Origin of the sequence: Amycolatopsis sp. cmx-11-51 (assembly GCF_047608665.1) — a bacterium.
GTDB lineage: Bacteria > Actinomycetota > Actinomycetes > Mycobacteriales > Pseudonocardiaceae > Amycolatopsis.
Genome location: NZ_JADNQO010000010.1, coordinates 171,504 through 229,040 on the forward strand (window position 1 = coordinate 171,504; position 57,537 = coordinate 229,040).

Annotated in this window: 47 protein-coding genes and 2 pseudogenes (2 of these 49 running past the window's edge); 20 read left to right on the forward strand and 29 right to left on the reverse strand. The window is 68.7% G+C overall.

Features of this window, described 5'->3' with window-relative positions:
• Positions 1 to 348: the 5' portion of a (2Fe-2S)-binding protein gene (locus ACM6LU_RS28595; protein ID WP_414940872.1), read on the reverse strand. It extends 123 nt beyond the left edge of the window; the window shows 348 of its 471 coding nt (coding positions 1-348); it begins with the start codon at positions 346 to 348; its stop codon lies off the left edge, out of view.
• Positions 339 to 1,208: an FAD binding domain-containing protein gene (locus ACM6LU_RS28600; RefSeq protein ID WP_414940873.1), complete on the reverse strand. Its 870-nt coding sequence runs from the start codon at positions 1,206 to 1,208 to the stop codon at positions 339 to 341. The genes ACM6LU_RS28595 and ACM6LU_RS28600 overlap by 10 nt, the downstream gene beginning before the upstream one ends.
• Positions 1,209 to 1,344: 136 nt before the next feature.
• Here ACM6LU_RS28600 and ACM6LU_RS28605 point away from each other — a divergent pair, with 136 nt between their 5' ends.
• The 6 genes and pseudogenes from ACM6LU_RS28605 to ACM6LU_RS28630 all read left to right on the forward strand — a co-directional run.
• A complete protein-coding gene (locus tag ACM6LU_RS28605) occupies positions 1,345 to 2,766 on the forward strand; it encodes a PucR family transcriptional regulator (protein ID WP_414940874.1) in 1,422 nt (473 codons plus the stop codon).
• A 1-nt stretch (position 2,767) separates the two neighbouring features.
• Entirely contained in the window at positions 2,768 to 3,250 is a 483-nt protein-coding gene (locus ACM6LU_RS28610) for a MarR family winged helix-turn-helix transcriptional regulator (RefSeq protein WP_414940875.1), read from the forward strand.
• A gap of 36 nt (positions 3,251 to 3,286) precedes the next feature.
• Positions 3,287 to 3,889, forward strand: a complete 603-nt coding sequence (locus ACM6LU_RS28615) for a DsbA family protein (protein ID WP_414940876.1) — start codon at positions 3,287 to 3,289, stop codon at positions 3,887 to 3,889.
• A gap of 24 nt (positions 3,890 to 3,913) precedes the next feature.
• The gene (locus ACM6LU_RS28620; RefSeq protein ID WP_414940878.1) at positions 3,914 to 4,399 is read left to right on the forward strand and encodes a GNAT family N-acetyltransferase; all 486 of its coding nucleotides are present in this window, start codon (positions 3,914 to 3,916) and stop codon (positions 4,397 to 4,399) included.
• Between the two features lie 834 nt (positions 4,400 to 5,233).
• Positions 5,234 to 6,481 (forward strand): annotated as a pseudogene (locus ACM6LU_RS28625) (DUF222 domain-containing protein).
• Positions 6,482 to 6,919: 438 nt separating this feature from the next.
• Positions 6,920 to 7,084: pseudogene (locus ACM6LU_RS28630) on the forward strand (ABC transporter ATP-binding protein); the annotation flags it as partial.
• Here ACM6LU_RS28630 and ACM6LU_RS28635 read toward each other — a convergent pair.
• Together ACM6LU_RS28635 and aceB are read right to left on the reverse strand one after the other, a co-directional pair.
• Complete coding sequence (locus ACM6LU_RS28635) at positions 7,077 to 8,273, reverse strand: DUF6986 family protein (RefSeq protein ID WP_414940879.1); 1,197 nt, start codon at positions 8,271 to 8,273, stop codon at positions 7,077 to 7,079. The pseudogene ACM6LU_RS28630 and the gene ACM6LU_RS28635 sit on opposite strands and share 8 nt — an antisense overlap.
• A gap of 4 nt (positions 8,274 to 8,277) precedes the next feature.
• Positions 8,278 to 9,864, reverse strand: a complete 1,587-nt coding sequence (gene aceB / locus ACM6LU_RS28640; protein WP_414940880.1) for a malate synthase A — start codon at positions 9,862 to 9,864, stop codon at positions 8,278 to 8,280.
• A gap of 121 nt (positions 9,865 to 9,985) precedes the next feature.
• Here aceB and ACM6LU_RS28645 point away from each other — a divergent pair, with 121 nt between their 5' ends.
• Positions 9,986 to 10,762 carry an IclR family transcriptional regulator gene (locus ACM6LU_RS28645; RefSeq protein ID WP_409490238.1) on the forward strand — a complete coding sequence of 259 codons (777 nt, stop codon included), beginning with the start codon at positions 9,986 to 9,988 and terminating at the stop codon, positions 10,760 to 10,762.
• Here ACM6LU_RS28645 and ACM6LU_RS28650 read toward each other — a convergent pair.
• Positions 10,752 to 11,483, reverse strand: a complete 732-nt coding sequence (locus ACM6LU_RS28650) for a TetR/AcrR family transcriptional regulator (protein WP_414940881.1) — start codon at positions 11,481 to 11,483, stop codon at positions 10,752 to 10,754. The genes ACM6LU_RS28645 and ACM6LU_RS28650 overlap by 11 nt on opposite strands.
• 106 nt (positions 11,484 to 11,589) lie before the next feature.
• Here ACM6LU_RS28650 and ACM6LU_RS28655 point away from each other — a divergent pair, with 106 nt between their 5' ends.
• A complete protein-coding gene (locus ACM6LU_RS28655) occupies positions 11,590 to 13,089 on the forward strand; it encodes an MFS transporter (protein ID WP_414940882.1) in 1,500 nt (499 codons plus the stop codon).
• A gap of 66 nt (positions 13,090 to 13,155) precedes the next feature.
• Here the strand turns inward: ACM6LU_RS28655 and ftsY are convergent, their stop codons facing one another.
• The gene (gene ftsY, locus ACM6LU_RS28660; protein ID WP_414940883.1) at positions 13,156 to 14,460 is read right to left on the reverse strand and encodes a signal recognition particle-docking protein FtsY; all 1,305 of its coding nucleotides are present in this window, start codon (positions 14,458 to 14,460) and stop codon (positions 13,156 to 13,158) included.
• A gap of 151 nt (positions 14,461 to 14,611) precedes the next feature.
• Between ftsY and ACM6LU_RS28665 the strand changes: the two genes are divergently transcribed.
• Both ACM6LU_RS28665 and ACM6LU_RS28670 read left to right on the forward strand, forming a co-directional pair.
• A complete protein-coding gene (locus ACM6LU_RS28665; RefSeq protein ID WP_414940884.1) occupies positions 14,612 to 15,820 on the forward strand; it encodes an anhydro-N-acetylmuramic acid kinase in 1,209 nt (402 codons plus the stop codon).
• 9 nt (positions 15,821 to 15,829) lie between these two features.
• Positions 15,830 to 17,413, forward strand: coding sequence for a sodium:solute symporter (locus ACM6LU_RS28670; RefSeq protein WP_414940885.1), 1,584 nt, complete (start codon positions 15,830 to 15,832; stop codon positions 17,411 to 17,413).
• A 71-nt stretch (positions 17,414 to 17,484) separates the two neighbouring features.
• Here the strand turns inward: ACM6LU_RS28670 and smc are convergent, their stop codons facing one another.
• The 9 genes from smc to kdpF all read right to left on the reverse strand — a co-directional run bounded on the left by smc (position 17,485) and on the right by kdpF (position 30,307).
• Positions 17,485 to 21,084 (reverse strand): chromosome segregation protein SMC, encoded by a 3,600-nt coding sequence (gene smc / locus ACM6LU_RS28675; protein ID WP_414940886.1) that lies wholly within the window; start codon positions 21,082 to 21,084, stop codon positions 17,485 to 17,487.
• Between the two features lie 101 nt (positions 21,085 to 21,185).
• Positions 21,186 to 21,473, reverse strand: a complete 288-nt coding sequence (locus tag ACM6LU_RS28680; protein WP_414940887.1) for an acylphosphatase — start codon at positions 21,471 to 21,473, stop codon at positions 21,186 to 21,188.
• Between the two features lie 285 nt (positions 21,474 to 21,758).
• Positions 21,759 to 22,298 (reverse strand): hypothetical protein, encoded by a 540-nt coding sequence (locus ACM6LU_RS28685; RefSeq protein WP_414940888.1) that lies wholly within the window; start codon positions 22,296 to 22,298, stop codon positions 21,759 to 21,761.
• A 242-nt stretch (positions 22,299 to 22,540) separates the two neighbouring features.
• Entirely contained in the window at positions 22,541 to 23,242 is a 702-nt protein-coding gene (locus ACM6LU_RS28690; protein ID WP_414940889.1) for a response regulator, read from the reverse strand.
• Positions 23,239 to 25,824 (reverse strand): DUF4118 domain-containing protein, encoded by a 2,586-nt coding sequence (locus ACM6LU_RS28695; RefSeq protein WP_414940890.1) that lies wholly within the window; start codon positions 25,822 to 25,824, stop codon positions 23,239 to 23,241. The genes ACM6LU_RS28690 and ACM6LU_RS28695 overlap by 4 nt, the downstream gene beginning before the upstream one ends.
• 5 nt (positions 25,825 to 25,829) lie before the next feature.
• Positions 25,830 to 26,441: a potassium-transporting ATPase subunit C gene (locus tag ACM6LU_RS28700; RefSeq protein ID WP_414940891.1), complete on the reverse strand. Its 612-nt coding sequence runs from the start codon at positions 26,439 to 26,441 to the stop codon at positions 25,830 to 25,832.
• A gap of 4 nt (positions 26,442 to 26,445) precedes the next feature.
• On the reverse strand, positions 26,446 to 28,539 hold the full coding sequence (gene kdpB, locus ACM6LU_RS28705) for a potassium-transporting ATPase subunit KdpB (RefSeq protein ID WP_414940892.1): 2,094 nt from the start codon (positions 28,537 to 28,539) through the stop codon (positions 26,446 to 26,448).
• Positions 28,536 to 30,206 (reverse strand): potassium-transporting ATPase subunit KdpA, encoded by a 1,671-nt coding sequence (gene kdpA / locus ACM6LU_RS28710; RefSeq protein ID WP_414940893.1) that lies wholly within the window; start codon positions 30,204 to 30,206, stop codon positions 28,536 to 28,538. The genes kdpB and kdpA overlap by 4 nt, the downstream gene beginning before the upstream one ends.
• Entirely contained in the window at positions 30,206 to 30,307 is a 102-nt protein-coding gene (gene kdpF, locus ACM6LU_RS28715; protein WP_007031325.1) for a K(+)-transporting ATPase subunit F, read from the reverse strand. The genes kdpA and kdpF overlap by 1 nt, the downstream gene beginning before the upstream one ends.
• Positions 30,308 to 30,651: 344 nt before the next feature.
• Here kdpF and asnB point away from each other — a divergent pair, with 344 nt between their 5' ends.
• Positions 30,652 to 32,484: an asparagine synthase (glutamine-hydrolyzing) gene (gene asnB, locus ACM6LU_RS28720; RefSeq protein WP_414940894.1), complete on the forward strand. Its 1,833-nt coding sequence runs from the start codon at positions 30,652 to 30,654 to the stop codon at positions 32,482 to 32,484.
• 20 nt (positions 32,485 to 32,504) lie between these two features.
• Here the strand turns inward: asnB and ACM6LU_RS28725 are convergent, their stop codons facing one another.
• The 4 genes from ACM6LU_RS28725 to ACM6LU_RS28740 all read right to left on the reverse strand — a co-directional run bounded on the left by ACM6LU_RS28725 (position 32,505) and on the right by ACM6LU_RS28740 (position 35,501).
• Complete coding sequence (locus tag ACM6LU_RS28725; protein WP_414940895.1) at positions 32,505 to 33,053, reverse strand: hypothetical protein; 549 nt, start codon at positions 33,051 to 33,053, stop codon at positions 32,505 to 32,507.
• A 385-nt stretch (positions 33,054 to 33,438) separates the two neighbouring features.
• Complete coding sequence (locus ACM6LU_RS28730) at positions 33,439 to 34,236, reverse strand: ABC transporter permease (RefSeq protein WP_414940896.1); 798 nt, start codon at positions 34,234 to 34,236, stop codon at positions 33,439 to 33,441.
• A gap of 9 nt (positions 34,237 to 34,245) precedes the next feature.
• Positions 34,246 to 35,109 carry an ABC transporter ATP-binding protein gene (locus ACM6LU_RS28735; protein WP_414940897.1) on the reverse strand — a complete coding sequence of 288 codons (864 nt, stop codon included), beginning with the start codon at positions 35,107 to 35,109 and terminating at the stop codon, positions 34,246 to 34,248.
• Entirely contained in the window at positions 35,106 to 35,501 is a 396-nt protein-coding gene (locus tag ACM6LU_RS28740; RefSeq protein ID WP_414940898.1) for a GntR family transcriptional regulator, read from the reverse strand. The genes ACM6LU_RS28735 and ACM6LU_RS28740 overlap by 4 nt, the downstream gene beginning before the upstream one ends.
• Before the next feature lie 468 nt (positions 35,502 to 35,969).
• Here ACM6LU_RS28740 and ACM6LU_RS28745 point away from each other — a divergent pair, with 468 nt between their 5' ends.
• Positions 35,970 to 38,951 carry a BTAD domain-containing putative transcriptional regulator gene (locus ACM6LU_RS28745; protein WP_414940899.1) on the forward strand — a complete coding sequence of 994 codons (2,982 nt, stop codon included), beginning with the start codon at positions 35,970 to 35,972 and terminating at the stop codon, positions 38,949 to 38,951.
• Here the strand turns inward: ACM6LU_RS28745 and ACM6LU_RS28750 are convergent.
• From ACM6LU_RS28750 to ACM6LU_RS28760, 3 genes are all read right to left on the reverse strand, one after another.
• Entirely contained in the window at positions 38,948 to 39,433 is a 486-nt protein-coding gene (locus ACM6LU_RS28750) for a hypothetical protein (RefSeq protein WP_414940900.1), read from the reverse strand. The genes ACM6LU_RS28745 and ACM6LU_RS28750 overlap by 4 nt on opposite strands.
• A 537-nt stretch (positions 39,434 to 39,970) precedes the next feature.
• Complete coding sequence (locus tag ACM6LU_RS28755) at positions 39,971 to 40,972, reverse strand: Gfo/Idh/MocA family oxidoreductase (protein WP_414940901.1); 1,002 nt, start codon at positions 40,970 to 40,972, stop codon at positions 39,971 to 39,973.
• Positions 40,969 to 41,985: a LacI family DNA-binding transcriptional regulator gene (locus tag ACM6LU_RS28760; RefSeq protein ID WP_414940902.1), complete on the reverse strand. Its 1,017-nt coding sequence runs from the start codon at positions 41,983 to 41,985 to the stop codon at positions 40,969 to 40,971. The genes ACM6LU_RS28755 and ACM6LU_RS28760 overlap by 4 nt, the downstream gene beginning before the upstream one ends.
• A 106-nt stretch (positions 41,986 to 42,091) precedes the next feature.
• Between ACM6LU_RS28760 and ACM6LU_RS28765 the strand changes: the two genes are divergently transcribed.
• The 7 genes from ACM6LU_RS28765 to iolD are packed head-to-tail and all read left to right on the forward strand — an operon-like array spanning position 42,092 to position 49,505.
• Positions 42,092 to 42,982, forward strand: coding sequence for a sugar phosphate isomerase/epimerase family protein (locus tag ACM6LU_RS28765; RefSeq protein ID WP_414940903.1), 891 nt, complete (start codon positions 42,092 to 42,094; stop codon positions 42,980 to 42,982).
• Positions 42,983 to 43,006: 24 nt separating this feature from the next.
• The gene (locus tag ACM6LU_RS28770) at positions 43,007 to 43,999 is read left to right on the forward strand and encodes a substrate-binding domain-containing protein (protein WP_414940904.1); all 993 of its coding nucleotides are present in this window, start codon (positions 43,007 to 43,009) and stop codon (positions 43,997 to 43,999) included.
• Positions 43,996 to 45,030 (forward strand): ABC transporter permease, encoded by a 1,035-nt coding sequence (locus ACM6LU_RS28775; RefSeq protein ID WP_414940905.1) that lies wholly within the window; start codon positions 43,996 to 43,998, stop codon positions 45,028 to 45,030. Before ACM6LU_RS28770 ends, ACM6LU_RS28775 begins: the two co-directional genes overlap by 4 nt.
• Complete coding sequence (locus ACM6LU_RS28780) at positions 45,027 to 45,812, forward strand: ATP-binding cassette domain-containing protein (protein WP_414940906.1); 786 nt, start codon at positions 45,027 to 45,029, stop codon at positions 45,810 to 45,812. The genes ACM6LU_RS28775 and ACM6LU_RS28780 overlap by 4 nt, the downstream gene beginning before the upstream one ends.
• A complete protein-coding gene (gene iolC / locus ACM6LU_RS28785) occupies positions 45,809 to 46,741 on the forward strand; it encodes a 5-dehydro-2-deoxygluconokinase (protein ID WP_414940907.1) in 933 nt (310 codons plus the stop codon). Before ACM6LU_RS28780 ends, iolC begins: the two co-directional genes overlap by 4 nt.
• A complete protein-coding gene (gene iolB / locus ACM6LU_RS28790) occupies positions 46,738 to 47,628 on the forward strand; it encodes a 5-deoxy-glucuronate isomerase (RefSeq protein ID WP_414940908.1) in 891 nt (296 codons plus the stop codon). Before iolC ends, iolB begins: the two co-directional genes overlap by 4 nt.
• Positions 47,625 to 49,505 (forward strand): 3D-(3,5/4)-trihydroxycyclohexane-1,2-dione acylhydrolase (decyclizing), encoded by a 1,881-nt coding sequence (gene iolD, locus ACM6LU_RS28795; RefSeq protein WP_414940909.1) that lies wholly within the window; start codon positions 47,625 to 47,627, stop codon positions 49,503 to 49,505. The genes iolB and iolD overlap by 4 nt, the downstream gene beginning before the upstream one ends.
• A 122-nt stretch (positions 49,506 to 49,627) precedes the next feature.
• Here iolD and ACM6LU_RS28800 read toward each other — a convergent pair whose 3' ends face one another.
• The 7 genes from ACM6LU_RS28800 to ACM6LU_RS28830 form a co-directional block, all read right to left on the reverse strand.
• Entirely contained in the window at positions 49,628 to 50,686 is a 1,059-nt protein-coding gene (locus ACM6LU_RS28800; protein ID WP_414940910.1) for an NAD(P)-binding domain-containing protein, read from the reverse strand.
• A 27-nt stretch (positions 50,687 to 50,713) separates the two neighbouring features.
• On the reverse strand, positions 50,714 to 51,355 hold the full coding sequence (locus tag ACM6LU_RS28805; protein WP_414940911.1) for an SRPBCC family protein: 642 nt from the start codon (positions 51,353 to 51,355) through the stop codon (positions 50,714 to 50,716).
• A gap of 19 nt (positions 51,356 to 51,374) precedes the next feature.
• Positions 51,375 to 52,229, reverse strand: coding sequence for an FAD binding domain-containing protein (locus ACM6LU_RS28810; protein WP_414940912.1), 855 nt, complete (start codon positions 52,227 to 52,229; stop codon positions 51,375 to 51,377).
• Positions 52,226 to 54,664: a xanthine dehydrogenase family protein molybdopterin-binding subunit gene (locus tag ACM6LU_RS28815; RefSeq protein WP_414940913.1), complete on the reverse strand. Its 2,439-nt coding sequence runs from the start codon at positions 54,662 to 54,664 to the stop codon at positions 52,226 to 52,228. The genes ACM6LU_RS28810 and ACM6LU_RS28815 overlap by 4 nt, the downstream gene beginning before the upstream one ends.
• Complete coding sequence (locus ACM6LU_RS28820; protein ID WP_414940914.1) at positions 54,664 to 55,194, reverse strand: (2Fe-2S)-binding protein; 531 nt, start codon at positions 55,192 to 55,194, stop codon at positions 54,664 to 54,666. Before ACM6LU_RS28820 ends, ACM6LU_RS28815 begins: the two co-directional genes overlap by 1 nt.
• A gap of 224 nt (positions 55,195 to 55,418) precedes the next feature.
• The gene (locus ACM6LU_RS28825) at positions 55,419 to 56,072 is read right to left on the reverse strand and encodes a TNT domain-containing protein (protein WP_414940915.1); all 654 of its coding nucleotides are present in this window, start codon (positions 56,070 to 56,072) and stop codon (positions 55,419 to 55,421) included.
• Between the two features lie 74 nt (positions 56,073 to 56,146).
• The gene (locus ACM6LU_RS28830; protein ID WP_414940916.1) at positions 56,147 to 57,082 is read right to left on the reverse strand and encodes a threonine ammonia-lyase; all 936 of its coding nucleotides are present in this window, start codon (positions 57,080 to 57,082) and stop codon (positions 56,147 to 56,149) included.
• Positions 57,083 to 57,152: 70 nt separating this feature from the next.
• Between ACM6LU_RS28830 and ACM6LU_RS28835 the strand changes: the two genes are divergently transcribed.
• On the forward strand, positions 57,153 to 57,537 hold the 5' portion of the coding sequence (locus ACM6LU_RS28835) for an Lrp/AsnC family transcriptional regulator (RefSeq protein WP_414940917.1). 95 nt of this gene lie beyond the right edge of the window; only the first 385 of its 480 coding nucleotides appear in the window; it begins with the start codon at positions 57,153 to 57,155; its stop codon lies off the right edge, out of view.

Genomic DNA, 57,537 nt, shown 5'->3' on the forward strand with positions numbered 1-57,537 from the left:
CCGGTTGAGCAGATCGTGCGCGGCCACCACGAGACCGGGGGTGCAGAAGCCACATTGGACGGCACCCGCGTCCACAAAGGACTGCTGGACCCTGTCGAGTTTGTCGCCGTCGGCGAGCCCCTCGACCGTGCGGACCTCGCGGCCCTCGACCTGACCGGCCGCGACCAGGCACGAACACACCGGGACGTCGTCCAGGTACACCGTGCAGGAACCGCATTCTCCCTGTTCACAGGCGTTCTTGGAGCCCGGGAGACCGAGCCGCTCGCGGAGCACGTAGAGCAGGCTCTCGCCTTCCCAGACGTCGTCGGCCTGGCGGGACTCGCCGTTGATCGTCACGTTCACGCGCACTCGCGTTCACCCTTCTGAAAGTCGTTCCACGCCCAGGTCAGCGTCCGCCGCGCCAGGACGGACAACGCGTGTTCGCGGTAGCCGGCGCTGCCCCGGACGTCGTCGATCGGCGACGACGCCTGGGAGACCAGCTCGCCGAACCGGCGTTTGACCGAGTCCGCGATCGACGCCTTGGTGGACCAGGGAAGTTCGGCGGTGAGGAATTCCTCGGCGGCGGTCGCCCGGCGCGGGGTCGGCGCGGCCGAGCCGACGGCGGCGCGGACTTCGCGGATGTCGAGATGCAGGGCCACCGCGAACGAGCAGACCGCGATGACCATCGCGTTGCGCGTCCCGACCTTGGCGAACTGCTGCGGGCCGATTGCGGCGGGCAGGTACACGGCGGTGATCAGCTCGTCGGGTTCGAGGGCGTGGCGTTTGACGCCGAGGTAGAACTCCTCGGCCGGGATCCGCCGCGTTCCGCGCACCGACGCGGCCTCGATCTCGGCGCCGAGCACGAGCAGCACGGGATGCGTGTCACCGGCGGGCGAGGCGGCGCCAAGGTTCCCGCCGACGGTGCCACGGTTGCGGATCTGCGGCGAGCCGACGGTGCGCGAGGCCATCGCCAGTGCGGGCAGAACTTCACCCAGCTCAGCGATCACCCGAACGTAGGGCACGCACGCGCCGAGCCGGATATCGCCGTCGGTTTCGGTCCACTCGGCGAGTTCGGTGACGCGGGTGAGATCGAGCAGCGCGCCGGGGCGACGGTGGTCGAAGTTGAGCTCCACCATGACGTCCGTGCCGCCCGCGATGGGCACCGCGTCGGGTCGCTCGGCCTTGACGGCGAGCGCCTCGGTCAGCGAGCTGGGGCGCAGGAAATCCACTCTCGGGCTCCTCGGTTCGGCGGCGGTCTGTGACGGCCGACTCAGTAGACGCCCTGCGCCCGTATGGCGGCAACGGTGCCGAAGCATGAAATCTCCCCTGCACGCACCGGTCGTTTTGTGCTTTCCTACAAACCTGATGACGACCGTGAGAACTCTGCTCGCGCTGCCAGGGCTGCGCTTGCGTGTGCGCGCCGGAACGGCACTGCTCGACCGCCCGGTGTCCCGGATCTACGTCACCGAGCTGCCCGATCCCGGACGGTACGTGTCGGCGGGCGAGTTCGTCCTGAGTGGGTTGCTGTGGTGGCGCGGGCCGGGTGATTCCGAGGCGTTCGTCGCCGCGCTGGCGAAGGCCGGGGCCGCCGCGCTGGCGGCATCCGGAGCGGATTCCGACGGGATCCCCGAAGACCTCGTCGAAGCCTGTACGAGATACGGGATTCCGTTGCTGGAGGTCCCAGCGGATCTATCGTTCTCGGTGGTCACCGAACGTGTCGTGCTGGCGTTGGCCGCGGCCGCGGAAGGCGCTCGCAAACGTTTGCTTTCAGCCGCCACCGAAGACGCGTCGGTGGAGACCCTGCTGGACCGGGCCCGCGCGGAGATCGGCCTCCCCTGCTGGGTGGTGCCCGCCGGCACGCCGTCCGACCTGGTGGGGCGCTTCGTCGCCGCGGGCGGACGCGTGCTGGAGTCCGGCGACGTCACCGTGCGGCCGATCGGCGGCAGGCACGCGGTGCCGTGGCTGCTCGCGATCGGCGGCGCACTGACCGCGGCACAGGTGGAGATCGCCGAGGAGCTCGCCGGGCTGATCGGGCTCGCGCGCACCAGGGCGGACGAGGTCCGCGCGGTCACCGATCGGGTGCTCGAACCGTTGCTGGCCACGCTCGACGAGGGCGGCGATCCGCACGCGGCGCTGACCGCGACCGGACTGCGCGGCGATCTGCGCGTCGTCGTCGCCCGCACCGAGGGAGCCGAAGCGGCACGCGGGATCCTGACCGAACTACTGCCGCCGGGCGCCCTCGTCGGGCCGGCCGGGGAAACAGCCTGGGCGCTGGCCGAGGACGACGGCGAGTGGCCCGAAGACTGGCCCGCCACCGTGACGGCCGCGTTGACGGGAGTGGAATCGCTGCTGCCGTGCCGCCGGGTGCTGATCGGGATCAGCGACCGTTCCCCGGTTTCGGTGCTGCGGGGCGCGAAAGAGGTCGCGCGCTACGCGCTGGCCGTGGCGGGGATGCGGCCGGGCACGATCGAGATCGTCCCCGGCGGCCAGATCGGTATGCACCGGCTGCTGCTGGCAGGCACACCCGACGACCTGCGGGCGGCGTTGCGGCGACGGGTGCTGGGCCCGCTGCTGAGCTACGACGCCGAGCAGGGCACCGATCTGGTGCACACCCTGCGTGTCTTCCTCGAATGCTCCGGCTCGCCGACGCGGGCGGCACGGGCGTTGCACATCCACGTCAACACGTTGCGGTACCGGATCGGGCGGGCGAGCGAACTGCTCGGCGCCGATCTGACCGAGTTCACCGAACAGCTCGACGTCTATTTGGCCTTGTCGGCAGGGAGCTGAAATGGGCATCACCACGGCGCAAGAAGCCGCCTACGACCCGCGGGTGGTCGCGTTCGGCCGGATGATGGGCGCGGCGAACCGGCTCGAATACCTGCTCGGCCGCGCACTGGAGACCGAATGCGGGATCTCGCACCTGATGTTCGAGGTACTGCTGATCGTCGGCAGGGCCGGTGAAACCGGGATGAGCATGCGTGCGATCGCGCAGGAGCAGGTGCTGACCACCGGCGGCGCGACCCGGCTGGTCGACCGGATGACGACACTCGGCCTGGTCGTCCGCGGTTCCGATCCCGAAGACCGCCGCGTGCAACTCGTACGGCTGACCGGCAAGGGTGAGGAGACGACCGTGCGGGCGGCGCGGACGCACGTCGAGAACATCCAGCGGCTCTTCCTCGACCCGCTGCCCGCGGACCATCGGGAACAGTTCGCGCTGGACCTGCGGACACTGAGTCATTTCGCGCGTGACGCACTCCCCAGGCTCCGCTAGGAATAGCTGACTCGTCAGGCATCGTTGGATATCGTCATGAGGCTCATCTATGTCTTCGACGCGTACTGCGGCTGGTCTTACGGCTTCGCCAGGACCATGGCCGACGTCGCGCACCGGCATCCGGATCTGCCGGTCGAAGTGGTGTCCGGCGGCCTGTTCATCGGCGGGCGCCGGGTACCGATCCGGCAATTCGGCCACGTCCAAGGAGCAAACGCCGAGATCACCCGCCGGACCGGGGCACCGTTCGGCGAAAGCTACGAACGCCTCATCGCGGACGGCGAGTTCGTCATGGACTCCGAGGCAGCCGCGTGCGGGATGGCGGCGTTGCGCGAAGTCGCGCCGGACCGCGCGGTGCGGCTCGCGGCCTTGCTGCAAGAGGCTTTCTATCTCGACGGGCTGAGCCTGTCCGAGGTCTCGACATATCGGATGGTCGCCCAGCGGGCGGGCTTGAACGGAGACGCTGTCGAGGCCGCACTGGACCGGGTGTCCGCGGCGGCCGATTTCCGGCGGGCACGGGATCTGGGCGTCACCGGGTACCCGACGCTGCTGGCCGACGACGGGGAACGGGTGGGGACGCTGGTCGCCGGGAACGCGAGCGCGGACGAGGTGGAGCGGCGGATCGGCGCACTGGTTTCCTGATCACTTCGATGCTTGACTCCGGACATGTCGAACGATGTGACGTTGCGGCCCGCCGACGCCCAGGACGCTTCGGCGGTGGCGGAGATCTGGTACCACGGCTGGCAGGACGGCCATCTCGGCAACGTGCCCGACGCGCTTCTGCGGATCCGCACCCGGGAATCGTTCCGGGAGCGGGCATCCGACCGAGTCGGCGACACGTCGGTCGCCCTGGTGGCCGGCGAGGTGGCGGGGTTCGTGATGGTCGTCGGCGATGAGGTCGAGCAGGTGTACGTGTCTTCGGCGCATCGTGGCAGCGGCGTGGCCGGGGTGTTGCTCGCGGAGGCCGAACGGCTTGTCGGCGGTGGCGGGCATTCGCGGGCATGGCTCGCGGTCGTGCCGGGGAACACGCGGGCGCGGCGGTTCTACGAGCGGTGCGGGTGGGTTGACGAGGGCGGGTTCGATAATCGGGTCGATGGGCCGGATGGGCTGATTTCGGTGCCTTGTCGGCGTTATGTGAAGACGACCGCTTGAGGTGTCCTTTTCACCTTGCGAAGATCCCGGCAATGATCGAGTCGCCATCGGCATGTGTCCGTGGCGGTGGCTCCGATTCGCCCGCATGCCATGGCGAAGGGTGAGCGCTTCCGCCTAACCATCGGCGACTCGTGATGGCCGGTGACACACCGAACTTGTTGTGGTGCAGCGTAGAGAAGCGGAGTTCCGCGCTTGATGAGTGCTGCATACACCGATGTCCGAGGACGCTGTGCTGTTCCTGTCCGGCCTGCGCCCGCGGAGCGCGTGTGGCGGGGGCCTACAAGCAAGCCGTTCTGGTGCCGCGCTGGTTCCTGGACGACTATCGGGACTAGGGCAACGCGGTGCTCGCGGCACCTGCGCGGGGCGCTGCTGGCGGCCGGTTATTCGTACGTGATCGAGGACGGCGCGTTAATCCACACCGACTGGATCTCCATTCCCGGCCCCACATTCAGTGTCGACTTGTGGTGGTCGGGCAAGCATCGCCATCACGGTGGGAACACTTAGGTGGTGTCCGCCTCGGACGGGGGCCGCTGCGGACATCCGATGTACGGCCTGACCCTGGCGGGCTTGGGCCATGAAGGCGAGCCCGAAACGTCCACGATCCCTTTAGAAAGCCAAAAGACGGGTAACCAACCGTCGAGGAGCGGGCTTACAACGCCATCCACAGTACCGTGCGCTGCCTCGCCGAACGCGCCAACTCACTACAAGATTGCTCGCACAACGCCGCGAAAGGTTATGCGAAAATGTTTATCACCCTTCAGTGGTAAATGCGCCGTTTCGCGGTAACGCAAAATTACGAACGCCTGTTCGACAGAATTGCGGTATCATTGAGGGGTGTCCGAGACCTTCCTTCCCGAACTCCCGCAGGAGTTGTGGCGTGCCGGCAAGCTGGAGCTTGCCCACGGCGTGCAGCAGTTCCTGCAGGTGATGAGGATGACATCCGCCGGTCTGGGCCAGTATCTGGCGGAGATCGAATCTCGTGGCGTCAAGGACTTGTACGGTTATGGCACGACGATTGCGTGGTTCGCCGATATCGCCGGGTTGAGTCAAGGTGAGGCGCGGCCGTAGGTGAATCGCGCGATCGACCTGAACCCCACACGCGCTCTCGACGGCACGGAGATCCCGCCGTTCGCACCCGCCACCGGCGCCGCGGCCGCCGAGGGTGCGATCGGGGAAGAACGGATCAAACAAATCCTGGAGATCCTGCGGAAGATCCCGGCCGAGGTGGCCGTGGAGGATCGGGAGCATGCCGAGAAGACCCTCGCCGCTCTCGCCCGGGACGCGGGTCCCCGGCAGGTCTCGAAACTCGGGGACAACCTGCTCGCCTGGCTCGACCCCGACGGCAACGAACCCAAGGATCCCGAACCCGCCCAACCCCGCCGCGAACTCACGCTGGAACGCCGCAAGGACGGCTTCTGGACACTGAAAGGCCTCCTTGACGACGAGAGCGGGGCGCGGACCGCGGCCGCGCTGGAGGCTTACGCGAAACCGCGGCCGGTGGATGAGTTCGGTCAGGTGGATTTGCGTTCCAAAGCCGAACGCCAGGGTGACGCGTGGGTCGACCTCGTGGACCTCGCGGTCGCCTGCCCCGATCAGCCCGGCACCAACGGCTACCGCACCCTCCTCCACATCACCATCGGTCTCGAGGAACTGAAAACCGGACTCGGAACCGCGTGCCTCGACTTCGTCGGGACGATGACCGCCCGCGAAGCACGGATGGCCGCCTGCGACTGCCTCATGCTTCCCGTGGTCCTCAACGCCGCTGGCGAACCCCTCGACAGGGGGCGTCTCAGGCGGTTCGTCACCCCAGGCCAACGCCGAGCACTCAACATCCGAGACCGCGGATGCACCTTCCCAGGATGCCACCGCAAACCCAAAAACTGTCACGCCCACCACATTCACCATTGGGTAGACGGCGGACCCACCAACCTTCGCAACCTCACACTGCTCTGCGGTTTCCATCACCGCCTAATCCATCATGGTGACTGGGAAGTCCAGTTAGCCGCCGATGGGCTGCCGGAATTCATCCCGCCCCAATACCTGGATCCACTGCGAAAAACCCGACGCAACACCCTGACCTGACCCGAAGAGCCCGCCAGCCACACGGCGACGGGCCCTTCGGCATGCCCAAAGGTGGACTGTGCGGAAAGAGGACACTCAACCTGAATCCACCGGTGTTGTGCATGTCCGGGTACGCAAATGCCCTCTGGCTTGAACGATTGTTTTGCGACGGAACAGAAAGCACTGAGCGCGAGGGCATCGGCTGGATGTGATCAGCTCATACCCCCGGATCGGGACGCAAAGCGTTGTCGGTCGTGGCCGGGATGGCCGCGGACAGCCTCACCCCGGAAACCCAACTAACGGAATCGCACAGCGTGGTCGAAGTGGCGATTCGGCTCATTGAGGGTTAAGGAGCCACCACCCGCCCGACTCACGCGAGTAGTCACCTTCTCGCGGCACAGCCGCCCCCTCCAGCATACTCAGCCGGAGTTCTCCGGCAAGGCCAGATAGGCGAGCGCCCTCGCCCGCCGCGCGGGCGTGCTGGTGTTCGCCTCGCACGCCGACGAACTCCTGCGGCAGCTGTGCACCACCGCCTTGTGGATGGACGAAGGCCGGATTCGCGCGCACGGCTCGCTGGACGAGGTTCTCGCGTCTTACCACGGCCGGGTGCCGCCGCTCACCTAGCTCTCCGCGCGTATCCGTCCAATTCGGACCGGGAGAACGACAGCTCCTCCACGTCCACAGCTCCGCAATCCAGCCCCCGCGACAGGAAGCTCGCGAGTGCCTGCGCCGTCGCGGGCTCGTCCAGTACACCGCGGCCGGTCTGGTCCGCGTAGTCCCGCAGCCGTCCCAGCGCCGCCGGGTACCCCTCGCGGAAGAACGCGTACGTCGCGGCGAACCGGGTCGGCAATTGGTGCGGGTGCAGATCCCAGCCCTGGTAGAAGCCGCGCTCCAGGGAACGCCGCACCAGTCGCAGATGTTCGTGCCAGGCCGGGAGGATCGCGTCGCCGACGGGCAGCTTGTTCGTCGAGCCGTCCGAAAGCCGGACACCGGTGCCCGCGGCCGAAACCTGCATGAGCTGCTTGGCGAAATCGGCGGCCGGATGTTCCATGCTCTGGTACTCGGCGCTGATCCCGAGACCCGCGCTGTAGTCGTAGGTCCCGTAGTGCAGCCCCGAACAGCGGCCGCGCGCGGCTTCGATGATCCGCGGCACCGCCACCGTCCCATCGACGTCCACAATGGACTGTGCTGTCTCGATCTGGACCTCGAACCGCAGCGTGCCCTCGGACAGGCCGTACGCCGATTCGAGGCGCTCCAGCACATCCGCCGCGACTTCGACCTGCTCGACAGCGGTCACCTTCGGCAGCGTGACGACGAAACCTTCCGGCAGTGGCCCGCTTTCCAGCAGTCCGGCCAAAACGAGATCGAGGGTGCGGATGCCGCGGCGCCGGGTCGCCTGTTCGAAACTCTTGAACCGGATGCCGACGAACGGCGTACCGCCCGTGATGGCGAGGGTCCGTCCCGCGGCGAGCGCGGTGGCGTCCTCCTCGGCGTCACCCGGCCTGCCGTAGCCGTCCTCGAAGTCGATCCGCAGATCCTCGATCGGCTCGGTCAGGAGTTTGGTCCGGACGCGGTCGGCGACGTCCGCGTCGAGACCGAGTTCGTCCGCGTGCTCGCCGAAGACCCGCAGGGCCTGCTTGCCCCAATCAGCGACGAGCCGAGTCTTGTACCGCGAGGCGGGCACGTACACGGTGTGCACGGGCTGGCGGCCGGGCGGCTCGCCGGGATACTTGGCCACGAAGCGCGCGTCGGCCTCGGCGAGGCGCGCGTCAGCGGCGGTGTAGACGTCCTCGGTGAGCCGCCCGTTCCCCATCTGTCTACTTGATCCGTTCGTAGGCGGGCAGCGTCAGGAAGTCCGGGAACTCGTCGGCGAGCGCGACCTGCTCGAACAACTCGACGGCGGGTTCCAGCAGCTCCGGCTTGATCTCGGCGGCGAGTTCGCCCCGCACCTCGGCCAGCACACCACGCACCAGTTCCCCGGTCACCTTGTCACCGGTGTCGAGCTGCGTGCCGTTACGCACCCACTGCCACACCTGCGACCGTGAGATCTCGGCGGTGGCCGCGTCCTCCATCAGGTTGTGGATCGCCGCCGCGCCGTTTCCGCTCAGCCAAGAGGCGAGGTAGCGGATGCCGACGTCGACAGCGGCGCGCAGACCGGCGGCGGTGGCGCCGCCCGGCGTCGAAGCCGCGTCGAGCAGCTGGTCGGCGGTGACGGACACCTCGTCACGGGTCCGGTCGAGCTGGTTCGGCTTGCCGCCGAGGACCTTGTCGAACTCCTCGCGGCAGATCTCGACCATGCCAGGGTGCGCGACCCACGAACCGTCGAAGCCGTCGCCCGCTTCACGGCTCTTGTCCGCGCGGACCTTGTCGAGTGCCGCGGCGGTGACTTCCGGGTCCTTGCGGTTCGGGATGAACGCGGCCATGCCGCCGATCGCGAACGCGCCGCGCCGGTGGCAGGTGCGCACCAGCAGTTCGGTGTAGGCGCGCATGAACGGCGCGGTCATGGTGACCGAGTTGCGGTCCGGCAGCACGAACTTCTCGCCCGCGTCGCGGAAGTACTTGATGACGCTGAACAGGTAGTCCCAGCGGCCGGCGTTCAGGCCGGAAGCGTGTTCGCGCAGTTCGTAGAGGATCTCGTCCATCTCGAACGCGGCCGGGATGGTCTCGATCAGCACGGTCGCGCGGACGGTGCCGTGCTCGATCCCGAGCGTCTTCTCCGCGTGGGTGAAGACGTCGTTCCAGAGCCGGGCTTCGAGGTGGCTCTCCATCTTCGGCAGGTAGAAGTACGGGCCCTTGCCGCGGTTGAGCAGTTCCTGCGCGTTGTGGAAGAAGTGCAGGCCGAAGTCGACCAGCGCGCCGACGGCCTGGCGTCCACCGAAGGACAGGCCCCGCTCGTCGAGGTGCCAGCCACGGGGGCGGACGACGATGGTCGCGTGCTCGACGTCGTCCTTCAGCGCGTAGCTCTTGCCGCCGCTTTCCAGCGTGATGGTCTCGCGGACGGCGTCGTACAGGTTGACCTGGCCGGAGACGACGTTCGCCCAGTGCGGCGTGTTGGCGTCCTCGAGGTCGGCGAGCCACACCTTGGCGCCGGAGTTCAGCGCGTTGATGGTCATCTTGCGGTCGGTCGGACCGGTGATCTCGACGCGGCGGTCGCGCAGCGCGGGCGGAGCCTCGGCCACCTTCCAGTCGCCCTCGCGGATCTCCTTGGTCTCGGGCAGGAAGTCGAGTTTGCCGGTGGTCCTTGCCTCCTCGCGGCGCTCGCCCCTGGCCCGCAGAAGCTCGTCACGGCGGGCGGCGAAGGCCTCGTGCAGGCCGGCGAGGAAGGCGAGCGCCTCTGGCGTGAGGATCTCGCCTCCACGCTCGACGGGCGCACCGAGCACCTTGGCTGAGATCTGGTCAGACATGTGAAACACCCCGCGTCGGAGAAGATCGAAGATCGGCTAAAGATAACGTCCCTACGGTTTTACATGACGGACTATAGTTTCTGCATAGCGGAACATCAACGCCGACGTAAGGAGTGCCACGGTGGCAGCGGAGAAGAACGGACGCGATGGCGGCGTCCAGTCACTTCAGCGGGCCTTCGAGCTCCTCGAGCACCTCGCGGACACGGGAGGCGAGGCCAGTCTTTCGGAGCTGGCGACCCTGTCCGGGCTGCCGATGCCGACCATCCACCGGTTGATCAGGACACTGGTGGACCTGGGTTACGTCCGGCAGAACACCAACCGCCGGTACGCGCTGGGCGCCCGGCTCATCCGGCTGGGCGAGAACGCCAGCATGCAGTTCGGCTCGTGGGCACGGCCGCTGCTCGCGGAACTGGTCGACGAGATCGGCGAGACCGCGAACCTCGCGGTGCTGGAGCGAGACGAGGTCGTCTACGTCGCCCAGGTGCCGTCGAAGCACTCGATGCGGATGTTCACCGAGGTCGGACGGCGCCTCCTGCCGCACGGCACCGGCGTCGGGAAGGCGATGCTCGCGCACCTGCCGTCCGATGACGTCACTGCACTGCTCTCGCGGACCGGCATGCCCTCGTACACCGAGCACACCTTCACCGACCAGGACGCGCTTCTGCGGGAGCTGGCGAAAATCGCCCAGCAGGGTTACGCGCTCGACGAAGCCGAGCAGGAACTGGGTGTCCGCTGCGTGGCCGTCGCGGTCCCTGGCGCGCCAGTGCCGGCGGCGGTCTCGGTGTCCGGACCCTCGGGACGGCTCACGATGGAGGCCGTCGAGCGGATCGCGCCCGCCGTCCAGCGGATCGCGAACGCGCTCGGGTCGACCCTTTCGCGTGACGGAGTCACCGTCTGAGCCTGGTCTCCAAACCGTCGAGCATCCGGTCCAGCCCATAGCCGAACTTCTCGTCGCGGAGCCGCTCCGGGTCGGCCTCGGCGTCGTCCTGGACAAGGCGTTCTCGCTGATAAGGATGCTCCCGTGCCGCCTCTTCGATGGCCGGACGCAGTTGCTCCGCCCACTCGCGCTCGCTTCGGCCGCTCTTCGCGACCGTCGTGAGCCAAGCCGCCTCGGTCGTCCCCATGCCGATGACGTAGGAGATGACCGCGCTGATCGCTTGATCCGACTCGTCGTCAGGGAATCCCGCGGTCACGAAGACGGCCATCAGCCGCTCGTTGAGCCGCATGACGTTCGGCCCGAGGTACGACAGGCCGACCGAGCCGAGCAGTGAGGCGACCCAGGGGTGCCGCAGGATCATCGCGCGCACGCTCCGCGCCCCGACGATGGCCGCTTCACGCCACCGTGCCGGATCGTCGCTGTCCGGCACGGTGATCTCGCCATAGACCTCGTCGACGACAAGCTCGATCAGTTCGTCACGGTTGGCCACGTGCCGGTAGAGCGAGGTCGCGCCCGCGTTCAGCGCGGTGCCCAGTCTGCGCATGCTCAGCGCGTCGACGCCTTCGACGTCCAAGAGCCGGACGGCCTCGGCGACGATTTGCGCCTGGCTCAACGCCGGCTGGTCGCGCTTCCGGCGGGGACGGGTCCACACCGACTGGATGGGCTGCTCTTCGACCGACATGCCCCCACCTTAGCGCACGACGTGCCCCCTTGCGCACGATCTAAACTTCTGCGTACAGTGTGCGCATCAGCAGAACAATGTATGCAACTACTTCAGGGGGTATCCGATGAACGAGTCGGCAGGCCGAGACCCACGCCGCTGGTGGATTCTGATCGTGCTGTGCTTGAGCACGCTCGTGCTGGTCGTGGACAACATGGTCCTGACGGTCGCCGTGCCGCCGCTGGCCGAAGACCTCGGGGCGAGCGCCCAGGACACGCAGTGGATCCTGGACTCCTACATCCTGGTGTTCGCGGGCCTGCTGCTCACGTCGGGAAGCCTCGGCGACCGGTTCGGCCGCCGGAAGGTGATGATCATCGGCCTCCTCCTGTTCGGGGCGGCCTCACTCGTCGCCACGTTCGCCGCGAACCCGCTCGAACTGATCCTGTCCCGCGCGGTGATGGGCGTCGGCGGCGCGCTGATCATGCCGAGCACCCTGTCCATCCTGATCACCGTGTTCGACGACGCCGAGCGCCGCAAGGCGATGGCGGCCTGGAGCGCGGTCGCGATGCTCGGCCTGATCGGCGGCCCGGTGCTGGGCGGCGTGCTGATCGCGTGGTTCTGGTGGGGCGCGGTGTTCCTGATCAACGTGCCGATCGTCGTCATCGCCGTGGTCGCCGCGCTCACCCTGATGCCGGAATCGAAGGGCCCGTGGCAGAAGCCCGACCCGCTCGGCGCGATCCTGTCCGCGACCGGCATGGTCGCACTGGTCTGGACGATCATCGAACTGCCCAAGCACGGCATCACCGAGGCCGGGACCCTCGTCCCGCTGGTGGTCGCGGTGATGAGCCTGGTCGGCTTCGTGTTCTGGGAGCGGCACACGCCGTCACCGATGGTCCCGCTGAAGCTGTTCCGCAAGCGCAACTTCAGTGGTGGCAGCCTGTCACTCACACTGGCGCAGGTCGGCAACGGCGGCCTGCTGCTGCTCCTGACCCAGTACCTGCAGTACATCCTCGGCTACACGCCGACCCAGGCCGGCCTGGCGTTCATCCCGATGGCCATCGCTTCGCTGCTCTGCAACACCCTCGGCGCCACGCTGGGCCAGAAGGTCGGCAACCGCGTGCTGGCCACCGTCGGGATGACCGTGATGGCGGCGGGATTCGGGCTGCTCGCGACGCTGTCGACGAACGAAGGCTTCCTCCTGCCGGCGATCGCGCTGTTCCTGCTCGGCGCCGGTGGCGGACTGGCGATGCCGGCGGCGATCGCGGCGCTGATGGGCGAGGTCCCCGAGGAGCAGGCCGGTGTCGGCTCCGCGCTCAACGACACCATCCAGCAGCTGGGCGCCGCGCTCGGCATCGCGATCCTGGGCAGCATCGTGTCCAGCCTGTTCACCGCGCACATGCCCGACTCCGCCCCGGCGCAGGCGCGGCTCTCGATCGGCGACGCCTTCGCCACCGGTGACAGCGGCCTGATCACCGCGGCCCGCGAGTCGTTCACCTCGGCGATGTCGACGACGTTCCTCGTGAGCGCGGTGGGCGTGCTGGCCGCGGCGGTGGTCGCCTTCCTGGTGATGCGGGACAAGAAGACCGCTCCGGTCGAGACCGACGAGAACGTCCCTGTCACGGCCTGAGCCAGTGAGAGGAAGTCCCGTTCATCGCGAATTTTGCGATGAACGGGACTTTCCTCTCACCTGGGTCTAGTTGCTGAGCAAGGCTTCCACGAACGCGCCGGGCTCGAACGGCGCCAGGTCGTCCGGCCCCTCGCCGAGGCCGACCAGCTTGACCGGCACCCCGAGTTCGCGCTGCACCTGGAAGACGATGCCGCCCTTCGCGGTGCCGTCGAGCTTCGTCAGGACGATGCCGGTGACGTCGATGACCTCCGAGAACACGCGGGCCTGCATCAGCCCGTTCTGCCCGGTGGTGGCGTCGAGGACCAGCAGTACCTCGTCGACCTTCGCCTGCTTCTCGACGACTCGCTTGACTTTGCCCAGCTCGTCCATCAGGCCGGTCTTGGTGTGCAGACGGCCGGCGGTGTCGATCAGCACCGCGTCCACGCCCGCCTCGGCGCCGCGCTTCACCGCGTCGAAGGCGACCGCCGCCGGGTCCGCGCCTTCCTTGCCGCGAACGACCTCCGCGCCGACCCGCGCGCCCCAGGTCTGCAGCTGGTCCGCCGCGGCGGCGCGGAAGGTGTCGGCCGCGCCGAGCACGACGGTGCTCCCCTGCGCGACGAGGACCCTGGCGAGTTTGCCGGTGGTGGTCGTCTTGCCGGTGCCGTTGACCCCGGCGATCAGGACGACGGCGGGTTGCTTCACGCCGTCGACGATGTGCGGCAGCGCGCGAACGGCGCGGACGGCATCGGTCGACAGGGCGGCAGTCAGCACCTCCTGCAACACCGTGCGCGCCTCTTCGGACGTCCGCACGGCGCGGCGCTTCAACTCGTCACGAAGGCGCTCGACGATCTCCGTGGTCGTCGCGGCGCCCAGGTCCGCCATCAGCAGGGTGTCTTCGACGTCCTGCCAGGAATCCTCATCCAGATCGCCGGCGCCCAGCAGGCCCAGCAGGCTCTGACCGAACACCGAGCGGGACTTGCCCAGCCTGCCGCGCAGCCGCTCGAGGCGCCCCGTCGCCGGGGCGATCTCCTCAGCGGGGGCGGGTACTTCTTCTTCGACCGGTTCTGGCAGGTCGACGTCGCGCACCGTGCGCTGCGAGGAATCCCTCGGCACCGACGCGTCGTCCCCGACCGCGGGCTGGCCGTCGGTCTCGGGGCGGTCCTCGACCGGGTGCTCGGCTTCTTCGGTCTTCTCACCGCCCGGAGCGAGCGCGATCCCGCCGGTCGCGGTGTAGCCGCCACCCTTCGGCTTCTCGCGCTCGACGGCCTCGGCAGCCTTGGACTCGTCCAGGCTGATCCGGCGGCGGCGCGCGATGAACAGTCCGGCCACCAGAACGGCGACCAGGACCACAACGGCAACGACAGCGATCCAGAACCAGGGGGTGTTCGACACGGCGTCATCCTCGCATCCGCACGGCACCCGGCTCAGACGCCCCACGGGAAGCAAGCCGATCTTGTCAGGCACCCACTCGATAGGACTCATTTCGGACAAGAACAAACAGTGTTGCTTGCGTGGCCTCCTGATCGAGGGTTAGACCACCCGAATGACGGTTTTCTCCGGCACTGGGGTCCGGGTGATCGGACTCATCTCCGGCACGTCGATCGACGGGATCGACGTGGCGGCCGCCGACCTGCGCGCCCACGGGGACACCGTGGTGCTCTCCCCGCTCGGCCGGCTCGAAGTCCCTTATCCCGAAGCGCTCCGTGAGGCTTTGCTCGACGCCCTCCCGCCGAACCCCTGCAGTGCCGGACAGCTCACGAAACTCGACACCCTGGTGGGCCAGGCCTTCGGCGAGGCGGCCGCGCGCGGCATCGAGGAACTGGCCGGTGGCGAGGCCGACGTCGTCGCCTCACTCGGCCAGACGGTGTTCCACTGGGTCGAGGACGGCGCCGCGCGCGGCACACTGCAACTGGGGAATCCGGCGTGGATCGCCGAGCGCACCGGACTGCCGGTGGTGGCCGACCTGCGTGCGCGCGACGTCGCCGCCGGCGGGCACGGCGCGCCGCTGGCCAGCACGCTGGACGCGTTGTGGCTGCGGGACATGACGGCGTTCGGCCCGGTCGCGGCGCTGAACATCGGCGGCATCGCGAACATCACCGTGGTCCCCGCGGACGGTGACGTCCTCGCCTACGACACCGGGCCCGGCAACGCCCTGATGGACGTCGCCGCGCACCGCGCCACCGGCAAGCGTGCCGACATCGACGGAGCGCTCGCCATGCGCGGGAGGATCCGGCCCGATCTGCTGGCGAAGCTCCTGCTCGACCCGTACTACGCGGCCACGCCGCCGAAGTCGACCGGCAAGGAACTGTTCCACGGCTCCTACCTCGACACCGCGCTCGACGGGCTCCCGCCGGTCGGCGCCGAAGACCTACTGGCGACGCTGACCGAACTGACCGCGGTCACGATCGCCGCGGCATGCCGTCGCCACTCCGTCGCGACGCTGATCGTCTCCGGCGGCGGCGCCGACAACCCGGCGCTGATGGCGTCGCTCGCCAGGAACCTGCCGGGAACGGCGCTGAAGACCAGCGACGACCACGGCCTGCCACGCGCGGGCAAAGAGGCATACCTGACCATTCTTCTCGGCTGGCTGACCTTCTCCGGCGTCCCGGGGAACCTCCCGTCGGCGACCGGGGCCCGCGGCGACCGGCTGCTGGGCAGCATCACCCCGGGCGCGGGTCCCCTGCGGCTACCCGCCCCTCTTACCTCAACCGTGACCCGGCTACGGGTAGCGGCGACGACCGGCGAGCGATAGGAGATACGGATGCGCGCACTTGACCTCGCGATCATCGGGCTTTTTCTGGTCGGCATGCCCCTGCTGGGCATCTGGATCGGCGGCAAACAGAAATCCGGCTCCGACTACTTCGTCGGCGAAGGCAAGATCTCCTGGTGGGTGGCCTGCCTTTCGGTGGTCTCCGCGGAGACGTCCACCCTCACCGTGCTCTCCGTGCCGACGGTGGCCTACATCGCCGCCCCTGGCGACGGCGGGATGACCTACCTGGCCTTGGCGATCGGCTACATCGCCGGCCGGACCGTGGTGTCGATGGTGCTGCTGCCGCGCTACGTCGCGGGCAACCTGGTCACCGCGTACGCCTTCCTGGGCAAACGATTCGGCGGCGGGCTGCAGGGCACCGCGTCGGTGACCTTCCTGCTCACCCGCACGCTGGCCGACGGCATCCGGCTGTTCGCCACCGCGATCCCGATCAAGGTGGTGATGGCCGCCTACGGCCTGAGCGTCTCGTACTGGACCATCGTGGTCGGGCTCGGCATCGCGATGGTGCTCTACAGCTTCTTCGGCGGGGTTCGCGCGGTCGTCTGGGTCGACGCGATCCAGATGCTCTGGTACATCCTCGGCGCGGTCGTGGTGATCTGGGCGCTCTCCGGCAAGCTGCCGGACGGCTGGTTCGGCAAGGCCGTCGACGCCGACAAGTTCCAGATCTTCGACTTCTCCTCGAACATGCTCACCGGCCAGTACGCGTTCTTCACCGCGGTGATCGGCGGCGCGGTGCTCTCGATGGCCTCGCACGGCTCGGACCAGCTGATCGTGCAGCGCCTGCAGGCCACCAACGACCTGCGGGCCGCGCGGAAGGCGTTGATCGCCAGCGGTTTCGTGGTGTTCATCCAGTTCGCGCTGTTCCTGTTCATCGGCGTACTGCTGTGGGCGCTGTACAACGGCCTGAGCCCGACCAAGCCGAAGCCGGAAGGCCTCGGACTGGCCAACAAGGACGAGCTGTTCGCGAACTTCATCGTGAACGACCTGCCCAGCGGCCTTTCCGGGTTCGTGATCGCCGGAATCCTGGCCGCCGCACTGAGTTCGTCGCTCGGCGCGCTGGCGTCGTCCACGGTGACCGACGTCTACGAACGGGTGATCGGCAGGCAGTTGCCGGAAGCCGACCGGCTGAAGCACGGCCGGATCTGGACGATCATCTGGGCGGGCGCGCTGATCCTGTGCGCCGGTTTCTTCGCCTCCGCCAACAAGACGTCGGCCGACCCGATCGTGGTGCAGGCGCTCGGCATCACCGGTTACACCTACGGCGCGCTGCTCGGCGCGTTCCTGCTGGGCCTGCTGTTCAAGCGGGCCAGGCAGGCGGACGCGATCGTGGCCTTCGTCTCGACGGTGGTCGTGATGGCGTTCATCATCCTCGGCGTCAAGTTCAACAAACCGGACGGCAGCCTGATCGGGATCGACTTCAGCAAGGCATCGGGGAACACGGTGGCGCTGGCGTGGCCCTGGTACACGCTGTGCGGCGTGGTGATCACGCTCCTGGTGGGCGGATTGCTCTCGCTGCGGCACGGGAGCGTGGATCCGCTGGCGGAGCCGGACGTGAAGGAGTCGACGCCCGTTTAACCCCCTTTCGAACGCTAGGAACGGTCCGTTCCTTGCAAATTTTGCTAGGAACGGACCGTTCCTAGCACGCGCTAAGCGGGAACAGGGTCCTCTTCGGCGGTCCGCAGCCGCTGCGAGATGACCTTCGTGATGCCGTCGCCCTGCATCGAAACGCCGTACAGGGCGTCGGCGATCTCCATGGTCGGCTTCTGGTGGGTGATGATGATCAGCTGCGACGAGTCCCGCAGCTGCTCCAGCAGCCCGATCAGCCGTCGCATGTTGGTGTCGTCGAGCGCGGCCTCGACCTCGTCCATCACGTAGAAGGGCGAAGGCCGGGCGCGGAAGATCGCCACCAGCATGCCGACGGCGACGAGTGACTTCTCACCACCGGAAAGCAGCGAGAGTCGCTTGACCTTCTTGCCCGGCGGGCGCGCTTCGACGTCGACACCGGTGGAGAGCAGGTCGTTGGGCTGGGTGAGCACCATGCGCCCCTCACCGCCCGGGAACAGCACGCTGAACACGGTCTCGAACTCGCGAGCGACGTCCTCGTACGCCGACTCGAAGACCTCGAGGATCTTTTCGTCGACCTGCTTGATGACGGCTTCGAGGTCCTTGCGGGTGTCCTTGAGGTCTTCGAGCTGGGTCGAGAGGAACTTGTACCGCTCCTCCAGCGCCGCGAACTCCTCCAGCGCCAGCGGGTTGACCTTGCCCAGCAGGCTCAAGTCCTTCTCCGCGCGCTTCGCCCGGCGGGCCTGGGTGTCGCGGTCGAACGGCATGGGCGGCGGCTGGGTGACGTCTTCGCCGCGTTCCTTGGCCGCCTCGTACTCGGCCATCTCCCCCGCGCTCGGCGGCACGGGGATGTCCGGGCCGTACTCGGAGACCAGGTCTTCGAGGCCGATACCGAAGTCCTCGGCGATCTTGGTTTCGAGCTGCTCCAGCCGCAGCCGCTGCTCGGCACGCAGCACCTCGTCGCGGTGAACGGCGTCGGTGAGCTTCTCCAGTTCGCCGGTCAGCTCGCGGACCTTGCTGCGGACCTGGGTCAGCGCGGTCTCCCGCGACTGCCGCCGCGCCTGCGCCTCGTCCCGCTCGTGGGCGGCGCGCTGCACGGAAACCTCGATGCGCTCCAGCGCGATCTCGCCGCCGTTGACCACCGCGTTGGCGATCTCGGCGCCGCGTTTCCGCGCGGCCCTCGCCTTTTCGGCGCGTTCGCGGGCCTGGCGCTCGGCGTACGCGGCACGGCGGAGCGATTCGGCCTTGCCCTGGATGCTCCGCGCTCGCTCCTCGGCGGTGCGCAGCGCGAGCCGGGACTCCATCTCTTCCTGGCGGACGGTGCCGAGGTCTTCGGCGGCCTGGTCGCGTTCGACGGTGTCCGGGTCCTCGTCGATCTCCTGATCGGCGACCGCGGACAGCCGCTCTTCGAGTTCGGCGAGCTGCCGCAGCGCCTGTTCACGGCTCTGCTCGACCTTGGCGCGCTGGTTGCTCAGCCGCTCCATCTCCGCCTGCGCGGCGCGCGCGGCCTGCTGCATGCGGTTCAGCCGCTCGGACGAGCGGGCCTTGCGGACTTTCGCGTCCCCGAGGGCGTCCTTGGCCCTGCCGACCTCTTCGCGCCGTGCCTGCTGTCCGGCGCGGGCGCCTTCGAGTTCCGCGGCGGCGCGTTCCAGCGCGCGCTCGGCGGCGTTCAGCCGATCGCCCGCCTCGTCGACGGCGGCCCGCACCTCGATGACGCTCTCACTGCGGGCCGAACCACCGACAGCCCAGCGGGCACCGAAGACGTCGCCCTCTGGCGTGACCGTGCTGACCTCGGGATATAGCTCGACGAGACGGCGCGCGGACTCCAGACCGTCCACAATGGCCACCCGGTCGAGTGCGTGCTCGACGGCGGACCGGAGCGCGGACGGCGCCGAGACCACTTCGCGTGCCCAGCGCGCACCCTGCGGCAGCGTCGGCCAGGCACTGGTGTCCACTGTGGACTCCAGGCCGCCGAGCAGGATGCCCGCGCGACCGGAGTCGTTGTCCTTCAGGAATTTCAGTGCGGCGAGCGCGTCGGCGCCGCCGTTGACCGCGACCGCGTCGGCGACCGGGCCGAGTGCCGCGGCCAGCGCCACCTCGTGCCCTGCCTCGACGGTGAGCAGCGCGGCCACCGAACCGAGCAGACCCGGCAGCTCGTGCTGCGCGCCGAGCAGCGCACCGGCGCCGTCCTTGCGGCGCAAGCCCATCGACAGCGCCTCGACGCGTGCCTTCTCCGACGCGATCTCGCGTTCGACGGTCCGCTCGACCTTGACCAGTTCCTCGACCCGCGCCTTGGCGGCGTTGTTGGCCTCCACCGCGCGGTCGTGATGGGCTTGCAGGTCGAAGTCGTCGGATTCCTCGACGCCGCCCTCGGCCTTGGCTTCTTCGAGTTCCTCGACGGCGATCTCCGCACGCTCGGCGGCCTCTTCGAGCGACACGGTGAGCCTGTCGATCTCGTCGGAGGTGGCGCCGTTCTTGCTGCGCAGCGCCTCGACCTGCCCGGCGAGCTTCGCGAGGCCTTCCCGCCGGTCGGCGATCGCGCGAACGGCGGCCATATGCGCGCGCTCGGCGGCCTGCACGAGGTGTTCGAGCTGCTCGCGCCGCTGGACGGTCTCCGAAAGCACCATCCGTGCCTCGGCGACGGCCTCGTTGAGCTCCTGCTCCCGCTCGGCGACCTGCTCGGCCTCGGCTTCCAGTTCGTCGGGATCACGGCCGTTGCCGGCGTGCTGCACGTCGGACGACAGGTGCCGCTGACGCTCCAGCGCGAGGCGCACGGTGCCGCGCAACCGCTCCGTCAACGCGGAAAGCTTGTACCAAGTCTCCTGGGCCGCGGCCAGCCGCGGCGCGTCCTCGGCGAGCGAAGCCTCGAGTTCGGCTTCCTCGGCGGCGACGATCTCCAGTGCCTGCTCGACCTCGGTACGGCGCTGACGGGCGACACGCTCGTCAGCCTCTTCCTTGGCGATGCCGGAGCGCTGGGTGACGAGGTCGTCGGCGAACAACCGCAGCCGGGCGTCACGCAGTTCGGACTGCACCCACTGCGCCTTGCGGGCGATCTCGGCCTGCTTGCCCAGCGGTTTGAGCTGGCGGCGCAGCTCGGTGGTGAGGTCGCCGAGGCGATCGAGGTTGCCCTGCATGTTCGCGAGCTTGCGCAGGGTCTGTTCCTTGCGCTTGCGGTGCTTGAGGACCCCGGCGGCCTCTTCGATGAAGGCGCGGCGCTCTTCAGGCTTCGATTCGAGGATCGCCGAAAGCTGGCCCTGCCCGACGATGACGTGCATCTCGCGGCCGATACCGGAGTCCGACAGCAGTTCCTGCACGTCCATCAGGCGGCAGCGGTCGCCGTTGATCTCGTACTCGCTCGCGCCGTCGCGGAACATGCGGCGGGTGATCGAGACCTCGGAGTACTCGATGGGCAGCGCGCCGTCGGCGTTGTCGATGGTGAGGGTGACCTCGGCGCGCCCGAGCGGGGCGCGGCCGGCGGTCCCGGCGAAGATGACGTCCTCCATCTTGCCGCCGCGCAGGTCCTTCGCGCCCTGGGTGCCCATGACCCAGCGGAGCGCGTCGAGGACGTTCGATTTGCCGGAGCCGTTCGGCCCGACCACACAGGTGATGCCCGGCTCGAAACGCAACGTCGTCGCCGAGGCGAAGGACTTGAAGCCCTTGAGCGTCAGGCTCTTCAGGTGCACGTCGTGCTGACCCCTCTAGGCTGCGGGAACCGGTCGTTCAATCGGCCCAGGTTACCCGTGTGGCGGGTGCGGGCGTGGGAGGCGGGGGCAACGGAACCGGCTCAGCGTTCCACGAAGCCGCGGATCCCGCCTTTCGCTGACGACCAGCGCTCAACGACGCGATCCACACTACCGGGTGATTCTCCCGACCGAAGAGCCGTCAAAAGCCGCTCACAGTGTTCACGAACACCCTCCGCTACCACCTCGACACGTCCGTCGGCCAGGTTGCCCGCGCTGCCGACGAGGCCCAGCTCAAGCGCCCGGCTACGGGTCCACCAGCGGAAACCGACCCCCTGGACGCGGCCGTGCACCCACGCGGTCAGCCTGATGTGCGTTTCTTCCTCACTCACGACCACTATCGTGCACCATGCGGACGAACGCGGAGCGTGAACACTACGTTCGCTGTCGTTCGCAGACGGTGAGGCAGCGGTGATAATCTCCGCGCCGGGTCCCCACTTGGCTACCTCGCCCGGTAGCCGGAGACGACACGGTGTTGTCCGGCCGTCGTCGCCTCAACTCCCCGAAGTCCCCCATCCGAGGAGCCAGCACATGCCCCGTCCCGACGGGTCTGATCCGAGCGCACGCGTGTCCGTGGCACCCCCGCGCGGCGCCACCGGCAAGCTCAGCCGCGCCGGCTACGCCGTAGTCGGCGTCAGCGGCCTCGTGGTGGCGACGGCCTTCGCCGCGATCGCCGAACTGGCGGGTCCCGGCGTTTCGACCACCGCGGGCGGCACCGGCTTCCCCGGCGGGCAGGGCACCTCCCCCGCCGGCGTCCAGCTGGTCCCCGGCAACGCGGTCCCGGGCGGCCCGATAACCGTCAGCGGCTCGCCGATCCCCGGCGCGCCCGCCAGCTCCACGGCGCCGCCGACCACGGTGACGTCGGTCGGCCCGGACGGCAAGGAGACGACGAGCGTCGTCACGCCACCGCCGCCGAACCCCGGCCCTGGTCCTGGTCCTGGCCCAGGCCCCGGCGAGCCGCCACGCACGATCCTGCCGCCGACGCCTCCCACCAAGACGACTCCGCCGACGAAGACGACCACGACGCCGCCAACGACTCCACCGTCCGAGACGCCGACCACTCCCGTCAGCTCGACCCCGGGCGGCGGCTCCAGCAGCAGCGGCGCTCCCGAGTCCTCGCCGGGCCGGTCCAGTATTTCCGGTACCGACACGACCACGAGCGGCCCTCTGTAAGCCCCACAACGTGAAATGAACGGGACTTTCATCGCAAAATTTGCGATGAAAGTCCCGTTCATTTCAGCTTCGGCTTCCTGTCCCAGGTTGCGACGCCGGAGTTCTTGGGGTAAGGCATCGTCAGCCTCGCACAGCGACCAATAGCCGCCTGACCTACAAGACCGGGACCCTGGCGCCTAGCGCGAGGAAGGGGCCTTCATGTACTTGGCCGCAAGACAACACAGCCTCACATTTCGAAGCGGTACCCCATCCCCGGTTCCGTCAGCAGGTGCCGCGGCCGCGAGGGTTCCGGTTCCAGCTTCCGCCGCAACTGCGCCAGATACACCCGCAGGTAGTGCGACTCGGTCTCGTAGTTCGGGCCCCACACCTCGTGCAGCAGCTGCTTCTGCGCCACCAGCCGTCCCCGGTTGCGCACCAGCAGTTCCAGCACGCCCCATTCGGTCTTGGTGAGGTGCACTTCCTTGCCGTCCCGGCGCACCTTCTTGGCCGCCAGGTCGATGCAGAACGATCCCGTGTCCACCACCGCGTCCACACCGTCCACACTGGACGCCGCCGAACGCCGCACGGCGGCACGAAGCCGCGCCAGCAGTTCGTCCATGCCGAAGGGCTTGGTGACGTAGTCGTCGGCGCCGGCGTCGAGCGCCTGCACCTTGTCGGCCGAGTCGCCGCGCGCGGACAGCACGATGATCGGCACCGTCGTCCAGCCGCGGAGCCCGGCGATCACCTCGGTGCCGTCGAGGTCGGGAAGGCCGAGGTCGAGTACGACGACGTCGGGTTTGGTCTCGGCGACGGCCTTCAGCGCGGCCGTCCCGTCGTGCGCGGTGATCACCTTGTAGCCGCGGGCGGAAAGGTTGATCCGCAGGGCTCGCACGATCTGCGGTTCGTCGTCGACGACCAATACGGTCGCCGACGCGGTTTCGGCGCTCATCGCACTCGCTCCTCCTCTTCGTTTTCAAGGCCCTCGTCGTCGAAAGCGAGGAGGTTCTTTTCCGGATCCTGACCAACATAGGCGGGCAGCGAGATGACGACGGTGAGCCCGCCGCCGGGCGTGTCCTCCGCCCGGATCCGCCCGCCCATCGCCTCGGTGAACCCCTTGGCGACAGAGAGCCCCAGTCCCACGCCGGGCACGCTGTCCCGGTCTCCCCCGAGCCGCTGGAACGGCGCGAAAGCCGAGTCCGCGGTGCCTTTTTTGAGGCCTCGCCCGTGGTCGACGATGCGGAGTTCGACGTGCTCCGAATGCGTGCTGGCGCGGGCCGAGACCGGCTCGCCGGACACGCCGTGCCGCAGCGCGTTGTCGATCACGTTCGCCACGACCCGTTCCAGCAGGCCGGGATCCGCGCACACCGACGGCAGCCTGGCGTCGATCGCGACCACGACCGACGCCGAATTGTCCACATTGGACAGGGCATGCGAGACGACCTCGTCGTAGCCGACCGGGCGCAGGTGCGGGCGGACCGCTCCGGTCGCCAGGCGGGACGAGTCGAGCAGGTTGTCGATCAGCCCGGCGAGCCGGTCCGCCGATTCCTCGATCGCCTCCAGCAGCTCGTCCGTGTCCTCTTCGGACAGTGAGATGTCGGTCGCGCGCAGGCTGCCGATGGCCGCCTTGATGGAGGTCAGCGGCGTGCGGAGATCGTGTCCGACGGCCGACAACAACGCCGTGCGCAGTTCGGTCGCCTCGGCCTTGCGTTCGGCGCGGATGGCCGCCTTCGCCATCCTCTGCTGCCGCAGCGCGAGCAGCGCTTGGCCGGCCACGGCTTCCAGCACTCCACGGTCGGACGCGGGCAGCGCGCGGCCGCGCAGCGTCAGATGGACGTCGGCGGTGACCGCGATGTCGGAGTCGGCCTGATCCGGATCGGCACAGGGATCCGAGCCCGCGTTCGCCACGCGTTTCCACTTCCCGTCCCGCTTTTCCAGCAGGGACACCGAAGTCATCCCGAAGTTCTCGCGGACCTTCTCCAGCAGCCGCTCGATCGGGTTGGTGTGCGTGAGCACGGTCCGTGCGTAGGAGGCGAGCAGCGCCGCTTCGGTGCGCGCCCGCGCGGCCTGGGTCGCGCGCCGGGCGGCCGTGTCGACGACCGCCGCGACGAGAATCGCCACCAGCACCATCGCGACCAGCGTGATCACGTTGCGCGGCTCGTGGACGGTCAGGTTGTACAGCGGCGGGGTGAAGAAGAAGTTCAGCAGCCCGGCCGAGATCACCGCCGCGAGCAGCGCGGGCCCGAGCCCGCCCACGAGCGCGACCAGCACCGTCGCGAGGACGTAGTCGACCACGTCGGTGGAAAAGTCCAACTGATCCCGCAGCAGGACGCCGAGCAGCGTCGCCAGTGCCGGCAACACCAGCGAGAGCGCCCAGCCACTCAGCCGCCGCGACGGCGTGAGCGGACTTCGGCTGAACCGGGCGCGCAACCGTCCGCCCGCTTGGGCGTGCGTGACCATGTGGACGTCGATCGGGCCGGACCGCTGGACCACGGCCGCGCCGATGCCCTCGTCGAACAGCCGAGCGACCCGCGAACGCCGCGAGGTCCCGACGACCAGCTGGGTCGCGTTCACCCCGCGTGCGAAGTCGAGCAGCGCGGTCGGCACGTCGTCACCGACGACGGTGTGGAAGGTCGCGCCGACCTCTTCGGTCAGCTTCCGGTACTTCCCGACCGCCGTCGGCCCCATCCCGGCCAGCCCGTCCCCGCGCAGGATGTGCAGCACCTGCAGTTCGGCACCCGCGCGGTTCGCGATCCGGCTCGCGCGGCGAATCAGCGTCTCGCTCTCCGGGCCACCGGTGATGGACACGACCACCCGTTCGCGGGCTTCCCACGTGTCGGTGATCTCCTGCTCGGCGCGATACCGCTGGAGTGCGACGTCCACCTGGTCCGCGACCCACAGCAGCGCGAGCTCCCGCAGCGCGGTGAGATTGCCGGGCCGGAAGTAGTTGCCCAGCGCCGCGTCGATCCGCTCGGCCGGGTAGACGTTGCCGTGCGCGAGGCGCCGCCGCAGCGCCTCGGGCGTGATGTCGACCAGCTCCAGCTGCTCGGCCCGCCGCACGACCTCGTCGGGCACCGTCTCCTGCTGGACGACGCCGGTGATGCGCTCGACGACGTCGTTGAGGCTCTGCAGATGCTGCACGTTGACCGTGGAGAGGACGTCGATCCCGGCGGCGAGCAGTTCGTCGATGTCCTGCCAGCGCTTCTCGTTACGCGAACCCGGCACGTTGGTGTGTGCGAGTTCGTCCACGACGGCGACCTCGGGCGCGCGGGCGAGCAGCGCGTCGAGGTCCATCTCCTCGAATTCGCGGTCCCGGTGCTCGGACCGGCGGCGCGGGACGGTCTCCAGTCCCTCGACAAGCTCCGCGGTCTTCTTGCGGCCGTGTGTCTCGACCAGGCCGATGACCACGTCGGTGCCCCGGTCGAGGCGACGGCGCGCCTCGCCGAGCATCGCGAAGGTCTTCCCGACGCCAGGGGCCGCGCCGAGGTAGATCCTCAGCTCACCCCGGCGCGGCTTGGTCGTGTTCTCGTCCACGAGTGTCAGTGTGCTCCTCCGGCCGCGTCACGCACGGCCAAGTTGACCTTCAGCACATCGACGCCCGGCACACCGATCCCGGCGCCGCCCGTGTTTTCCGCCACGAGCTGCCGGACCTTCTTCTCGGGGAGGCCGGTGTTCCTCGCCACTCGCGTGACCTGCAGGTCGGCGTAGGCGACGCTGATCGCCGGATCCATCCCCGATCCCGACGCCGTCACAGCGTCGGCGGGCACCCGCGACTCCTGGACGCCTTCGCGGGCGGCGATCAGCTTCTTGCGCTCGCCGATCGCGGCGACCAGGTCCTCGTTGTACGGGCCCTTGTTCGATGGGCCGGACGACGACGGGTCACCGGGGCCGAGCACGTCCTTCGAACCCGCGGACGGGCGGTTGTGGAACCAGGGGTCCTTGGCCGGGTCGGCCGCGACCGGGTCGACGCCGATCAGTGACGAGCCGACGGCCTGCCCCTCTCGGGTGAGGATCGAACCTTCGGCGTTGCCTTCCAGCCCGGGGATCCGCGCCACGGCCCACACCCCCAAGGGGTAGACGACTCCCAGCAGGACCGTGAAGACGAGCAGGACACGCAGCCCGGCGAGGGTCTGCTTCAACAGTGCGTTCATGGGATTACCCGATTCCAGGGATGAGACGGACGAGCAGGTCGATCAGCCAGATCCCGAGGAAGGGGCTGACGATGCCACCGAGGCCGTAGACCAGCAAGTTCCGGCGCAGCAGCGCCGAAGCCGAGGACGGCTTGTACCGGACGCCGCGCAGGGCGAGCGGGATCAGCCCGACGATGATCAGGGCGTTGAAGATGACCGCCGACAGGATCGCCGACTTCGGCGTCGCCAGTTGCATGATGTTGAGCGCGCCGAGCTGGGCGAAGATACCGGTGAACATCGCGGGCAGGATCGCGAAGTACTTCGCGAGGTCGTTGGCGACGCTGAACGTGGTCAGCGCGCCGCGGGTGATCAGCAGCTGCTTGCCGATCTCCACGATCTCGATCAGCTTCGTCGGGTCGGAGTCGAGGTCCACCATGTTCCCCGCCTCCTTGGCGGCGGAGGTCCCGGTGTTCATCGCGACACCGACGTCGGACTGCGCCAGCGCGGGGGCGTCGTTGGTGCCGTCACCGGTCATCGCGACCAGCCGCCCGCCTTCCTGCTCCTTCTTGATCAGCGCCATCTTGTCTTCGGGCTTGGCCTCGGCGAGGTAGTCGTCGACACCCGCGTCCCGCGCGATCGCCTTGGCCGTCAACGGGTTGTCCCCGGTGATCATGACGGTCTTGATACCCATCGCACGGAGCTGGACGAACCGCTCCTTCATCCCGGGTTTGACCACATCGGACAGCCGGATCACACCACGTACGAACGCTTTCGCGCCGTCGTACTCCGCGACCACCAGCGGGGTCCCGCCCTCCCGGCTGATCTCGTCGACGACGCGTTCGGTCTCGTCCGGCATGTCGCCGCCGCGTTCGCGGACCCACGTCCGCACCGACCCGGCCGCGCCTTTACGGACCTGGCGTTCACCGATGTCGATGCCGCTCATCCGCGTCTGCGCGGTGAACTCGACGAAGTTCGCGAGCTTTTCGTCGTCGGACGCCGTCTCCGCGAGGCCGTGCTCACGGACGGCGAGCTCGACGATGCTGCGGCCTTCCGGTGTGCCGTCGGCGAGGCTGGAAAGCCTCGCCGCCTTGGCGATGTCGTCCACAGTGGATGTTCCGACCGGGATCAGCTCGGTGGCCTTGCGGTTGCCGAAGGTGATCGTGCCCGTCTTGTCCAGCAGCAAGGTCGAGACGTCGCCGGCGGCCTCCACCGCGCGGCCGCTCGTCGCGAGCACGTTGCGCTGCACCAGCCGGTCCATCCCGGCGATACCGATCGCGGACAGCAACGCGCCGATCGTCGTCGGGATCAGGCAGACCACCAACGCGGTCAGCACGATCACGGACTGCTGGCTGCCGGAGTAGCCGGCCATCGGCTGCAGCGCCACGACGGCGAGCAGGAAGATGATCGTCAGCGTCGAGAGCAGGATGGTCAGCGCGATCTCGTTCGGCGTCTTCTGCCGGGAAGCGCCTTCCACCAAGGCGATCATGCGGTCCACAAAGGACTCGCCGGGTTTGGTGGTGATCTTCACGACGACCCGGTCCGAAAGCACCGTGGTCCCGCCGGTGACCGCGCACCGGTCACCGCCCGATTCGCGGATGACCGGGGCCGACTCACCGGTGATGGCCGATTCGTCGACGGTGGCGATGCCCTCGACGACGTCGCCGTCACCAGGGATGACCTGTCCGGCCTCGACCACCACGAGGTCGCCGACACGCAGGTCGACACCCGGCACGTTCTCCTCGTCGCCGTCCTCGGTGAGACGGCGGGCGATGGTCTCCTTTTTGCTGCGGCGCAGGGTTTCCGCCTGCGCCTTGCCCCGGCCTTCCGCGACGGCCTCGGCGAGGTTCGCGAACAGGACGGTGAACCACAGCCAGATCGCGATGAGGATGGTGAACACGCTCGGGTCGGTGACGGCGAACACCGTCGTCAGCGCCGAGCCCACCCACACCACGAACATGACCGGGTTGGCCAGCTGGTGCTTGGGGTTCAGCTTCCGCAGCGCCTCCGGCAGCGACGTCAGCAGCTGACGCGGGCTGAAGATCCCGGCACCGACACGGCCGGTGTTCTCGACGTGATGCTGGGAAGTCTCCTCGGGAGTACGTTCCTGAGTCATGGTCATGCGAGTGCCTCTGCGATGGGCCCGAGCGCAAGCGCCGGGATGAAGGTGAGGGCCGCGACGAGCACGATCGTGCCGGCGAGCATCGCGGCGAAGAGCGGTCCGGTGGTGGGCAGCGTGCCGGCGGTCTCCGGAACCTTCCGTTGCGACGCAAGGGATCCGGCCAGGCACAGGACGGCGATGATCGGGATGAACCGGCCGAGCAGCATCGCCACCGACAACGAGGACTGGAACCAGTCGCTGGTCACCGTCAGGCCGCCGAACGCGCTGCCGTTGTTGTTGCCCGCCGACGCGTAGGCGTAGAGGACCTCGGAGAGGCCGTGCGCACCCGAGTTGGTCATCGCGGCCGGGGTGTCGGCCAACATGAGCGCGATGCCGGACCCGAGCAGCACCACTGTCGGCATCGCGAGCATTGAGATCGCCGCGCAGGTGACCTCGCGTTTGCCGAGTTTCTTCCCCAGGTATTCGGGTGTCCGGCCGACCATCAGCCCGGCGAGGAACATCGCGATCACGGCCATCACCAGGATGCCGTAGAGACCGGTGCCCACCCCGCCCGGCGAGATCTCGCCCAGCAGCATGTTGAGCAGCGCGCCACCGCCGCCGAGCCCGCTGTAGCTGTCGTGCGCGCCGTTGACCGCGCCGGTCGACGTGCCGGTGGTGGCGTTGGCGAACAGCGAACTCAGGCCGATGCCGAAGCGCTGTTCCTTGCCCTCCAGGTTCGCCCCGGCGGCCAGCGACGCCGGACCGCTCGCGTGGGCTTCGGACAGCCAGGTCACGGTGAGCATCGTGGTGAACAGCCCGGCCATCACCGAAAGCAGGACATAGCCCTGCCGCGTGTTGCCGACGAGCTTGCCGAAGGTCCGCGTGAGCGAGACCGGGATGACCAGGATCAGGAAGATCTCGATCAGATTGGTCCACGCGTTGGGGTTCTCGAACGGATGGGCGGAGTTGGCGTTGAAGATGCCACCGCCGTTGGTGCCGAGTTCCTTGATGGCTTCCTGACTCGCGGCGGGTGCCAGCGCGATCTTTCCGGTGCTACCGTCGGGATTGAGGACGTCGACGCCGCTCTTGAGGCTCTGGACGACGCCGAGCGCGATCAGTGCGATCGCGGCCACGAACGCGATCGGCAGCAGGATCCGGACCGTGCCACGGGTCAGGTCCACCCAGAAGTTGCCGAGACGGTCGGTCTTCGCGCGGACGAACCCGCGGACCACCGCGACGGCGACCGAAAGACCCACGGCCGCGGACAGGAAGTTCTGCACGGTCAGGCCGGCCATCTGCACGAAGTGACCCATGGTCGCTTCGGGGCTGTAGGACTGCCAGTTCGTGTTGGTCACGAAGCTGACGGCGGTGTTGAAGGCGACCGCCGGCGAGACCGGTTCCTTGCCGAGGCTCCACGGCAGGATCGCCTGGAGCCGCTGAAGCAGGTACAGAAGGACGACGGAGACGAACGAGAAGCCGATCACGGCGGACGCGTAGGTCTTCCAGTGCTGTTCCGATCCGGGGTTCACCCGGAACAGGCGGTACAGGCCGCGTTCGGCCTTGGTGTGCTTCTCCGTAGAGGAGACAGAGAAGACGCGCGCCATGTAGTCGCCGAGTGGCCGGTAGACCACCGCGAGCGCGACGAGAAGGAGGCCGGCCTGCAAGAGGCCGGCCATCGTGTCTGACATCAGAATTTCTCCGGCCTGACCAGTGCGATGAACAAATAGACGATCAGCCCCAGCGCCAGCAGTCCGCCGACGACGTTGGCCACGGCTCCCGTGCCGGTCACAGCTTCTCCAGACCACGAAGGGTCAGGGCGAGAACCACGAATACGCCGATCAGGAGCACGGCGTAGAGCAAGTCGGCCACTAGGCACCTCTCAGGACAGGTCACCCCATCGGTGACCAGGACTCCGCAACAGTGCGCCGCGTGGAGCCGTCCGCGAACTCGGCCTGACGGCCTCTTGATGCCCCGATCGGGTGCCTTTACGACTTCTTGATGCCCGGTGACTTGTCCCACAGACAGTCACGCAGCGGGGACGGAGCGTGCAATTCGGGCAGACAAGCCATCCAAATCGTGTTACACCAGTGTTACAGATAGTTGTATGCGCTAACTAATCAACGGGAGGTAGCGATGTGCGGAATCGCAGGCTGGGTCTCCTTCGATACGGATCTGACGCAGCGCGGGGAAATCGTCGACGCGATGACCGAGACCATGGCGTGCCGCGGTCCTGACGACTCGGGCACCTGGATCCGGCCGGACGTGGCGCTGGGCCACCGCCGTCTCGCGATCATCGATTTGCCGGGCGGCGGGCAGCCGATGGCCGAAGCCGGGCTGGCGGCCATGGTCTACAGCGGTGAGGCGTACAACTTCACCGAGCTGCGTGAAGAACTTTTCCAGCGGGGCCACAAATTCGAGACCGACAGCGACACCGAGGTCGTGCTCCACGGCTACCTGGAGTGGGGCGACGAGGTCGTCGATCACCTCAACGGGATGTACGCCTTCGCGATCTGGGACGAGCGTGGCGAGAAGCTCGTGATGATCCGCGACCGCATGGGCATCAAACCGTTCTACTACTACCCGACCTCCGACGGCGTCCTGTTCGGTTCCGAGCCGAAGGCGATCCTCGCCAACCCCTTGGCGCGCAAGGTGGTCGACTCCGACGGTCTGCGCGAGCTGATGTCGATGACCAAGACTCCGGGCTGGTCACTGTGGAAGGGCATGCACGAGGTCGGGCCGGGCACGATCGTCACCGTCGACCGCTCCGGGATCCGCACGCGGACGTACTGGAAGCTGGAAGCGAAGCAGCACACGGACGACCAGGAGACCACGGTCGAGCGGGTCCGCGAGCTGATGACCGACATCGTGCACCGTCAGCTGATCGCCGACGTGCCCCGCTGCGTCCTCCTGTCCGGCGGGCTCGATTCCAGCGCCGTCACGGGTCTCGCCGCGGCGCGGCTGGCCGAGCAGGGCGAGCGGCTGCGCACGTTCTCGGTCGATTTCCTCGGCCAGGAAGAGCACTTCACGCCGGACGAGGTGCGGGACACCCCGGACTCGCCCTTCATCCGCGACGTCGCGGACCTGGTCGGTTCCGACCACAAGGACGTCATGCTCAACCCGGCCGAGCTCAGCGACCCGGAGGTGCGCCGCAAGGTGCTGACCGCGCGGGACATCCCCGCCGGGCTCGGCGACATGGACACCTCGCTGTACCTGCTGTTCAAGGCGATCCGCGCGGAATCCACGGTCGCGCTGTCCGGCGAGTCGGCCGACGAGGTGTTCGGTGGATACCGCTGGTTCCACGACGAAGGCGCGGTGAACTCGGGGACGTTCCCCTGGCTCGCGTTCCGCATGGGGCTGACGAGTGAACGGGGCGCCCTGCTGCGCCAGGACGTCCGAAACAAGCTGGATCTGCCCGGCTACATCGCCGACCAGTACAGCACCGCCGTCGCCCAGGTCGAGTACCTCGACGGCGAAAACGAGCAGGAACGGAAGATGCGGACGGTCTGCAACCTCCACCTAGGCCGCTTCGTGCGGATGCTGCTGGACCGCAAGGACCGGGCGTCGATGGCCGTCGGACTCGAGGTGCGGGTGCCGTTCTGCGACCACCGTCTCGTCGAGTACGTCTACAACACGCCGTGGTCGCTGAAGACGTTCGACGGCAGGGAAAAGAGCCTGCTGCGGCACGCCACGAAGCACGTGCTGCCCGCTTCGGTGCGTGACCGGGTCAAGAGCCCGTATCCGTCCACTCAGGACCCCGGCTACGCGGCGGCGTTGCAACAGCAGGCCAAGGAAGCCCTGACCGAACGGGACAACCCGGTGTTCTCACTGGTGGACCGTGACTGGCTGCACCGGGTGTCCGAAGTGGACCCGGTCACGATGTCCTCGGCCCAGCGCACCGGGATCGACCGGGCGCTGGACCTCTACCACTGGTTCGACCTGTACCAGCCCGAACTGCAGCTGGACTGAGGTTTCGGTCCGCCGTCGTCTCAGCGACGGCGGCGGACCGTTCCCCCTACCGCGACACCCCCGAGTACCGCGGTAGCGGCGAGCAGGATGCCCGCCTCGGTCCATTGGAAGCGCCAGAACCGGCCGACGGGCTGGTAGACGGTGAAGTCCTGATAGCCCGCCGCCAGAGCGCACACGCTCTTCCCCAGCCCCAGTGGGCAGCCGGGGACCTCGTCCAGCGAACTCATTTCGCGGCCGTCCGGCGCGACCCTGCCCATGTTGACGATCAGAGCCCCCTTCGCGGCCGGATCCGGGCCGGTCGTGCGCACCGGCTCGGCGTAATGCGGCCTCAGGACGAGCAAGACGATCGAAGCCGCGACGAACACCGCGACCGTGATCGCGATGGCGGGCAGGGTCTTGCGCACCAGCACCCCGGCCGCCGTCCCGAGGGTGAAGGCGAACAGCCACCAAGCGGCGGGCGCGATCCCGACCGCGCCGAAGTAGGACGTCTCGGCGAAGGTCTCCGCCTTGCCGGGGAACATTTCCAGCCACCTGCCGAATATCTGCCCCGACGCGAGTCCTGCCAGCATCGCGCATCCGGCGAGGACGCCGAACTTGACGGCCAGCCAGTGCCCGCGGCCGACCGACTGCGTCCACGCGAGCTGATGGGTGTTGCGCTCGTACTCCCTGGCGAGCAGCGCGCGCCCCAGAAGACGCCGGCCAGCAAGGGAACGAACGGCACCATCGCGATCAGCAAGTAGATCTTCTGGTAGAGGTCCTCCAGTCCCGCGTCGTACTCACGGCACGGGGTGCCGCCTCCGTGACAGTACAAAGAGGTCTCGCCGTTCGCGGCGTCCGTGGCGAACTGCCCGGACAAGAGTAAGACGCCGCCGAGCACGGCAAGGAATCCCAAAGTGACCAGCAGCTGCGCGCGGTGCTGCCGCCAGGTGAGCCAGAGCAAGAACGAATCCCTTTCTAGGAGCGGCGTCGGACGGCGAAGGCCGCGACGACGGCTAACAGCAGCGTGACGCCGCCCAGGATCGCCGCCTCGGTCCATTGGAAGCGCCAATACCAGTCCGACGGCAGGATCTTGAGCGCGGTGACCTCGCCGGTGGCGTCCCGGACCTCGGCCAGCACCCGGCCTCCCGGGCCGTCACGACCGAAGTCCAAGGCGACGACTTCCGGTTCGGCGTAGAGGTCGCGGAAGTTGGACACACCGATCATCAGACCGACGATCACCGCGATGGTGACGGCGATGGCCGGGAGGGTCTTGCGGATGAGCGCACCCGCGGCCGTGCCGAGCACGAACCCGAAGAGCCACCACACGCCGGGCGCGACACCGGTCATCGCGAACAGGACGGGGTTGTCGAAGCGACTAATGAACGCGGTGTCGCCGCGATCGGTCGGGAAGACCTCCACCCAGCGCTGCATCATCGTGCCGAACGCGAGACCGCCGAGCGTGGCGAGGACGGCGAGGAACCCCAGTTTCACGCCGAGCCACCGGAAGCGCGAGATCGACTGGGTCCAAGCGAGTCTCGTGGTGCCCCGTTCGTACTCGGCCGCGACCAGCGGCGCGCCCCAGAAGACGCCGATCGCCACCGGGAGGACCTGCAACCAGGAGAGGTAGGTGTACAGACTCTCGAAGAGCTTCGCCGGGTCGGTGCTCGTCGACGCGGCGTTTCCGTTGACAAACAACAGGATTCCGACAGCGATGAGCAGTGCCGCCGTGATCAGCAGCTGCATGCGGTGCTGGCGGTAGGTGAGCCAGAACATCGTTCCCCCTTACGCCGAAGCCAGTGTCGGACGCGGCAGGCTCGCGGACTCGGGCCGCCGCAGGTAAGCGAGCACCAGCTCCTCCAGGTTCGCCGGCCGCTCTGTCCACTGTGGACCCAGCGGAATCGGTTCGGTACGGGCGAAGACGGTCGCCTGCCTTCCGGCCCGGGCTTCGTCCACGACCGCGACGCGCTTGGCCAGTGCGTCGGCCTCCTCCGCGGGTCCGGAAAGGATCCGGTGCCCGGCGACGAGTTCGTCGATGTCGCCGCTGACCTGGACACGGCCTCCGTTGAGGACGATCAGCCAGTCGCAGGTGTTCTCCAGATCGGAGACGACGTGGGAGGAGAGCAGGACGGTCATCCCGGTCTCGGCGACCGCTTCCATCAGCCCGCGCATGACTTCGTGGCGGGCCAGCGGGTCGAGGTTCGCGAGCGGCTCGTCGAGGACCAGGAGGTCCGGGCGTTTCGCGAGCGCGAGGGTGAGCGCGACCTGCGCGCGCTGTCCCCCGGACAGCTTGCCGATCTTGTACTTCAAGGGAAGCCGCAGCGAATCGATGCGGTTGAGCGCGAACTCGTCGTCCCAGCCGGGATTGAGGCGCCTGCCGAACTTGAGCATCTCGGCGATACTGAAGCCGGGGTACAACGGTTTGTCCTGCGCCAGGAACGCGGTGGTTCCCTGGATCGAGACCGAGCCGAGGGTCGCGTCGAGCAGCCCGACGGCCAGGTGCAGGAAGGTCGTCTTGCCGGCGCCGTTCGGCCCGACCAGCGCGACGACGCGTCCTTTCGGGACGGACAGTGAGCAGTCGCGCAGTGCCCACTTGCGGCGGTAGCTCTTGCCGAGCCCTGTCGCCTCGATGACGGGTCTATCGGTCATGCCGTCCGCTCCCCTCGAAAGCCATCGACCACCACCGAGGTGAACAACGCCTCGACGTCTTCCTGATCCAGTCCCGATTCCCGTGCGTCGCGGACCCAGACCCCCAGGGTCTTCCGCAACCGCGTGTGCTCCGCGAACGAAGCGCCTCCGAGCGTCTTCTGCACGAAGGTGCCGAGGCCCGGCTTCCCTTCGACAAGGCCTTCGCGCTCCAGCTCGCGATAGGCCTTGAGGACGGTGTTGGGGTTGATCGCCAGCTCGGCGACCACCTCCTTCGCCGTCGGCAACCGGTCCCCCGGCTCCAGCAAACCCAGCCGGAGGGCGGTTTTGACCTGCTGGACGAGCTGGACGTACGTCGCGACGCCCGAGCCCTTGTCCAGATGGAAGGTGACCACTCGCAACACCCTTTCACTAATTAAGTAGTGAAAGGGTGTAGGACGACGTGCCTGCTTGTCAAGCCGGAAGGTGGTGCGAGTGAGCTTGACCCATCGCAAGTAGTCCTCTAGTTGCGGAAAGTCCTGGCGTGGGCGAGCTGCATCCGGCCCGCCCCAGGACGTCGCCTTGAGACGGCGAAGAGAAGAACCCCAGTCCCAGTCAAGAAGAAGCGCCAGTCCGACGACGCGGGGGAAGACGTCGAGCTGGCACTACCCCCAACCCCCACCGCCGTCAGAAGGCGGTGCCTGTGCAAGGTGAAGGTGCCCACCGTCGTACCGGAACCGAATGGGGGGTCCTGCCCGTCTTGTTGGTTGGGCACGGTTCCGGCGACGGGTCCTCGGTGGACACCCCATAAGGATCACGGCGTCCGGATGCAGGGCGCTTGCACTACGCTTGCAGGCTCTGACGACGTAGGCGGAGGTGGCCGGGTGGAGTTCCGCGTCCTCGGCGCCGTCGAGGCGTGGGCCGACGGCGGTCCGGTCGATCTCGGCTCGCCCAAACAACGGCTCGTGCTGGCGGTTCTCCTGCTGGAAGCGGGCAAGCCGGTGCCGCGTGACCGGATCATCGACCTGCTCTGGCCGGAAGCGCCGCCCGCGAGTGCCCGGAACACCGTTCAAGCGCTGGTGTCCCGGCTGCGGGCGGTGTTCCGCGGCGCGGGCGGGCCGGAGATCGTCTCCGAGGGGACCCGCTACCTGCTCAAGGTCGAGCCGCGCCAGGTCGACTTGCACCGCTTCACCGAACTCACAGCGCGAGCTCGCAGTGCCGACGACGAAACCGCGGTGGAACTCCTGGACGAGGCGCTCGGATTGTGGCGCGGCGAGGCGCTGTCCGACGTCGTGCGCGGCGAAGTCGCCCAGCGTCTCCGCGGCGGCATGAACGAGGAACGCTGGACGGCGCTGGAGGATCGCGCCGAGGCACAGTTGCGGCTCGGCCGCGGCCGTCAGGTCATCGCGGAGCTGACCGAACTGGTCGCCGCGCATCCCCTGCGGCAGCGGTTCGTCGGGCAGCTCATGGTCGCGCTGCACCGCGAAGGCCGCACCGACGACGCTCTCGAGGCTTTCCGCTCCCTGCGCGACAGGCTGGGCACCGAACTCGGCCTCGATCCCTCACCCGAGCTGCGCAAACTCGAAACCGCCATCCTCGCCGCCGACCCCGCCCTGGAGCCCGCGCCGGCGTCGGTCAAACCCGAGCCGGTCCGCCCGGCGCAGCTGCCGCACGACGTCCGGGGGTTCGCCGGGCGAGCGGCCGAGTTGGAGCGGCTCGACGAGGCGACCCGTCACGCGGCCGAGGGCACCGACATCTGGGTGATCAGCGGGACCGCCGGCGTCGGCAAGACCGCGCTCGCGGTCCGCTGGGCCCACCGCGTCCGCGACGCGTTCCCCGACGGCCAGCTCTACCTCGATCTGCGCGGCTTCGACCCCGACCACGAACCGCTCACCCCGGCGGTCGCGCTCACCCAGCTCCTCCAGGCGCTCGGCACCGCGCCCAAGGCCATCCCACCGGACACCGACACCCGCGCGGCACTCCTCCGTTCCCTCCTCGCCGACAAGCGGGTCCTCCTGGTCCTCGACAACGTGCGCGACACCGCCCAGGTGATGCCGCTGCTGCCGCCGTCCGGCACCGCCCTGGTCACCAGCCGCCAGCGGCTCGGCGATCTCATCGCCCGCACCGGCGCCCGCGCGCTCCCACTGTCCGTCCTTCCGGCCGAAGACGCGCGGCACCTGCTGGAAGCCGTGCTCGGCAGCGAAACCGTCGCCGCCGAGGCGGGCGCGGCGGCGGAGCTGGCCCGGCTGTGCGGACATCTCCCGCTCGCCCTCCGGATCGCGGCGGCCAACCTCGGTGCCAGCGGCGAACCCGAGATCGCCGAACTCGCCCGCGAGCTGGCCGGTGGCGACCCGCTGGCGGAACTCACCGTCGACGGCGCCGAGGAAAGTGCCGTGACCACGGCGTTCGGCGTCTCCTACCGGGCACTTCCCGAGGAACACCGCCTGCTGTTCCGAAGGCTCGCTCTGGTCCCGGGCCAGACGTTCACCGCCTCCGCCGCCCAGGCACTGACCGGTGCGACGCGGGGCAACCAGCTGCTCAAGGCGCTCGCGGCGGCCCACCTGGTGGAGCGCTACACCCCGGGGCGCTACCGGTTCCACGATCTACTCCGCAGTTTCGCGGCGGGCCGCACACTGTCGGAGGACACGAAGTCCGAACGCGACACCGCGGAGAGGCGGCTCTTCGAGCACTACCTGACCACCGCCGACGCGGCAGGCCGCGTCCTCATCCCGCATTTCTTGCGCCTTCCCCGCGAAGAACCGGAAGACAAACCCTTCGCCGACACCGAAGAGGCGCTGACCTGGCTGGACGCCGAGTGGCCGAACCTCGCCGCCGCGGTCGAGCACGGTGCCGAACACGGCCCGCCCGAGTTCTCCTGGCACCTCGCCGACGCGCTCCGCGCCTTCTTCCACCAGCGCGGCCACCACGCGGAGTGGATCGACACCGCGTCGACCGCGCTCAAGGCCGCCCGCCGCGGCGGCGCCGGACAAGCACAAGCGGCGATGCATCTGAGCATCGCGCTCGCCTGCGTCAACAGCGGCCGCTACGACGAAGCGCGCGAACACCTCACCAGCGCCTTGCGGGGAGACCTCCTCGACCGCTGGGACGCCGGCCGTGCCGCCGTGCTCAACAACCTGAGCGCGGTGCACCAGCGCCTCGGCGACCCGCAAGAGGCGATCCGCTGCGGGCTGGAATCCCTGCGATTGTGCGAAGAACTGAACATGCCCGCCATCTCGATGGCGTTGGCGAACCTCGGTTTCCCGTACTGGCAGACGGGTCAGCTCGACGAGGCACTCGCCAACTTCACCCGCGCGCTCGCCGTCGCCGAACGGGACGGCGCCCGGTTCAGCGTCGCGGTGCTGCTGGTCGACCTCGGCAACGTGCACCGCGATCTCGGGCTGCTCGATGAGGCCTACGACTTCTACACCCGCGCGCTCGCGGCCAACCGCGAACTCGGCTACACCTACGGCGAGGCCACGGCCCTGTCCGGCAGGGCCCTGCTCGAAAGCAGGCATGACCCGAGTGAGCAGAACCGCGCGGACGCGCTCGAAGCCGTCGAACTCACCCGCAAGATCGGTGACCGGGGCACCGAGGCCTGGACACTCGTCGGACTCGGCGAGGTCTGCCTGCGGCTCGGCCTGCCCGAGGAAGCCGCCGAACACCACCGGCTCGCGTTGTCCATCGCGCGGACGACCAGCTTCTTCTGGTGCGAGGCCGTCGCGCGGACCGGGCTCGCGGAAACCCTGCTGGAACTGGAAAAACTCGACGAAGCCAGGACACACGGCGAGCTGGCGCTGGAACTCGCTACGCGCTCCGGCTACCGGCTCGTCGAAGAACGCGCGGAGCTGATCCTGGGCAAGCTTTAGCCGCGCGCCTTCCCGTACGACCTCACGCTGCCGGCGATCGCCGCCATACTCGCCGTCAGGACGGCGAAGATGACCGCCAGCGCGATGGCGACACCGTTACCCTTGTCGAAGCCGAAGATCCACTTGAGCTGAGCGTCGAGGGGTGTGCCCCGCAGCAGCGGTGTCGCGAAAATCATCGCCACCGCGAAAAGCGCGCAAAGCCCGCACAGTGTCCAGGCGCCGGAAATCCTGCGGGCGAACGTGAATCCCGCCGCGACCACCAGCGCTCCGGCGCTGATGACGCCGAAGACGACGTTCTGCACCTCCACACCGGACCAATGACCGGTCGGCCCGTTGGCGTGGACGACGTTGTAGAGCACGAACCAGACGAGCATGACGACGGTGAGCAACGCCAGGGCACCGGCGATCACCGCCGCCGCGGCGTTCGCCCTCGCCCTGGGCTTCGGCAGAGGAAACCCGGGCTGCGGTGGATTCGGCTGCATCCGCACTCCTCGCGCGTTCGGCGACACGAAACGTGCCGCCCGTCATGGTCCGCGATCACCGTAGCGAAAGGGCGCCCATGGTGGTGGGGGGTGGCAGCAACTTGCCTTCGCGGCGCGGCGGCCCCGGGGCATCGCGGTCCGGTCCGTGTGAAGACCTCCTTGCCTACTCCGAAGGTAGCGAAGGAGTCCTTCACGGACTCGGAGATCGCCGACGCGCCGGCAGTCACTGGATGCGTGTGAAGCCCCCTTCATGTACTCGGCAGAAGCACGCCGATGGCACGGCGATCCGCGGTCGTGAATGGTAAGGACAGTTAGGGCTGAGGGTGTCTTGGGTACCTGCTGCGGGGCGTTGGGGGCGATGTCGCGTGACCAGCGGGACGACACGCGTGATTGGATGGACAACACGCGTGTTTAGAGGGACGACTCGCCGCGTAGCCCGGCCGCACACGTGTCGTCCAACCAATCACGCGAAACGGCCAGCCCGGCACAAGGGTCGTGAGTGGTGAGGGCGGTCAGAACTCACGAGACCAGGTTGCTTCAGACCCGTACCTCGTCCACCTGGACCGGGCGGCGTTCGCGTCGGGAGACTTCGCACGCCTCGGCGATGTAGAACGCCTCAAGCGCGTCCGCCGCACCACAGGGGCTCGCAGCGCGGCCGGCCGCGACATCGAGGAACGCCTTCAGTTCGCTGATGTACGCGGGCCGGAAACGTTCCATGAACCCGGGATAGGCCGGGCCGGGCAACGGCTGGACGCCGGGTTCCACCGAGGTCAGCGGCGCCCGATCGTCCAGGCCCACCACGGCGTTCCCGGTCGAGCCGAGCACTTCCAGCCGGACGTCGTAGCCCGCGCCGTTGTACCTGGTCAGGGAGACCACGGCCAGTGTCCCGTCGTCCAGCGTCAGCGTCGCGGCGGCGGTGTCGATGTCACCGGCGTCGACGAAGAACTGTTCCCCCTTGTTCGCTCCGACGGCGTAGACCTCGACGACCTCGCGGCCACTGACGAACCGGACGACGTCGAAGTCGTGCACCCCGCAGTCGCGGAACAGGCCGCCGGAGTGCGCGACGTACTCCGGCGGAGGCGGGGCCGGGTCCAGCGTGGTCGCGCGCAAGGTGTGCAGCCAGCCCAGTTCACCCGACGCCACGGCGGACTGGGCGGCCGCGTAGCCCGCGTCGAACCTGCGCTGGAAACCGATCTGCACCGGCACGTCCGATCCGGCGATCTTGTCGATCACCGCGAGTGTGCCGGGGATGTCGGCGGCGACCGGCTTCTCGCAGAACACCGGGACGCCCGTGTCGACGGCCCTGAGGATCAGTTCCGGATGCGCGCCCGTCGCCGCCGTGATCACCAGGCCGTCCAAAGAGGAGGCGAAGAGCGCGGAAATGTCCGCCGCCGCTTCGACGCCGAGTTCGGCCGCGGCCGCCTGGGCGCGTCCGGCGTCCACGTCGGCGACGACCACGGACGAAACCTCGTCGAAGCTCTTCAAGGTCTTGGCGTGCGAAGTGCCGATCCGGCCGGTGCCGGCGAGTCCCAACCTCATCGTGGTAACCCTTTCTCGAGCTCGGTGGTGGTCGAACGGACCACCAGCGACGGGTGCAGCAGATGCCGGACCGGTTCGGCGCGTTCGCCCCGGACCCGTTCGAGCAGTGCTTCGACGGCCAGCCGTCCCATTTCCGTACGCGGCTGGTCCACAGTGGTCAGTGAGAGGTGGCGCAGCGCGGCCAGCGACGTGTTGTCGTAGCCGACCACGGAAACGTCCTCGGGAACCCGCAGGCCTGCCTCCTCCAGCGCGGAGATCGCGCCGACGGCGTTGAAGTCGTTGCCCGCCAGCAAAGCCGTCGGAAGGTTCGCCCTCGCGTGGTCACCGAGCAGCTCGTGGACGGCCTTCTCCCCGGCGGTGTCGGTGTGTTCGCTGCGCACGATGATCGGGTGCAGGCGGTGACGCCGCATGGCCTGCTGATAGCCACGGCGCCGGGCGGCCGCACCGGCCGCGAGCCCACCGTCGAGATGAGCGATCCGCCTGTGCCCCAAGGAGACCAAGTGCTCGACGGCGAGCGCGGCCCCCGCCTCGCCGTCGTCGTTCACCGTGTCCACCCCAGGCGCACGCGAGGTGCGCGACACCAGGACGACGGGACATCGCGTGGCCGCCTCCTCGATCGCCGACGCCGGCACCACCGGCGACAGCAGGATCACCCCGGCGGGCCGGAAGGACAGCAGACTCCGCAGGGCCGCCCGTTCGCGCGCGGGACTGCGGCCGCCGGTGTTGAGGATCAAGTGGAATCCGGCCGCTTCGGCCGCCGCGTCGAGACCTTCGACGACGTCGGCGAAGAACGCGTTGCGGAGATCGGAGACCATCACGCCGAGGACGGTCGACGTCCGGCTGGCCAGCGACCTGGCCATCGCGTGCGGCTCGTAGCCCAGTTCGTGCGCCGCGCACAGCACCCGAGTCCGGCGCTCGTCGGACACGTTCGGCGCGTTCCGCATCACCAAGGACACGAGCGCGCGGGACACCCCCGCCTTCGCGGCGACGTCCTCCATCGTCGGTCGTGTCATTTTTCCGAGCCTCCCCCTGCCCTTGACTTTGCTGTGACGAACGCTACAAGATTAGAGCGCTCTAATCAATAGAGCGCTCCAACCCGATCCCTCCCGGAGGCCGCCGATGACATCCCGGATCCGAATCGCCGCCGCCCCGATCTCTTGGGGCGTGTGCGAAGTCCCCGGCTGGGGCCAGGTGCTCGACGCGGCGACCGTACTGGGCGAAATGGCGGAGCTGGGGGTGCGCGCGACCGAACTCGGCCCTCCCGGTTACCTGCCGCGCGAACCGGCCGCGCTGCGTGAACTGCTCGGCGGGTACGGACTCGATCTGGTCGGCGGCTTCCTCGCGGTCGTGCTGCACGAGAACCAGAAGGCCGCGCTCGCCGAAGCGGAGGAATCCGCGGCGTTGTTCGCCGCGTGCGGCGGCGAAATGCTCGTGCTGGCCGCCGCGACCGGGCTCGACGGCTACGACGACCGGCCCGAGCTGAGCGACGCCAAATGGGCGACGCTGATCGAAACCTCTGGTGAGATCAGGGAAATCGCCTCCCGGCACGGTCTTCGCACCGTACTGCACCCGCATGTCGGGACGCATGCGGAAACGGAGGAAGAGGTCGAGCGTGTCCTCGCCGATTCCGATCTCCCGCTCTGTCTGGACACCGGGCATCTACTGATCGGCGGCACCGATCCGGTCGCGCTGGCCAAGCGCTACCCCGAACGGATCGGCCACCTGCACCTCAAGGACGTACGCGGCGAAATCGCCGAAGACGTCCGTGCCGGCAGGCTTCCCTACGCCGAAGCGGTAGGCAAAGGTTTGTACGTCCCGCTCGGCGACGGGGACGTCGACATCGAGTCGATGGTCAGGTTCGTCCACGAGGCGGGCTACGACGGGTGGTACGTGCTGGAACAGGACACCGCGCTGGGTGAGCGGAGCCCGGAGTGTCTGCCGAAGCGGGACGTGGCCAGGAGCCTGGCCCATCTCGACGGAATCGTCAGCCGGCTCCCGGCTGCCAGGTAACGGAAGAAGCGAGGAGAGACGACGATGTCCCATCGCTTTAAAGCGGCTTGGGTGATCGCAGCAGGGCTAGTGCTCCTGTCCGCGTGCACCGGGCCGAGGGCCGAGGAGAAACCGGCCGAGGGCGCGGGTCCGGCGACGACGACGACGCAGCCCAGCGGGCCGTTGCGGGTCGCGGTCATTTCGCACGGCACGGCGGGCGACGCGTTCTGGAACGTGGTCAAGAACGGCGCCGAGGAAGCGGGCAGGCAGCTCGGCGTGCAGGTCGAGTACAACTCCGACGGGGATCCCGGTAACCAGGCCAAACTGGTCGACAACGCGGTCGCCCAGCAGGTCGGCGGGCTGGTGGTGTCCATGGCGAACCCCGAGGCGCTCAAGACCTCGATCGAGAACGCGGTCCGTGCGGGGATCCCGGTCATCACCATAAACTCCGGTGAGGACATGAGCGCGGGCTACGGCGCACTCACCCACGTCGGGCAGAACGAGACCATCGCGGGCGAGGAGGCCGGGAAGAAGTTCAAGGAACTCGGCAAGAAGAAGCTGCTCTGTGTGGTCCACGAAGCAGGCAACGTCGGGCAGGCGCAGCGCTGCGACGGCGCCAAAACCGGGTTTTCGGGCGACGTGCAGACCCTGCAGGTGGACATCAGCAACCCCACCGACGCCGAGTCCCGGATCAGGGGCGCGGTGCAGACCGACTCCTCCCTCGACGCCGTCCTGACCCTGAATTCGCAGGTCGCCGCGCGAGCGGTGAGCGCGATCAAGGCGGTGGGCTCGACGGCGCAGGTCGGCACGTTCGACCTCAACACCGACGTGGTCGGCGCGATCAAGGCGGGTGACGTGGTCTTCGCGGTCGATCAGCAGCAGTACGAGCAGGGCTATCTCCCAGTGCAGTTCCTCAAGCTTTACCGGGACAACGCGAACGTCGTCGGCGGCGGGAAACCGGTGCTCACCGGGCCCGACCTGGTCGACAAATCCACTGTGGACACCGTCGGCCAGTACGTGCAAAGGGGCACGCGATGACAACCACCACCCTCGACGAACGGGTCGCGAAACCGCGGCTGCTCGACCGGATGGTCGTCCGGCCCGAGATCGGCGCGCTCCTGGGCGCCGTCGTCGTCTTCCTCTTCTTCACCGTCGTCACCGACCAGTTCTTCAGCGGCAGCGGGGTGGCGACCTGGCTGGACGACGCCTCGACCCTCGGCATCATGGCGGTCGCGGTGTCCCTGCTGATGATCGGCGGCGAGTTCGACCTCTCGGCCGGGGTGATGACGGCGTCCACCGCGCTCGTCACCGCGACACTGGCGACGCAGGCTGGCTGGAACGTCTGGCTCGCGCTGTTCGCGTCGCTGGTCTTCGCCCTAGCGGTCGGCGCGTTCAACGGCTGGCTGGTGATGCGCACCGGATTGCCCAGCTTCATCGTCACGCTGGGCACATTCCTGGCGCTGCAAGGGCTGAACCTCGGCGTGACGCGGCTGGTCACCGGCACCGTGCAGGTCTCCGGGATGCGCTCGACCGACGGCTACGAGTCCGCCGGCTTCGTCTTCGCGTCCACGGTGGACGTCAGCGGGACGGCGTTCCAGATCTCCATCGTCTGGTGGATCGGGTTCGCCGCGCTGGCGGCCTGGCTGCTGGTCCGGACCCGGTTCGGCAACTGGATCTTCGCCGTCGGCGGCAACGCGCTGAGTTCGCGCGCGGTCGGGGTTCCGGTGGTGCGCACCAAGATCATGCTGTTCATGACCACCGCGCTCGCCGCGTGGCTGGTCGGCTCGATCAACATCCTGCGGTTCGCGAGCGTCCAGGCGAACCAGGGCATCGGACTGGAGTTCCAGTACATCATCGCGGCCGTGATCGGCGGCTGCCTGCTCACCGGCGGGTTCGGTTCGGCGATCGGCGCCGCGATCGGGGCGCTGATCTTCGGCATGGCGCGGCAGGGCATCGTGTTCGCCCGCTGGGACAGCGACTGGTTCATGCTGTTCCTCGGCGTGATGCTGCTGTCCGCGGTCGGAGTCAACAACGCCTTCCGGCGGCGCGCGGAAAGGGTCCGGCGATGACGCAGCTCCTCGTGGTAAAAGCCGTCGGCAAGACCTACGGCAGTGTGATCGCGCTGCGCGACGTGTCCACGGTGGTCAACGCGGGCGAGGTGACCTGCGTACTCGGCGACAACGGCGCCGGGAAGTCCACCTTGATCAAGATCCTGGCCGGAGTGCACCAGCACGACCGAGGCGAGTTCCTGGTCGAGGACGAGCCGGTCAAGTTCGCCTCGCCACGGGAAGCGCTCGATCGCGGCATCGCGACGGTGTACCAGGACCTGGCGGTCGTGCCGCTGATGAGCGTGTGGCGGAACTTCTTCCTCGGCTCCGAACCGACGGTCGGTTTCGGCCCGTTCCGGGCGCTGGACCGGAAGAAGGGCCGCGAGACGACCAAGAAGGCGTTGTCCGACATGGGCATCGACCTGCGTGACGTCGAGCAGCCGGTCGGCACGCTGTCCGGTGGCGAGCGGCAGTGCGTCGCCATCGCACGGGCGGTGCACTTCGGCGCGAAGGTGCTGATCCTCGACGAGCCGACAGCGGCGCTGGGCGTGAAACAGGCCGGTGTCGTGCTCAAGTACGTCGCGCAGGCACGTGATCGCGGGCTCGGCGTCGTGCTCATCACGCACAACCCACACCACGCGTACCCGGTGGCCGACCGGTTCCTCCTGCTCAAGCGAGGCGCGCCGCTCGGCACCTACGAGAAGTCCGAGATCGACCTGGCCGAACTGACCCGGCAGATGGCGGGCGGTGCGGAACTGGAAGCCCTCGAACACGAGTTGCGACAGGTGGAGTCCCCTTCATGACCGCTCTCGAAGCACTGACCGTCGGCCGGGTCGGGGTGGACCTCTACCCCGAGCAGAGCGGCGTACCGCTGGCCGGGGTCGGCACCTTCGCCAAGTCGCTCGGCGGGACCGCGACCAACGTCGCGGTCGCCGCCGCGCGGCTCGGCCGCTCGACCTCGGTACTGACGAAGGTCGGTCCGGACGGCTTCGGCGACTACGTGCGGCAGGCGCTGCGAGAGTTCGGCGTCTCTCCCGGCCACGTCGGGACCTCGTCGGGGCTGCAGACGCCAGTGGTGTTCTGCGCACTGAACCCGCCCGCGGATCCTCCGCTGCTGTTCTATCGGTCCCCCATCGCCCCGGACCTGACCCTCACCGAAACCGAGGTGCCCTGGGACGTCGTGGAAACGGTCCCGCTGCTGTGGGTCACCGGAACCGGGGTGTCCGTCGAACCGGCGCGCGGCACCCAGCGCAAGATGCTGGAGCGGCGCGGACGGCGCTCGCATACCGTGCTGGACCTCGACTTCCGGCCGATGTTCTGGCCCGACACCGATACCGCGCGCGAAGAGATCGGCTGGATGCTCGACCACGTCACGGTCGCCGTGGGCAACCGCACCGAGGCGGAGGTCGCCGTCGGCACCGCGGATCCCGACGAGGCCGCGTCCCGGATGCTGGCCAGGGGCGTCGAACTGGCGGTGATCAAGAAGGGTGCCGAGGGCGTTCTGGTGGCCACCGCCGAAGGACGCTGGACCGTGCCGCCGCAGCGGGTCGAGGTCGTCTGCGGGCTCGGCGCCGGAGACGGCTTCGGCGGCGCGCTGATCCACGGTCTGCTGTCCGGCTGGGATCCGGTGCGCATCGCCACCTACGCCAACGCGGCGGGCGCGCTCGTCGCGTCCCGGCTGGCCTGCGCCGACGCCATGCCCACCGCCGACGAGATCGAGGAGTTGCTGTGAGCAAGCTGCACCGTCCACTCGGGACGCTTTCGGACGAGCGGGATCCGGTCCGGCTCACCCCGGACTCGGCGGGCTGGACCTACAGTGGCCTGCGGGTTCTCTCGCTGGCCGCCGGTGAGACCAGGGTCGTGCGCACCGGAGAGTACGAGGCGTTCGTCCTCCCTCTGTCCGGCGCGTGCACGGTCCGGGTCGACGGACAGGTCTTCGAGCTCGCGGGGCGGGACTCCGTGTTCACCCGGGTCACGGACTTCGCCTACGTCCCGCGCGATGCCGAAGTCGAGTTGTCGACAACGGACGGCATCGACGTCGCGCTGCCGATGGCGCGCTGCGTCCGCCGTCTCGAACCGCGTTACGGACCGGCGGAGAACGTGCCGGTGGAGGTACGCGGAGCGGGGCAGGCGACAAGACAGGTCACCAACTTCGGTGTGCCGGGGGTCTGGGACCACGCGGACAAGCTGAACGCGTGCGAGCTGATCACCCCGGGCGGCAACTGGTCGTCCTACCCGCCGCACAAGCACGACGAGGCGTCCGAATGCGAGGTCGTCAACGAGGAGATCTACTACTTCCGCGTCGCCGGACGTGACGGTGTGACGCCGTCACGAGAAGGGTTCGGTCTCCATCGGACGTACACTTCGGACGGTGAGCTGGATGAGGACGTCGCGGTCCGGGACGGCGACGTCTTCCTGATCCCGCGCGGCTATCACGGCCCTTGTGTCGCCGCGCCGGGTTATCCGATGTACTACCTGAACGTGCTGGCAGGGCCCGCCGAAGAGCGGTCGATGGCCTTCTGCGACGACCCGGCGCACAGCTGGGTCCGTGCGAAGTGGAATGACCAGGAACTCGATCCGCGCTGCCCGGTCACCAGCCACGAAGGGCGAGTGTCATGAAACTGACCACGGCACAGGCTCTCGTGCGCTGGCTGCTCGCGCAGCGGTCGGAAGCCCTGGACGGGCGGGAGGTCCCGTTGTTCCCCGGGGTGTTCGCGATCTTCGGGCACGGCAACGTCCTGGGTCTCGGTACCGCGCTGGAAGAGCATCGCGACGCTCTGTGGAAGGACCCCTCCACGGGAAAGAGTGTGTCGGCGTTGCCCCTGTGGCGCGGGCAGACCGAGCAGGGCATGGCGCTCGCGGCGGTCGGTTACGCGAAGGCGACGCATCGGCGCCAGGTCGGCGTGGTGACGTCGTCGATCGGGCCCGGCGCGCTGAACATGGTCACCGCGGCCGGGGTCGCGCACGCCAACCGGCTGCCGGTGCTGCTGCTCCCCGGTGACACCTTCACCAGTCGCGCGCCGGATCCGGTGCTGCAACAGGTGGAGCATTTCGGCGACCCGACGGCCACGGTCAACGACGCTTTCCGCGCCGTGAGCCGGTATTTCGACCGGATCACCCGGCCCGAGCAGCTGCTCTCGACCTTGCCGCAGGTCGCCAGGGTGCTGACCGATCCGGCGGACGCGGGCCCGGTGACGCTGGCACTGCCCCAGGACGTCCAGGTGGAGACCTACGACTTCCCGGACGCGCTGTTCGCACCGGTGACCCATCGTCCACCGCGTCCTCGGCCCGATCGCCGGGCGCTGACCGAAGCGGCGGGCGCGCTGCGAGCGGCGAAGAAACCGTTGCTGGTCCTCGGCGGCGGTGTCCGTTACTCCGGCGCCGGTGAGCGCGCGCTGGCTTTCGCCGAGCGTCACGGCATCCCGGTCACCGAAACCACGGCCGGGCGAACGCTGGTCCCGCACGGTCATCCACTGCACGCGGGCCCGCTGGGCGTCACCGGCTCGACCTCCGCGAACGTCCTTGCCGCCGAGGCCGACGTCGTACTGGCCGTCGGTACCCGTCTACAGGACTTCACCACGGCGTCCTGGACGATCTTCTCGCCCGGCGTCCGGCTGATCAGCCTGAACGCCGCGCGGTTCGACGCGGTCAAACACGGCGCGCTGGCCGTCGTGGGCGACGCCGACGCGGGCCTCACCGATCTGGCGGCTCAGCTGGAAAGCTGGCGCGTCGGTCCTTTGTGGACAGATCGCGCGGCGGCGGAACGTGGCCGGTGGGACGCGCACATCGACGCACTGCGCGCCGCTTCCGGCGAGGTGCCGACCTATGCCCAGGTCGTCGGCGCGGTCAACGATCTCTCCGAGCCGCGGGACTACGTGATGACCGCGTCCGGCGGGATGCCCGGCGAGCTGATCGGCGGCTGGCGCGGAGCGGGGCCGGTCGGCATGGACGTCGAGTACGGGTTCTCGTGCATGGGGTACGAACTCGCGGGTGCGTGGGGTGCGGCGATGGCCCACACCGAGGGCCTGGTCACCACGATGCTCGGCGATGGCTCGTACCTGATGCTGAACTCGGAACTGTTCTCGGCCGCCTTCGCCGGGCATCCCTTCGTGGCGGTGGTCTGCGACAACGACGGCTACGCGGTGATCGCCCGCCTTCAGGAGGGCCAGGGCGGCAAGCCGTTCAACAACTTCCTCGCCGACTGCCGGAGCGCGCACGAGTCGCCGCCTCGGGTCGACTTCGCGCGGCATGCGGAATCGCTGGGATGCGCCGTGTTCACGGCGTCCACTGTGGACGACGTGCGGGCGGCTTACGCGAAGGCACGGGAAGCCGCCGTGGCCGGACGACGACCGGCGGTGGTCGTCGTCCGGACCCAGCCGAACTCGTGGACCGAGGCCGGCGCGTGGTGGGAGGTCGGCGTTCCGGAGCACCTCTCTGGGCGTGACGGTATAGAGAGCGGGAAAGTGCGGCAGGTGCGCTACTTGAATCGCAACTAGAGGACTACTCGCGGTCGAAGCTGGCGAAGTAACCGGCCGCCATGTCCTCGTCACCGTGCCACCCCGGGGCAACCCGTTCGACGTCCGGAAACCCACCGGGCTGGCCGGGATCCTCGACGACCTCAGCGTCCGAGCAGGCGCCGGATCTCGGTGACAGCAGAGCGGCCCGCGCGGTTCGCGCCGACGGTGCTGGCGGACGGGCCGTAGCCGACCAGGTGCAGGCGCGGTTCGGCGACGACCCGGGTGCCGTCCATCCGGATCCCGCCGCCCGGCCCGCGCGGGCGCAGCGGCGCGAGGTGGTCGATGGCGGCACGAAAACCGGTGGCCCAGAGGATGATGTCGGCGGGCTCGACGGTGCCGTCCGCCCACACCACGCCATCCGGGGTGATTCGTTCGAACATCGGGTGCCGGTCGAGGATCCCCGCGTCCAGCCCCGCCCGGACCTCGGGTGTCACCGCCAGATCGGTCACGCTGACGACGCTCTTCGGTGGCAGGCCCTCCCGGACCCGCCTGTCGACCTTGGCGACGACCTCACGGCCCCAGTCCTCGCTGAACGGCTCGTCACGCCAGACCGGCGGGCGCCGGGTCACCCAACGCGTCGAGTGTGCGAAGGGCGCGATCTCCAGCAGCAGCTGGACGGCCGACGCGCCACCGCCGACCACGACGACGCGCTTGCCGCGGAAGGCGCCGACGCCGGTGTAGTCGGCGGTGTGCACCTGGCGGCCGCGGAAGGTCTCCTGCCCCGGGTAGTACGGCCAGAACGGCCGGTCCCAGGTGCCGGTCGCGCTGATCACCGCACGGGCGGCCCACGTTTCCGTCGCACTCGCGACGACCAGCCGATCGTCCTCGCCGCGCACCGACAAGACGTCGACGGGACGATGGACCGGAAGGTCATAGGCGCGCTCGTAGCGACCGAAGTACTCGGAAACGGCCTCAGCGGCGGGCCGGTCCGGGTCCGGGGTGCCGAAGGACATCCCGGGGAGGTCGTAGACGCCGTGGACCTTCTCCATCACCAGCGAAGGCCAGCGGTACTGCCACGCGCCGCCCGGCCGCTTGCCGTGGTCGAGCACGACGAAGCCCGCCTCGTTCGCGAACCCCGCGCGGCGCAGGTGGTACGCCGCCGACAGCCCTGCCTGGCCCGCCCCGATCACCGCCACGTCGACTTCGTGATCCGCCTTCATAACGGGTTCAACGGTGACCGGCCCGCACTATTTCGCGTGGTGGGTCACAGCCCGCACGATCGCGACGATCACGAGCACCCCGGCGAGGGCGACCAGCGCCGGCGCCACCCGGTTGACCACCGACTCACCCGCGTACTCCATGAGGTCGATCGCCTCGCCCTCCGCCACCGGCTTCACCGCTTTCAACGGCGGACGCGCCGGGGTTTCGGGCTTCGCGGGTTCGGCCTTCGTGGCGAGTTTGCCGGACAAGCAGTCCGCGAACGAGTCGAGGATCTTGCCGCCGACTTCGGAGATCATCCCGCGTCCGAACTGCGCCGGTTTGCCGGTGACCGCCAGTTCCGTGACCACGGTGCCGTGGGTGACGCCGTCCTTCTCGGTGAGGGTGAGGGTCACCGTCGCCGACGCCGTTCCCGCGCCACGGACGTCCTTGCCGGACGCCTTGATCACCACTTTCCTGGCGTCCGCGTCCTTTGCGACGAAATGGCCTGCTCCTTTGTAAAGCAGGGAGATCGGCCCGAGCTTGACCTTCACCGTGCCCTTGAAAGCGTCCCCGTCGACCTCGGTGACGGTGGCGCCTGGCATGCACGGTGCCACTCGTTCCGGATTGACGACGGCCTTCCAGACCTCGTCGACCGGGGCGGGAACGGTGAATTCGTGGTCGAGCCGCACGGGCCGACCTCCCTTCGTGTCAGGAGCCCGCGGCGGCGAGCACCGCCCGGCCGGTCAGCACCCGCGCGAGATGCTGCCGGTATTCGACGTCGGAGTTGCCGTCCGCGGTCGGGTTCGTGCCTTCGGCCGCGTGTTCGGCCGCGCCGCGGATCGCCTCGGCGGTGGCCGCGCAGCCGACCAGCGCCGCCTCGACCCCGGCCGCCCGCACCGGTGTCGAGCCCATGTTGGTGAGCGCGACCCGCGCCTCCTCGATGGTGCCGGCCTCGGTGCGGACGCACGCCGCGACCGCGACCATGGACCACGCCTGCGCGACCCGGTTGAACTTCTCGTAGTGGGCACGCCAGCCGGTGTGTTTCGGCACGCGGACCTCGACCAGGATCTCGTCCTCGGCGAGCGCGGTGGTGAACATGTCCTGGAAGAAGTCCGCCGCGGCGACCGTCCGCCGCCCGCCCGGCCCGGCGACGACGAGTTCGCAGCCGAGTGCGAGCACGGGGGCCGGCAGGTCGCCTGCCGGATCGGCGTGCGCGATGGCGCCGCCGAACGTCCCGCGATGGCGGATCTGCGGATCGGCGACCGTGTCGGTGGCGGCCTTGAGCAGGGTGGCGTGCTCGGCGACCAGCTCGTCCCGCTGGACGTCGTGATGCGTGGTCATCGAGCCGATGACCAGCGCGTCGCCGTCCTCGCGGACACCGCGCAGCTCGCCGACCTTCCCGAGGTCGATCAGCGTGGTCGGCGTGGCGAGCCGCATCCTCAGCACCGGCAACAGGCTCTGCCCGCCTGCCAGCACTTTGGCGTCCTCGCCCGCCTCGGCGAGGGCACTCACCACTTCGTCCACTGTGGACGGAGCGACGTAGTCGAACGGAGCCGGGATCACTGGACACCTCCGGAAGCGTCGATCGAACCGAGGCCGCCGCCGGCTTCGGCACCCAAGCCGCCCTCCGCGGTCGTCCGGTGCTGGATGGCGTGCCAGACCCGCATCGGGGTCAACGGCATCTCGATGTCGTTCACCCCGAAGTGGCGGACGGCGTCGATCACGGCGTTGACCACCGCCGGTGTCGAGGCGATCGTGCCCGCCTCGCCGACTCCCTTTGCGCCCAACGGGTTCGTCGTCGACGGCGTCTCGGTGCGGTCGGTGGTGAAGTGGGGCAGATCCGCCGCCGACGGCAGGAGATAGTCGGCGAACGTCCCGGTAATCAGCGTCCCGCCTTCGTCGTGGACGGCCTCTTCGAACAGCGCCTGCGCGATGCCCTGCGCGAGTCCGCCGTGCACCTGGCCTTCCACGATCAGCGGGTTGACCGCCACGCCGACGTCGTCGACGCAGACGTAGGAGCGCAACCGCACGCGCCCGGTCTCGGTGTCGACCTCGGCCGCGCACAGATGCGTGCCATGCGGGAAGGAGAAGTTCTCCGGATCGAACGTGTCCGCCGAATCCAGCGAGGGTTCGACCCCGTCCGGCAGGTCGTGCGCCGAGAACACGGCCCACGCGATGTCCTGGATGGAGGTCGAGGAATCCGTGCCCTTGACGGAGAACTTGCCCGCCTCGAATTCGAGGTCGTCCTCGGCGCATTCCATCATGTGCGCCGCGATCGGCTTGGCCTTGGCGAGCACCTTGTCCGCCGCCTTGACCACCGCGACCCCGCCGACCACCAGCGACCGGGAACCGTAGGTGTCCATGCCCTTGTGCGAGGACTGGGTGTCGCCGTGGATGACCTCGATGTCCTCGAACGGGACACCGAGTTTGTCGGCGACGATCTGGCTCCACGCCGTCTCGTGGCCCTGGCCGTGCGCGGAGGCGCCGGTGATCACCTCGATCTTGCCGGTGGGCAGCACCCGGATCTCCGCGTGCTCCCAGCCGCCCGCCGCGTAGTCCAGCGAGCCGAGCACCCGCGACGGCGCGAGGCCGCACATTTCGGTGAACGTCGAGATGCCGATGCCGAGCTGGACGGAGTCGCCGGAATCCCGTCGCTCCTTCTGTTCCCGGCGGAGACCGTCGTAGTCGAAGAGTTCCTTGGCCTTGGCGGTGGCGGCCTCGTAGTTGCCCGAGTCGTAGGTCAGCCCGGCCACCGTGGTGAACGGGAACTCCTCGTGCTTGATCCAGTTCTTCTCGCGGAGTTCCATCGGGTCCATGCCCAGTTCGACGGCGAGTTCGTCCATGATCCGCTCGATGCCGAACGTGGCCTCCGGCCGGCCCGCGCCGCGGTACGCGTCGGTGAGTGTGGTGTTGGTGAACACGTTGGTGCAGGCGAAGTGGTACGCCGGGAACTTGTAGATGGCGTTGAACATGAACGCGCCGAGGATCGGCACACCGGGGCCGACGAGGCCGAGGTACGCGCCCATGTCGGCGAGCAGTTCGACCTTGAGGCCGGTCACCGTGCCGTCGCGGTTCGCGGTAATGGTGATGTCCTGGACCTGGTCGCGGCCGTGGTGCGCGGCGACCATGGTCTCCGATCGGGACTCGCTCCACTTGACCGGTTTGCCGAGCCGCCGCGCGATCAGCGTCGACATCATCTCTTCGGGCAGCACGGCGATCTTGCCGCCGAACCCGCCGCCGACGTCCGGCGCGATCACGCGCACCTTGTGCTCGGGCAGGCCTAGCGTGGCCGCGGTCATCGTTTTGAGGATGTGCGGGACCTGGGTGGCCGACCACATGACCAGCTGGCTGCCGGTCGGGTCGACGACGCACGCCCGCGGTTCCATGAAGGCGGGCACGAGCCGTTGCTGGCGGAAGCGCCGCTTCAGGACGACTTCGGAGTTCGCGATCGCGTCCTCGACGTCGGTTCCCGTTCCCGCCCCCGCGGAATCGAAGACCCATACGGCGTTCTGGTTGGTGCCGAGATCTTCGTGCACCAGCGGCGCGCCCTCGGCAAGCGCGTTCTCGAGCCCGAGAACGACCGGCAGTTCGTCATACTCGACGTCGATCGCTTCGAGCGCGTCATGCGCTTCGGCCGAGGTACGGGCGACGACGACCGCGACGCCTTCACCGGCGAAGTTCACTGTGTCCGAAGCGAGGATGGGCCGTCTCGGCGATTTCATGTCCGGGGTGATCGGCCACGCGCACGGCATGCCGATGGCGCTCTCGGGATCAAGGTCCTTCCCGGTGAAGACCGCGACGACACCCTGCGCGGACTTCGCCTCGGTGACGTCGATCGACACGATCTTGGCGTGCGCGAACGGGCTGCGGAGCACCGCGAGGTGCAGCATGCCCGGCAGTGTCAGGTTGTCGGTCCAGCGCGTGCGGCCGGTGATGAGGCGCTCGTCCTCCTTGCGGCGACGGGACTTGCCGACCTCCGGTTCGATCGTGGAGGTCATCACTCACCACCCGCGCCGACACGGGAAGCGGTGTCCGAGGCGAGCCGCTCGGCTTCGGGACCGGCACCGGGCCGCATCTGGTGGGCGGCGTCGCGCACCGCGCGGACGATGTTCTGGTAACCCGTGCAGCGGCACAGGTTGCCTTCGAGCCCTTCCCGGACGGCCTTCTCGTCCGGATCGGGATTGTCTGCGAGCAGATCGATCGACTGCATGATCATGCCGGGTGTGCAGAATCCGCACTGGAGCGCGTGATTCTCGTGGAAGGCCTTCTGCACCGGGTGCAGTTCGCCGTCGCGGGCGAGTCCTTCGATCGTGGTGATTTCGCAGCCGTCGGCCTGGACCGCGAGTACCGAACAGGATTTCACGCTGCGCCCGTCGAGGTGGACGGTGCAGGCCCCGCAGTTGCTGGTGTCGCAACCGACCACGGTGCCTACCTTCCCGACGTGTTCGCGCAGATGGTGCACGAGCAGGGTGCGGGGTTCGACGTCGTCTGTGTAGCTGGTGCCGTCGACGGTGACGGTGACGCGCATCAGGCCTCCAAAAGCAACAGAAACCCCGCGCTGGTCCGGGGTCGTTCGGGAGCGGCCGGTCATCCGGTTGTCATGGACCGACCCCGGGCGGGCCGTGATCGGACTCACAGTCGAGCGTGCTACGTCTGCCCGGCCGGAACAACCCCCACCAGGGGGTGACTCCCGGCCGGGCCCGCAGTTGCGTCGATCTCTACGACTTATTCTCCGCAGGTGCGGTTGCCGGTCTATGCCGATCGTTCGAGGAAACCATTGGCGATCAACCATCCGACGTTGACCGAAGGTGGCGAGCCGGGCAGCAACGCACCGTCCACTTGGTACTGGAATCCCCCACCCGGCTGGGCGAACCAGGCGGCGATCGGACCGGAGTGGACCGCGAACGACTTCGCGACCCGATAGGCGTGATAGTTGCAGCTCGCGCCCGGCGAGGAATCGAGACTCTGCGGCGGGATCGCCCTCGACGCGTACGGAGATCCCTTCGGCGCGAGGAAGGAACCGTACTCACTGCCGTACCTGTCGATCCGCTTGCCCGGTGTCAACGTGATCACGTACTGGATGGGTGTCCCGTCGGGCCGCAGGACGTAGCCGTTCTTCGGCGGATAGCGCCACGACGCGGCCGCTTGGTCGTAGTAGGTGTCGAGGAAACGTTGCTCGGCCAAGGCCCCGGTGCGGCGGTAGCCGATGAGCTGGAAACCGACGGCGCCCAGCACCGGGAGTTTCTCCGGGCCGAGCCGTTTGTCACCGTGGTGATCGGACTCCGAGCATTCGGTGAGCCGTCCGGCTTGGATGGTGCTCGGATGTGCTGTGGCGGTCTGTGTCGTGACCGGGGCGAGGAGCAGGCCGATGGCGGCGAACACCGTCAAGGTGCGTCTCAGCAGCATGCTCCGAGCACACCAGCCGTCGCGTGGGGCGGGCGACGGCTGATCGACTGACGTCGTTGAGCCGACCGGCTGGTTCAGCCCGTCATGCCCAGCACCGACAGATCGGCGTTCGCCCCGGTGACCACGGTGGCGGCGAAGTCGCCCGGGAGGTCGTGCACGGTCAGCGCGGCCAGCCCGGCCGCGCCCGCGGGTTCCGGGACGACGCCGAGGGTTTCCGCGCCCAAGCGCATGGCCGCGCGCAGATCGTCGTCGCTGACCAGCACGAAGTCGTCGACGAGCGACCGCATCCGACGAAGGGACTCCGGCTCCGGGGTCTGGATCGAGATCCCGCCGGCGAACGAGTTCGCCCGGTCGACGGTGATCGATTCACCCGCCCGCCAGCTCCTCTCCATCGCCGGGGCCGACTCGGTCCCGACACCGACGATGCGGACGTCGGGCGAATGCGCCTTGAGCCAGAGCGCGACCCCGGCGATCAGCGCGCCGTCGCCGACCGGGAGGACTACCGTGTCGATCCGGCTCTCCCGCGCCAGTTCCAGGCCGATCGTGCCCGCACCCTCGGAGATCGCGGGCTCGCGGCCGTCGACCACGAAGACGCGATCCGGCGCTTCGGCGGCGAAGGCGGCAGCGGCGGCTTTCGCCTCGCCGTCGACCCGGCGCACCCGGGCGCCCAGTGCCTTCATCCGCCGGAGTTTGATCGGGGAGATGTCGGCGGGGACGAAAACCTCGGCCCGCAGGCCGCGTTTCCTGGCGGCGAAGGCGACGGCCTGCCCGAAGTTGCCGCTCGTGCCGCACACCATCGTGGTGCCCGGCTCCAGCCCGGCGGCGAAGTAGTCCGCGCCGCGGCCCTTGAAGCTGCGCAACGGATTCAGCGTCTCGACCTTCACCAGCACACGACGGCCGAGCCGTTCGTTCAGCTGTTCGTCGCTGTACTGCGGGGAGTTCAGGAAAACGGGATCGATCTTCTTCGCCGCCTCGGCGATGTGGTCCAGCTGCAGGTCGATGTCGGTCATGACGCTCAAACTAGGCGAGAAGCCGATCATGCCGATTGTAAATTTTCCCGTCCGTGTGCAAAAATCTTGCGTGCCTCTCGACAAGATCGACCACCTGCTGCTCGACCTCGTCCAGGTCGACGCGGCCCGCCCGCTGCACGATCTGGGTGACGCCGTCGGCCTTTCCCCGAGCGCGGTCCAGCGACGGCTGACCCGGCTGCGCGCGGCGGGCGTGATCCGCGCTCAGGTCGCCGTACTCGATCCGGAAGCGCTGAGCGCCGGGATGGCGTCGGTCATCCTGGTCGCGCTGACCGACGACGACGTGGAGCAGCACGACGCGTTCCGCGCGCGCATGCTGGCCGAACCGCGAGTCCAGCACTGCTACAGCATCGTCGGGCAGTGGGACTACGTCGTCGTCCTGCTCACGCCGGATCTCAAGGCGAGCCGGTACCTTTCCCGGAAACTGTTCACCGAGC

Excerpts from the sequence above, each read along its gene's own strand:
- ACM6LU_RS28635 (WP_414940879.1), bottom strand. The coding sequence starts at position 8,273 with ATGGGGAACGGGCGGCTCACCGAGGACGTCTACACCGCCGCTGACGCG.
- ACM6LU_RS28820 (WP_414940914.1), bottom strand. The coding sequence starts at position 55,194 with ATGCGCGTCACCGTCACCGTCGACGGCACCAGCTACACAGACGACGTC.
- ACM6LU_RS28780 (WP_414940906.1), top strand. The coding sequence starts at position 45,027 with ATGACGCAGCTCCTCGTGGTAAAAGCCGTCGGCAAGACCTACGGCAGT.
- ACM6LU_RS28755 (WP_414940901.1), bottom strand. The coding sequence starts at position 40,972 with ATGAGGTTGGGACTCGCCGGCACCGGCCGGATCGGCACTTCGCACGCC.
- kdpB (WP_414940892.1), bottom strand. The coding sequence starts at position 28,539 with ATGACCATGACTCAGGAACGTACTCCCGAGGAGACTTCCCAGCATCAC.
- ACM6LU_RS28750 (WP_414940900.1), bottom strand. The coding sequence starts at position 39,433 with ATGCAGCCGAATCCACCGCAGCCCGGGTTTCCTCTGCCGAAGCCCAGG.
- ACM6LU_RS28825 (WP_414940915.1), bottom strand. The coding sequence starts at position 56,072 with ATGCTGCTGAGACGCACCTTGACGGTGTTCGCCGCCATCGGCCTGCTC.
- ACM6LU_RS28655 (WP_414940882.1), top strand. The coding sequence starts at position 11,590 with ATGAACGAGTCGGCAGGCCGAGACCCACGCCGCTGGTGGATTCTGATC.
- ACM6LU_RS28690 (WP_414940889.1), bottom strand. The coding sequence starts at position 23,242 with ATGAGCGCCGAAACCGCGTCGGCGACCGTATTGGTCGTCGACGACGAA.
- ACM6LU_RS28770 (WP_414940904.1), top strand. The coding sequence starts at position 43,007 with ATGTCCCATCGCTTTAAAGCGGCTTGGGTGATCGCAGCAGGGCTAGTG.
- ACM6LU_RS28730 (WP_414940896.1), bottom strand. The coding sequence starts at position 34,236 with ATGTTCTGGCTCACCTACCGCCAGCACCGCATGCAGCTGCTGATCACG.
- ACM6LU_RS28610 (WP_414940875.1), top strand. The coding sequence starts at position 2,768 with ATGGGCATCACCACGGCGCAAGAAGCCGCCTACGACCCGCGGGTGGTC.
- ACM6LU_RS28700 (WP_414940891.1), bottom strand. The coding sequence starts at position 26,441 with ATGAACGCACTGTTGAAGCAGACCCTCGCCGGGCTGCGTGTCCTGCTC.
- ACM6LU_RS28725 (WP_414940895.1), bottom strand. The coding sequence starts at position 33,053 with ATGCTGGCAGGACTCGCGTCGGGGCAGATATTCGGCAGGTGGCTGGAA.
- ACM6LU_RS28760 (WP_414940902.1), bottom strand. The coding sequence starts at position 41,985 with ATGACACGACCGACGATGGAGGACGTCGCCGCGAAGGCGGGGGTGTCC.
- ACM6LU_RS28800 (WP_414940910.1), bottom strand. The coding sequence starts at position 50,686 with ATGAAGGCGGATCACGAAGTCGACGTGGCGGTGATCGGGGCGGGCCAG.
- ACM6LU_RS28670 (WP_414940885.1), top strand. The coding sequence starts at position 15,830 with ATGCGCGCACTTGACCTCGCGATCATCGGGCTTTTTCTGGTCGGCATG.
- kdpA (WP_414940893.1), bottom strand. The coding sequence starts at position 30,206 with ATGTCAGACACGATGGCCGGCCTCTTGCAGGCCGGCCTCCTTCTCGTC.
- ACM6LU_RS28605 (WP_414940874.1), top strand. The coding sequence starts at position 1,345 with ATGACGACCGTGAGAACTCTGCTCGCGCTGCCAGGGCTGCGCTTGCGT.
- iolD (WP_414940909.1), top strand. The coding sequence starts at position 47,625 with ATGAAACTGACCACGGCACAGGCTCTCGTGCGCTGGCTGCTCGCGCAG.
- aceB (WP_414940880.1), bottom strand. The coding sequence starts at position 9,864 with ATGTCTGACCAGATCTCAGCCAAGGTGCTCGGTGCGCCCGTCGAGCGT.
- ACM6LU_RS28775 (WP_414940905.1), top strand. The coding sequence starts at position 43,996 with ATGACAACCACCACCCTCGACGAACGGGTCGCGAAACCGCGGCTGCTC.
- ACM6LU_RS28830 (WP_414940916.1), bottom strand. The coding sequence starts at position 57,082 with ATGACCGACATCGACCTGCAGCTGGACCACATCGCCGAGGCGGCGAAG.
- ACM6LU_RS28815 (WP_414940913.1), bottom strand. The coding sequence starts at position 54,664 with ATGACCTCCACGATCGAACCGGAGGTCGGCAAGTCCCGTCGCCGCAAG.
- ACM6LU_RS28735 (WP_414940897.1), bottom strand. The coding sequence starts at position 35,109 with ATGACCGATAGACCCGTCATCGAGGCGACAGGGCTCGGCAAGAGCTAC.
- iolC (WP_414940907.1), top strand. The coding sequence starts at position 45,809 with ATGACCGCTCTCGAAGCACTGACCGTCGGCCGGGTCGGGGTGGACCTC.
- ACM6LU_RS28765 (WP_414940903.1), top strand. The coding sequence starts at position 42,092 with ATGACATCCCGGATCCGAATCGCCGCCGCCCCGATCTCTTGGGGCGTG.
- asnB (WP_414940894.1), top strand. The coding sequence starts at position 30,652 with ATGTGCGGAATCGCAGGCTGGGTCTCCTTCGATACGGATCTGACGCAG.
- ACM6LU_RS28665 (WP_414940884.1), top strand. The coding sequence starts at position 14,612 with ATGACGGTTTTCTCCGGCACTGGGGTCCGGGTGATCGGACTCATCTCC.
- ACM6LU_RS28650 (WP_414940881.1), bottom strand. The coding sequence starts at position 11,483 with ATGTCGGTCGAAGAGCAGCCCATCCAGTCGGTGTGGACCCGTCCCCGC.
- ACM6LU_RS28615 (WP_414940876.1), top strand. The coding sequence starts at position 3,287 with ATGAGGCTCATCTATGTCTTCGACGCGTACTGCGGCTGGTCTTACGGC.
- ACM6LU_RS28620 (WP_414940878.1), top strand. The coding sequence starts at position 3,914 with ATGTCGAACGATGTGACGTTGCGGCCCGCCGACGCCCAGGACGCTTCG.